The organism is Verrucomicrobiia bacterium, from assembly GCA_035946615.1.
Lineage (GTDB): Bacteria > Verrucomicrobiota > Verrucomicrobiia > Limisphaerales > UBA8199 > DASYZB01.
Genome location: DASYZB010000073.1, coordinates 1 through 57,671 on the forward strand (window position 1 = coordinate 1; position 57,671 = coordinate 57,671).

General features: G+C 58.4%; 44 protein-coding genes, 1 tRNA gene and 1 other RNA gene (1 of these 46 running past the window's edge). 29 read left to right on the plus strand and 17 right to left on the minus strand.

Annotation, left to right across the window (positions count from 1 at the left end):
- A partial coding sequence (locus tag VG146_10845; GenBank protein HEV2392844.1) for a YbhB/YbcL family Raf kinase inhibitor-like protein occupies positions 1-207 on the minus strand: 207 nt, incomplete at its 3' end.
- Positions 208-402: 195 nt separating this feature from the next.
- On the opposite strand from VG146_10845, the gene VG146_10850 reads away from it, so the two are divergent.
- Positions 403-1,563: a DNA cytosine methyltransferase gene (locus tag VG146_10850; protein ID HEV2392845.1), complete on the plus strand. Its 1,161-nt coding sequence runs from the start codon at positions 403-405 to the stop codon at positions 1,561-1,563.
- Here the strand turns inward: VG146_10850 and VG146_10855 are convergent.
- On the minus strand, positions 1,546-3,003 hold the full coding sequence (locus tag VG146_10855) for a very short patch repair endonuclease (protein ID HEV2392846.1): 1,458 nt from the start codon (positions 3,001-3,003) through the stop codon (positions 1,546-1,548). The genes VG146_10850 and VG146_10855 overlap by 18 nt on opposite strands.
- Before the next feature lie 473 nt (positions 3,004-3,476).
- Between VG146_10855 and VG146_10860 the strand changes: the two genes are divergently transcribed.
- On the plus strand, positions 3,477-4,592 hold the full coding sequence (locus VG146_10860; protein HEV2392847.1) for a serine hydrolase domain-containing protein: 1,116 nt from the start codon (positions 3,477-3,479) through the stop codon (positions 4,590-4,592).
- Positions 4,593-5,180: 588 nt separating this feature from the next.
- Here VG146_10860 and VG146_10865 read toward each other — a convergent pair.
- Positions 5,181-6,083, minus strand: coding sequence for a hypothetical protein (locus VG146_10865; protein HEV2392848.1), 903 nt, complete (start codon positions 6,081-6,083; stop codon positions 5,181-5,183).
- Between the two features lie 106 nt (positions 6,084-6,189).
- Positions 6,190-6,542, minus strand: a transfer-messenger RNA (tmRNA) gene (gene ssrA, locus VG146_10870).
- Positions 6,543-6,858: 316 nt separating this feature from the next.
- Between ssrA and VG146_10875 the strand changes: the two genes are divergently transcribed.
- A complete protein-coding gene (locus VG146_10875) occupies positions 6,859-7,830 on the plus strand; it encodes a sugar phosphate isomerase/epimerase family protein (GenBank protein ID HEV2392849.1) in 972 nt (323 codons plus the stop codon).
- Positions 7,831-8,079: 249 nt separating this feature from the next.
- Here the strand turns inward: VG146_10875 and VG146_10880 are convergent, their stop codons facing one another.
- The gene (locus tag VG146_10880; protein ID HEV2392850.1) at positions 8,080-9,876 is read right to left on the minus strand and encodes an immunoglobulin domain-containing protein; all 1,797 of its coding nucleotides are present in this window, start codon (positions 9,874-9,876) and stop codon (positions 8,080-8,082) included.
- A gap of 240 nt (positions 9,877-10,116) precedes the next feature.
- Between VG146_10880 and VG146_10885 the strand changes: the two genes are divergently transcribed.
- Entirely contained in the window at positions 10,117-11,019 is a 903-nt protein-coding gene (locus VG146_10885) for an aldo/keto reductase (GenBank protein ID HEV2392851.1), read from the plus strand.
- 54 nt (positions 11,020-11,073) lie between these two features.
- On the opposite strand, the gene tyrS is transcribed toward VG146_10885, so the two are convergent.
- Positions 11,074-12,354 (minus strand): tyrosine--tRNA ligase, encoded by a 1,281-nt coding sequence (gene tyrS, locus VG146_10890; protein HEV2392852.1) that lies wholly within the window; start codon positions 12,352-12,354, stop codon positions 11,074-11,076.
- Between the two features lie 234 nt (positions 12,355-12,588).
- On the opposite strand from tyrS, the gene ileS reads away from it, so the two are divergent.
- A complete protein-coding gene (gene ileS / locus VG146_10895) occupies positions 12,589-15,411 on the plus strand; it encodes an isoleucine--tRNA ligase (protein HEV2392853.1) in 2,823 nt (940 codons plus the stop codon).
- A 2-nt stretch (positions 15,412-15,413) separates the two neighbouring features.
- On the opposite strand, the gene VG146_10900 is transcribed toward ileS, so the two are convergent.
- The gene (locus VG146_10900; GenBank protein ID HEV2392854.1) at positions 15,414-16,805 is read right to left on the minus strand and encodes a LysM peptidoglycan-binding domain-containing protein; all 1,392 of its coding nucleotides are present in this window, start codon (positions 16,803-16,805) and stop codon (positions 15,414-15,416) included.
- 106 nt (positions 16,806-16,911) lie between these two features.
- Between VG146_10900 and purM the strand changes: the two genes are divergently transcribed.
- From purM to VG146_10940, 8 genes are all read left to right on the plus strand, one after another.
- Positions 16,912-18,021: a phosphoribosylformylglycinamidine cyclo-ligase gene (gene purM, locus VG146_10905; protein ID HEV2392855.1), complete on the plus strand. Its 1,110-nt coding sequence runs from the start codon at positions 16,912-16,914 to the stop codon at positions 18,019-18,021.
- A gap of 3 nt (positions 18,022-18,024) precedes the next feature.
- Complete coding sequence (dapF, locus tag VG146_10910) at positions 18,025-18,870, plus strand: diaminopimelate epimerase (GenBank protein ID HEV2392856.1); 846 nt, start codon at positions 18,025-18,027, stop codon at positions 18,868-18,870.
- A gap of 9 nt (positions 18,871-18,879) precedes the next feature.
- Complete coding sequence (gene dapA, locus VG146_10915; GenBank protein HEV2392857.1) at positions 18,880-19,758, plus strand: 4-hydroxy-tetrahydrodipicolinate synthase; 879 nt, start codon at positions 18,880-18,882, stop codon at positions 19,756-19,758.
- Between the two features lie 60 nt (positions 19,759-19,818).
- Positions 19,819-20,553 carry a 4-hydroxy-tetrahydrodipicolinate reductase gene (gene dapB / locus VG146_10920; protein ID HEV2392858.1) on the plus strand — a complete coding sequence of 245 codons (735 nt, stop codon included), beginning with the start codon at positions 19,819-19,821 and terminating at the stop codon, positions 20,551-20,553.
- Positions 20,534-21,064, plus strand: a complete 531-nt coding sequence (gene folK, locus VG146_10925; GenBank protein HEV2392859.1) for a 2-amino-4-hydroxy-6-hydroxymethyldihydropteridine diphosphokinase — start codon at positions 20,534-20,536, stop codon at positions 21,062-21,064. Before dapB ends, folK begins: the two co-directional genes overlap by 20 nt.
- Before the next feature lie 297 nt (positions 21,065-21,361).
- Positions 21,362-21,652: a glycogen-binding domain-containing protein gene (locus VG146_10930; GenBank protein HEV2392860.1), complete on the plus strand. Its 291-nt coding sequence runs from the start codon at positions 21,362-21,364 to the stop codon at positions 21,650-21,652.
- A 604-nt stretch (positions 21,653-22,256) separates the two neighbouring features.
- Positions 22,257-22,493 (plus strand): hypothetical protein, encoded by a 237-nt coding sequence (locus VG146_10935; GenBank protein HEV2392861.1) that lies wholly within the window; start codon positions 22,257-22,259, stop codon positions 22,491-22,493.
- Positions 22,494-22,593: 100 nt separating this feature from the next.
- Complete coding sequence (locus VG146_10940) at positions 22,594-23,442, plus strand: MqnA/MqnD/SBP family protein (GenBank protein ID HEV2392862.1); 849 nt, start codon at positions 22,594-22,596, stop codon at positions 23,440-23,442.
- 33 nt (positions 23,443-23,475) lie between these two features.
- Here the strand turns inward: VG146_10940 and VG146_10945 are convergent, their stop codons facing one another.
- The gene (locus tag VG146_10945; GenBank protein HEV2392863.1) at positions 23,476-24,525 is read right to left on the minus strand and encodes a carbohydrate kinase family protein; all 1,050 of its coding nucleotides are present in this window, start codon (positions 24,523-24,525) and stop codon (positions 23,476-23,478) included.
- Between the two features lie 206 nt (positions 24,526-24,731).
- Between VG146_10945 and ptsP the strand changes: the two genes are divergently transcribed.
- Both ptsP and VG146_10955 read left to right on the plus strand, forming a co-directional pair.
- A complete protein-coding gene (gene ptsP / locus VG146_10950) occupies positions 24,732-26,507 on the plus strand; it encodes a phosphoenolpyruvate--protein phosphotransferase (GenBank protein HEV2392864.1) in 1,776 nt (591 codons plus the stop codon).
- A 7-nt stretch (positions 26,508-26,514) separates the two neighbouring features.
- On the plus strand, positions 26,515-27,264 hold the full coding sequence (locus tag VG146_10955) for a nucleotidyltransferase family protein (GenBank protein HEV2392865.1): 750 nt from the start codon (positions 26,515-26,517) through the stop codon (positions 27,262-27,264).
- A gap of 82 nt (positions 27,265-27,346) precedes the next feature.
- On the opposite strand, the gene VG146_10960 is transcribed toward VG146_10955, so the two are convergent.
- Positions 27,347-27,733, minus strand: coding sequence for a rhodanese-like domain-containing protein (locus VG146_10960; protein ID HEV2392866.1), 387 nt, complete (start codon positions 27,731-27,733; stop codon positions 27,347-27,349).
- Between the two features lie 460 nt (positions 27,734-28,193).
- Here VG146_10960 and VG146_10965 point away from each other — a divergent pair, with 460 nt between their 5' ends.
- Positions 28,194-29,402 (plus strand): hypothetical protein, encoded by a 1,209-nt coding sequence (locus VG146_10965; protein ID HEV2392867.1) that lies wholly within the window; start codon positions 28,194-28,196, stop codon positions 29,400-29,402.
- Positions 29,403-29,540: 138 nt separating this feature from the next.
- Positions 29,541-29,617: transfer RNA gene (locus VG146_10970), tRNA-Arg, on the plus strand.
- Between the two features lie 74 nt (positions 29,618-29,691).
- Here the strand turns inward: VG146_10970 and VG146_10975 are convergent.
- Positions 29,692-29,859, minus strand: a complete 168-nt coding sequence (locus VG146_10975; GenBank protein ID HEV2392868.1) for a hypothetical protein — start codon at positions 29,857-29,859, stop codon at positions 29,692-29,694.
- A gap of 130 nt (positions 29,860-29,989) precedes the next feature.
- Between VG146_10975 and VG146_10980 the strand changes: the two genes are divergently transcribed.
- Entirely contained in the window at positions 29,990-32,110 is a 2,121-nt protein-coding gene (locus VG146_10980) for a DUF6259 domain-containing protein (protein HEV2392869.1), read from the plus strand.
- Between the two features lie 265 nt (positions 32,111-32,375).
- Here VG146_10980 and VG146_10985 read toward each other — a convergent pair whose 3' ends face one another.
- From VG146_10985 to VG146_11015, 7 genes are all read right to left on the minus strand, one after another.
- Complete coding sequence (locus tag VG146_10985; protein ID HEV2392870.1) at positions 32,376-34,310, minus strand: c-type cytochrome domain-containing protein; 1,935 nt, start codon at positions 34,308-34,310, stop codon at positions 32,376-32,378.
- Positions 34,311-34,327: 17 nt separating this feature from the next.
- A complete protein-coding gene (locus VG146_10990; GenBank protein ID HEV2392871.1) occupies positions 34,328-36,727 on the minus strand; it encodes a DUF1549 and DUF1553 domain-containing protein in 2,400 nt (799 codons plus the stop codon).
- 125 nt (positions 36,728-36,852) lie between these two features.
- Positions 36,853-39,270 (minus strand): PPC domain-containing protein, encoded by a 2,418-nt coding sequence (locus VG146_10995; GenBank protein HEV2392872.1) that lies wholly within the window; start codon positions 39,268-39,270, stop codon positions 36,853-36,855.
- Between the two features lie 198 nt (positions 39,271-39,468).
- Complete coding sequence (locus VG146_11000) at positions 39,469-40,785, minus strand: DUF1501 domain-containing protein (GenBank protein HEV2392873.1); 1,317 nt, start codon at positions 40,783-40,785, stop codon at positions 39,469-39,471.
- A 213-nt stretch (positions 40,786-40,998) separates the two neighbouring features.
- Positions 40,999-42,231 (minus strand): MFS transporter, encoded by a 1,233-nt coding sequence (locus VG146_11005; GenBank protein HEV2392874.1) that lies wholly within the window; start codon positions 42,229-42,231, stop codon positions 40,999-41,001.
- A gap of 249 nt (positions 42,232-42,480) precedes the next feature.
- The gene (locus tag VG146_11010) at positions 42,481-43,770 is read right to left on the minus strand and encodes a hypothetical protein (GenBank protein HEV2392875.1); all 1,290 of its coding nucleotides are present in this window, start codon (positions 43,768-43,770) and stop codon (positions 42,481-42,483) included.
- Positions 43,771-43,815: 45 nt separating this feature from the next.
- A complete protein-coding gene (locus tag VG146_11015; GenBank protein HEV2392876.1) occupies positions 43,816-44,553 on the minus strand; it encodes a prepilin-type N-terminal cleavage/methylation domain-containing protein in 738 nt (245 codons plus the stop codon).
- Between the two features lie 363 nt (positions 44,554-44,916).
- Here VG146_11015 and VG146_11020 point away from each other — a divergent pair, with 363 nt between their 5' ends.
- The 11 genes from VG146_11020 to VG146_11070 form a co-directional block, all read left to right on the plus strand.
- On the plus strand, positions 44,917-46,836 hold the full coding sequence (locus VG146_11020; protein ID HEV2392877.1) for a hypothetical protein: 1,920 nt from the start codon (positions 44,917-44,919) through the stop codon (positions 46,834-46,836).
- Positions 46,837-47,017: 181 nt separating this feature from the next.
- The gene (locus tag VG146_11025; protein HEV2392878.1) at positions 47,018-48,739 is read left to right on the plus strand and encodes an ATPase, T2SS/T4P/T4SS family; all 1,722 of its coding nucleotides are present in this window, start codon (positions 47,018-47,020) and stop codon (positions 48,737-48,739) included.
- Between the two features lie 69 nt (positions 48,740-48,808).
- Positions 48,809-49,930: a type IV pilus twitching motility protein PilT gene (locus VG146_11030; GenBank protein HEV2392879.1), complete on the plus strand. Its 1,122-nt coding sequence runs from the start codon at positions 48,809-48,811 to the stop codon at positions 49,928-49,930.
- Positions 49,930-51,633 (plus strand): GspE/PulE family protein, encoded by a 1,704-nt coding sequence (locus VG146_11035; protein HEV2392880.1) that lies wholly within the window; start codon positions 49,930-49,932, stop codon positions 51,631-51,633. Before VG146_11030 ends, VG146_11035 begins: the two co-directional genes overlap by 1 nt.
- Positions 51,634-51,741: 108 nt before the next feature.
- A complete protein-coding gene (locus VG146_11040) occupies positions 51,742-53,049 on the plus strand; it encodes a type II secretion system F family protein (GenBank protein HEV2392881.1) in 1,308 nt (435 codons plus the stop codon).
- 268 nt (positions 53,050-53,317) lie between these two features.
- A complete protein-coding gene (locus tag VG146_11045) occupies positions 53,318-53,605 on the plus strand; it encodes a hypothetical protein (protein ID HEV2392882.1) in 288 nt (95 codons plus the stop codon).
- Positions 53,602-53,886 (plus strand): CopG family antitoxin, encoded by a 285-nt coding sequence (locus VG146_11050; GenBank protein ID HEV2392883.1) that lies wholly within the window; start codon positions 53,602-53,604, stop codon positions 53,884-53,886. Before VG146_11045 ends, VG146_11050 begins: the two co-directional genes overlap by 4 nt.
- A 5-nt stretch (positions 53,887-53,891) precedes the next feature.
- Entirely contained in the window at positions 53,892-54,692 is an 801-nt protein-coding gene (locus VG146_11055) for a prepilin-type N-terminal cleavage/methylation domain-containing protein (GenBank protein HEV2392884.1), read from the plus strand.
- 290 nt (positions 54,693-54,982) lie between these two features.
- Positions 54,983-55,837: a prepilin-type N-terminal cleavage/methylation domain-containing protein gene (locus VG146_11060; protein ID HEV2392885.1), complete on the plus strand. Its 855-nt coding sequence runs from the start codon at positions 54,983-54,985 to the stop codon at positions 55,835-55,837.
- Between the two features lie 204 nt (positions 55,838-56,041).
- Positions 56,042-56,887, plus strand: coding sequence for a prepilin-type N-terminal cleavage/methylation domain-containing protein (locus VG146_11065; protein HEV2392886.1), 846 nt, complete (start codon positions 56,042-56,044; stop codon positions 56,885-56,887).
- A protein-coding gene (locus tag VG146_11070; GenBank protein ID HEV2392887.1) for a type II secretion system protein crosses the window boundary here: on the plus strand, positions 56,884-57,671 show its 5' portion. 136 nt of this gene lie beyond the right edge of the window; only the first 788 of its 924 coding nucleotides appear in the window; it begins with the start codon at positions 56,884-56,886; the stop codon falls past the right edge of the window. The genes VG146_11065 and VG146_11070 overlap by 4 nt, the downstream gene beginning before the upstream one ends.

The following is a 57,671-nucleotide window of genomic DNA, read 5'->3' on the forward strand; positions in this document are numbered from 1 at the left end:
ATCCGGGTCGTCAGCTATCAAGGCCAGGCTCCGGGCCCCGGCAGGCACGCCGCTCCACGCCAGCGGCGGAGAAACATTTTTGCCCTCACAGGTGTATTTGACTGGAATCGCCTCACCCTCTGTAAATTCAGCGCTGGTCAGTTGCATAGTGCTCTTTTCTGGTTTTTGCGCCCAAACCGTACCCACCGCGGCAATGACGAGCGCCATTCCGAATGCCATGGCAACCTTCATGCCACACCTTACTCCAGGCAGCCGGGTCAAACAACTGGAAACCAGCGAAACCAGCTCAGCGGATTGGCTCAATTGGTTGAGCGCAGCACAGTTTTTTGGGGCTTGCGCAAGTTACGTCACCTAGATAACGTTACGTTCATGGCGCACCATGGTGAATCAGCAAGGATTGTTGTGGACGTGGAACCCGAGTTGAAGCGGAGGCTCTATGCCTCGCTTTCCCTGTCGGGCAGCACGTTGAAGGACTGGTTTATGAAAGTGGCATCGCAGTATTGCGAGGAGCAGAACCAGCCGTCATTTCTGAAGGAAGTGCGCTATGGCCTCAGCCGGCGAAGCAAGGGGCTGGTGGTGCGTGAGGAATATGAGCAGCCAAAGCCTGCGGCGGTGCTTGGGCCGAGCAATGGCAACGGCAATGGGGCCAAGGTATTCACGGTGGTTTCGATGTTTTCCGGCTGTGGAGGGATGGATTTGGGATTCACTGGCGGATTTGAGATCTTCGGGCGCCGGTACCGCTCGCTGCCGTTTGAGATAGTTTGGGCCAATGACACGAACGGGGCAGCTTGCAAAACGTACTGGCGAAACCTAGGGCACGATATTCACCGGGGGGACGTCTGGACTCTGATGGACACGCTGCCCAAAAGTGCTGATGTGCTAATTGGGGGATTCCCGTGCCAGGATATTTCGGTGAACGGAAAGCGGGCTGGTGTGAACGGAGCCCGCAGCGGGCTCTACAAGGCCATGATCGAGGGGATTAGACGGGTAAACCCAAAGGTGTTCGTGGCTGAGAATGTGAAAGCGCTGTTGCGGCATCCGGTGTGGCTGGAGCAGGTGCTCAATGACTTCAATGCGCTTGGCTACAAGCTGCACCACCAGCTTTACAAGGCGGCGGATTACGGCGTACCGCAGACCAGGGAACGTGTGATATTTGTAGGCACGCGGGGCGATGTGAAGCCGTTTGTGCCTCCTAAGGCGGAGCGGTCGCCGGCTAACTGGATGAGCGCCAAAGAGGCGATTGGTGACCTCGAGAATATGCAGCAGAACGCGGCCGTTAACCACATTTGGAGCTTCGCCGAGACCAGCCCAGAGCAAGGCAACCGGAAGCTGATTGCGGACCGGCCAGGCTACACCATCCGGGCGGAGTGCCACGGCAACATACAGTGGCACTACCGGCTACCGCGGAGAATTTCGATGCGCGAGGCGGCGAGATTCCAGTCCTTTCCTGACCGGTTCGTTTTCCTGTGCGGGCTAAGAGAAACGGAGCGGCAGGTGGGGAATGCTGTGCCGCCTGTGCTGGCGTGGCACGTCGCGCAAGCCGTTTTAGCGTGCTTCGGGTAAATCCTTGAATAGGTAATCTGAGGGCTTCCAGGGTTTCGCCCCGACATTGGCCAGGACATCAGCTCGTGCCAACCACTCCTTAATCCTGCTGTCCGGCGCAAAGTCCGATCCCCAATACGTAACGAAGAGTTCGGAGGGGAGATAGTGGGCCGCTTTGACCATTTGGTTCTCGATCACCTGCAGTGCCCTCCTGACGTGATTTCCGCCGCGGATCTTACTTTCTGGCGTGCCCGGTCTAGCGGTTGCACTACCTGCCGAAAAGATGTCGCGGGCAGCCAGGATGCCGTGGTAGGAGAGGAGGAAAGTCAGCGGTGCCACATATTTGGTCCTATTGTGGGAGGATCCCACGATCTGGGGAAAGAGCAACGACGCCTCCGCGCGCAGTTTCAGCTGCTCTGCCTCTTCCAATTGCGAGAACGGGCGCACCTGCAATTCGAGGGCTTTCTCGGGGCTGCTTTCGAGCCACCACAAACCTTCACCGCCTTTGAGGCGGTCGCGAGCGTATTTGCGGATGTATGTCATCCGCTCGTCCGCTGATAGCGCTGAAAACTGCTCGTATGTAATCCCGAACTTTGGGAAGAGGGGCCGCGTTGTGCCAATCTCGACCTCGAACCTGGGAACATGCGAGGTTCTGACGTGCATAACGCTCTCCTCGTAGCGGCCCCAGCGGACTCCGGGTTCGCCGCCCATTTTTCCGAAAACGATGTAGATGTGCTTCACGTCTTTGCTCCTGAAGCTCTCGAAAACGCTATTCGCGACCGAGCGCCAGGTGTCGTGGACTGTGAACTTCACTTCGATGCCGAACTGCCCGAGGACGATGTCGGGGAAGCCGTAGGGGTGAGGCGAGAAGTCCACCGGGATTTTGAACCTGCCCAGCAGGGTCTTGATGACCTGGCGGACGCGGTTTTCGAATGGCTTGGAGGCGTCATAGGTCCGACCTGACCTGCACTCGTCGGTCAGGCGGTCGCAAAGCTCACCAAGCAGTTTCTCGAATGTTTCGACGTTCAAGCAAGCTTTGTAGCGTTTTGGAGGCGGTTTTGCAAGGTGGCGGTCGAGCTTGGAGAGGACGGCGGCGGGCGAACGGAGCGAATGCTCCCAGATGCGCAGGACTCGCCAGCCTTGGTTTCGAAGGAGCGTCGAGACGGTACTGTCCCTCAGCCTGTTGCGGCGGATTTTCGGATTCCAGTAGGCGCCGCGTGACTTCGGCATTCGGCAATGCCAGCGGCAGCCGTGCCAGAAGCAGCCGTCGACAAAGACTGCGAGTCGGGCGAGGCGAAAGACGAAGTCGGGCCGGCCTGGCAGGCGCTGGCCTCTGCGCCAGCCCGTGATGCGGGCGGCTCGGAGCATGGCAGCAAACTTTAGCTCCGTCGCTTGGTTGCGAGTGGACCGGATGGCTGCCATGACTTGGCTGCGTTTTGTCTTTGTAAAGACGTCGGGCATGTCCGAGGCGTATAGTAGGTGATTCCAGGATTAATGTCAGGCGCGGTGGCGGATGTTGGAGCAGGAAGGTGCACATTTTTTGCCCGTTGGGATGGGCGGGTGGTTTCTATAGATGATGGGTCTGGGGGCTCTCCGGCCTTGAATCATGGTCACGAGAATCGTTGGTGACAAGCGGGCGCTTACTCACCTGGCCCGAAGGGATGTGCGAAAAGGGAGGGCAAGCCCTGCCCTTACATATGCTTTCACGTTCCAAAACGAAAAAGACAGCAGCTGGTCGACAAAGACAATCAAAGTAGAGGCTGGTAACTCCTTTCTCGCAATGCGGATTCGCGCATGTCAAACAAAGTAAGTATTTTGCTCATGAGAGGTGTGGGTGGGTTAAGTAACCAGTTGTTCTCTGTCTTGCAAATGGCCTTTTCATGGAAGTTATGCGCTGGGTTTGACTCAATCCGATGAAGCGCTAAGCTCTGATCGTGCATCCGGCCTTCTTTTTCTTTGTCGTCCCAGCCGTCGCCTTCCCAGCCATCGCTGCGGAAGTGTCATCCAGGGGAACTGCAGACACGGTTCAGATCCTCGATACCATCCGGCAAAAGTATAATTTTCCAGCACTTGCCGTCGTTGTCGTCAAGAACGGATTGATTTGTGATCGCGCAGCCGTGGGCGTGCGCAAGGTTGGTGAGCCGGCATCCGTGACGACTAACGACGTATTCCATATCGGTTCCTGCACCAAATCGATGACCGCGATGCTCGCCGCCATGCTCATCGAGGAGGGCAAGTTACGCTGGGATACAACCATTCCCGAGGTGTTCCCCGAGTTCAAAGCTACAATGAACAAGGCCTACCAGAATGCGACTGTGGAACAACTGCTCACCCATCGCGGGGGCGTCTCGGCCGAGCCGCCCGCCGATGCCTGGAGCCGCGCCTGGGAGCAACAGGGCACGCCAATTCAGCAACGCTACGAATTCATCCAGGCGGTCCTGAGCCGGCCACCGGCCGCAGAGCCCGGCGCCAGGTTCATTTATTCAAACCAGGGCTACGCGATTGTGGGCGCAATGCTCGAAAAGCTCACCGGCGCGCCCTGGGAACAACTGATTACAGAACGGCTATTCAAACCGCTGCACATCAGTTCCGCCGGTTTTGGTCCGCCAGGGACCATTGGCAAAGTCGATGAGCCTTGGGGCCACAGCCGCGTGCTCGGAGCCGTGAAGCCCAGCCAGTCTGATAACCCGCCAGCCATCGCGCCTGCAGGCCGGGTGCATTGCTCGCTCGACGATCTTGCCGCCTATGCCATCGCCACCATGCGCGGCGAACGGCGGGGCGGGCTGTTAAAGCCGGAAACATTTCGCAAACTCCACACACCCCCGGCTGGACAGGATTACGCCTGCGGCTGGGCCAGTGTCAGCCGAAGCTGGGCCGGCGGGAAGGCCCTGACTCATGCCGGGTCAAACACGATGTGGTATTTGGTAATGTGGCTTGCGCCGGAAAAGGATTTCGCCGTCATTACCGCAACTAACATCGCGGGAGATAACGCCGCCAAAGGCTGTGACGAGGTCGCCGCCGCAATGATCAAAAAATGGTTGGGGAAGTAATTACTGAGGAGTCCGTAACATGCGCTACAACCGTAAGCTGCCGAGCATTCTCCCTCTCCCCTTCCGACTCGCCGCGCTGTCGCGCCGTCGCAGCGGGAGGGGAGAGGGCCGGGGAGAGGAGTCCCTGTAGTCGCTTCTCCCTCCCCCTTCCGGTATCTATTTAGCCATCCAAAATGGCCCTGTTCGGTTCGGCCACAAGGTGATTATCGCTCTCCAGGTCCTTGCGCTAACTAACTTAACTTCATGTGCCCCGTTGGTGGGGCTGAGGGCGGAGGATCGCCCGAGAATCCCGAAGGGATTCCGCCCTCCAGCCCGGGGTTGCGACCCCGCCCTTTCAACACGAGCTTATTCATTTGAGTGGGCTGAGCTTTTTCCCCGCGCAGCGTTTGGGTGGAGAAGATTAGAAAGGGCGGGGGAGCTACCCTGGGAAAATTGTCGCGGAGCCGAGCCAACCTCGAAGAGGTTGCGCCCGTTCGCCCCTTCCGTTAATCCCACACGTAGCGCTCGTCCCTCTGCATGTCGTGCTTGCGAAGCAAAACCCGAAGTTCATTCTTTTGAGCCATGAATTGGAAACCCGTTTGGTTTCCTTCACTCATTCCGCCTGGGTAACTCCTCACCCGCTAAAAACTCTTTCAATTCCCGCAGAAACGGCTCGATATCCGTCACCAACCCAATGGCCTGGAAGGTGCCCCGGTCCGTCAGCTTGGTGATCACGGAGGGGTTGCTATCCACACAGATGGTTTTGACGCTGGCGGGCAGCAAATTGCCCACCGCGATGGAATGCAGCCCATCATCAAGGCGATAGTCACCCCGCCCAGTTTCGAGCGCATCGCCTTTTGTGCCTCGACCTGTGTGCACCACCGCCGGCCCGGCCACCACGAGAATCTTTCCCCCTCCCTCCTTGGCGCGCCGGAATTCGGCCGCTATCTCCCGAATGATCGCGCTCTTGGGCTTCTCACTCGACACATTACTGGCCATGAACTCGAACGCACTCGGGCGCTCGGTGGACCGTTGCACCGGCATCACCCGGATGCCGTGATGGCCCATGGCTATCTGCATCCCGCGGCGCGCCTGGGAAAACTTCACCGTCTGCGCAACCTGCCGTTCGACATCCACCGCAATGCCGCAATCCATTGTGGCCGGTTGCGCCTGAATCCATTTGCCGCTCAAATTCACAAACGTCTGCTGGTTGGTGGTGACGTAAAAGTCCTCCGGGAACACGCCATCGGCGGGTGCTTCGACCAGACGCACCGGCGTTTGCTCGACCACTTCCGCGCCGTGCTGGCGCAAGCGCCGCACGATGTCATCCACGGCGCTAGTGGACGGCCCGAACACATCGATCAGCGCATAACTCGGGTCATTGCGCTGTTTGCCAATCTGGACCTCCCGAATTGTAAAAGACCCGCCGCAGGTCAGGATTTCATCCAGCACCTTCGGCAGAATCAACGAATCGATGATATGCCCCCGCAATTCGATCTGTTCAGAAAACATAAGAACCCTTTTCGATTAGACGCAAAACCCTGGAATCTCCTGGCTGAAACGAAAACCGCACCGCGAAGCGTCGGCGACGCTGACGCTTCCCGTACGAAATTCAGAATGGTGGAGGCGCCGGGAGTTGAACCCGGGTCCTTGGCAAATCTACCAGCCGCGACTACATGCTTAGTCAGGAGAGAGTTTTCTGCCGGACGATAACGGCCTGACACCGAGCTGCCCAGCCTAGCCCACAGGATAAGAGATTCAGCCGCCGGCGCGCGGGCGCCGCTAGCGGCCTAACCTGCTGTGGCGTTCGTCCGGCGTAGCAGGTGTCCACCAGCGAACGTCGCGGCATTAGGCCGCGAGAGCTAATTCTTGGTTAGCTGTTTTGTTTGGTCCGATTTTTAACGAGGCCCACGAACCATCCTCGGCATGCCGCCTCTGGCGTACCTGCAAAGTCGAAACCAGTACGCCCCCATGCGGAACACCGTTATTCTCGTTCATTTTCATCAGCCCGTCAAGAAAACCAGGCAGCATGCAGGCCAATGACAAGATCGGTTTCCAACCTTTGTAGGAGACCAACCTTTGTAGCAGACGACGTAAGGAGTCGCTGATTAAGATAAGATTGTCTGCTTACCCTTTTGGTTCACCCTGAAGTTGCTGATCAGAGACTCGACTCCTTACGTCGTTTCCTACATTCGGCAACCGGTTTTCCACTGGCACAAGGCGGGAAATCAGCAGACAATCGGTTGCGCGCAGAGTTTGGGCAAACCACACATGCGCTAGCGCCCTTATGAAGCAATTCAATCGCAGGCAATTCATCCGCCAAACAACACTCGCGTCGCTGGCCGGAGGCGCGCTCTTCACCGGTGTATCGGCAAAGCCCCAGCCGCAACGCCGGATGACAATGGACCTGGTGTGCGGCAATATCGGGGTTTCGGCCAACCAGCTCGAGGCCATCGAACTTGCGGCGCGGCATGGATTCGAATCGGTCGGCGCCGATGGCGCTTTCCTGGCCAAACTCTCCGATGACCAAATGGCGGAGCTTAAATCCTCGATGAAAAGCCAGGGCATCATCTTTGGCGCTGCCGGGCTGCCGGTGGAATTTCGACGGGACGAGGCCCAGTTCAACGAGGGGCTGAAAGGCTTGCCCAAATTCGCCGCCGGCCTTCAGCGAGCCGGGGTGGACCGCGCCGCGACGTGGCTTACGCCGTGCCATGACACGCTGCCCTATCTGGAGAATTTTCGCCAGCATGTAACCCGTTTGGGCAGTGTGGCCCAGACGCTCAAGGAGCACGGGGTTCGGCTGGGCCTGGAATATGTCGGCCCAAAAACTTCCTGGGCCAGCCGCCGTTATACGTTTATTCATACGCTGGCCGAAATGAAGGACCTCATCGCTGCCATCGATACTGGCAACGTGGGGTTCGTGCTGGATAGCTGGCATTGGTGGCAGGCCGGCGATACCGTGGCTGACTTGCTCGCTCTTAAGGGAAATCAGGTCATTGCGGTCGATTTAAACGATGCGCCCGCGGGCATTCCCAAAGACCAACTGCCCGATGGCCGGCGAGAACTGCCCTGCGCAACCGGCGTGATTGATGTGGGCGCTTTTCTATCCGCCCTTAACCAGATCGGCTATGACGGGCCTGTCCGGGTCGAACCCTTTAATCAGGTCGTAAATAAAATGCCCAAGGAGGAGGCCTGTGCGGTGGTGGCCGCAGCGCTCAAAAAAGCGTTTGCTCTGAAGGCGGGTGGCGGCCATTTCTAAAAGCACGTTTTAAGAATAGATTGCCGCCATCCTCGTCCTCGATTTTCAAGGGGTGAGCGGTGCCGCCCCGCACTGCCATTGCGTTTAGGCGACTGCTGCGCGAACCGCGATCTCCCTCTCCCCTTCCGCAGGGGAGAGGGTCGGGCAGAGGGGTCCCTCTATGCGTAGTCCATCCCACGGTCCTCCCAACTCCCCGGGACCGGGCAGGCAGGGCTGAGGATTCAGCTCTGCAGTTGGGGTTTTAGGCGCTTAAAGCGTGCTGACCGTGTAGAACCGCTTTCCAGGGCCAATAGGGTCTGTGACGGTTTTGACTGTGCCGTCACCGGTGACGGTGGTCAGCAATTGCCAGGCGGGGTCAGTCAGGTCGTTCTTATAGAGCACTTGGTAAGTGGTGGCCACTTGCGTCGGGAATGTAATTTTGAAGGTGCCGGGGGTGCTGACCGATGACCCAACGGTGACACGCAGCTTCGAGACCAGGCTCATGTCGTCAAAGTACACCGAGCCGGCACCGCCCTGGGTGCCCACATGGAAAACCGTTTGATAACGGACGTATGCGGTCCCTGCAGGAGCAGTTAGGTAGCGGGTGTTGCCCACGACCGAGTAATCGCTGTAGAAGGCGATAATGTTGGTGACCGGCAGATCGATCCAGGTGTCGGTCGGGAAGGTGGAATCGATGATGGCCGACTTATACAGGCCAATGATATTGCCATTGCCATCGTGGAAATGCACTTCGACCCACGCCGTATTGTCGGCAGCGATTTGATCGGAGCTCGAAGTATAAACCCAGCCGTCCGCCACGAAGATTGACCCCGGCGCCACGGTGTGGATGTCATCCGTGCGGACGTCCTGGTAAAAGCCGTTGTAAGAGCCCGCCCCGGCGCCATAGGCCTGGCCGGCGTTGGTCCCGCCATGCACATCGACGGGCGTGCCTGTCCCGAAATAATAATTATTCGTGCTCACTATAGCGGCCCCGTTGTAAGAGGACCAATAGGGCGCAAACCCGGGTCCGGCCTCAAGTCCTGGATCGCTGAGATAATTGGCCGCTTCCACAGCCGTAACAATCGTCAAAGTCGCTGGAGCGGTGGTGATGCTGCCGTTGACGTCCGAGACCCGCACCGTGTAGCTGCCGGCGTCCGCAATGGTCAGGTTCGACACCGTCAGGCTGGCGGTGGTTGCTCCGGAGATATTGCCGCCATCGACCAGGTCGGTTGAATCCTTCTGCCATTGATAATGCAGCGTTGTACCTCCGGCGGCTGTGACGCTGAAGGTGACCGACTGGCCCACAATCCGGGTATGGCTGAGCGGCGACTCGCTAATGTCGGGGTCGGTTCCGGCAATTTTGGTCAGATTCAGATCATCAAAATAAATCGAACCGCCTGGGTAGCCACCGAGCTGCACAAATAGGACCTGGTAACGCACTTTCGCTGTCCCAGCGGGAGCCGTGAAACTGGAGACGGTGTTGGTGATGGTGGTCAGGTAGGGGTCGCTGAGGTCATAGGCATTTGTTACAGCCAGGTCGTACCAGGTGTTAGACACCACCCCATCGGCGCTCGATGGGTCAAGAATGTACGAGCGATACAATGCCAGCACCTGGTCAGTCGAATCGCGGAAGGTGACTTCAAACCAAAACTGGTTGCCGCTCTGAATCAAATCCTGCCGGTGAGATAAGGCGAAACCACTTGCCGACCATACCGAACCGGCGCCGGCCACGACATCCTGGTAATAGCCGTTTGAATTGTAACCGCCGGTGAAGCTGCCGTAAGTCTTGCCCACGTACTCACCGCTGTGGGTCAGGACATTCGAGGCCCCAACGGTGCTGCCGCCATTGTAATAAAGGTTGTTGGTCGATTCCACTGCATGGGCACCATAAGGGGTCCACCCGGTGGAATCACCCGTCTCGAATCCGGAGTTGATTAAAACATTGCTGGCAGCCTGGACCAGGCCGCCGGTTAAAACCAGCAGCAGGGCTGTGCCAAATCCGATGCGCGCCACCAGGCGCGCAGGTAATGTGGTTCTCTTACTCTTCAACGGATGGGGGTTAGTCATAATATTTATGTTGTTCTTTTTATTGGTTTGGGGCAGAGGTCGGAAGTCCGCTCACAACTCACGTTCGGTGATTTAGCGCAACTACTGGGATTTGGTCAAATCATTTTTTGCTTTTTTTTCAAAGCGGCCCCGGGGCGGTTGGTCCATCTCCTGTTACGTTTGCATTTGGGCGAAAGGACGATTAATATTGTCCAGTAGCACATACGAAACAGACCGAAGAACCATACGGGAACTTCTTTTATGAAAATCAAACGGCGCGAGTTTCTCAAACGATCGGCCCTCGGGATGGGCGGCATGCTGGCGGGAATGCGGTTGGCGGAGGCGGTCGAAGCCACGCCGGCCGGGTTTGATCCCTACGAATTTGTGCCTTTGGGCCGCAGCGGACTTAAGGTGAGCCGGTTTTGCCTTGGAACCGGGGTCCATGGTGGGAACCGGCAATCAGATGCCACGCGGATGGGCAAGGAGAAATTCGAGGCGCTCATCCAGGGCTCTTATGATCGGGGTGTCCGGTTGTTCGACCTGGCGGACCTCTATGGCACACACCCTTTCCTGGCGCCCGCCTTAAAAGGCATCCCGCGCGATAAATATTCCATTGTCTCAAAAATCTGGTTCAGGCCCGGGGGCATTCCCGACAAGGACCGGCCCGATGCCGATGTGGTGGTCCATCGGTTCCTCAAAGAGATAGGGACCGATTACCTCGACCTGGTCCTGCTGCATTGTGTCGAGTCCGGCGCGTGGCCGCAGGAATTGCGCAAGCAAATGGACCTGATGGAAGAAATGAAACAAAAAGGCGTCATCCGGGCGCACGGGGTTTCCTGCCACTCGATACCGGCCCTTGAAGCCGCGGCCAATGAGCCTTGGGTCGATTCGGTTCATACCCGCATCAACCCATTTCAGATGAGCATGGATGGGCCGCCCGATGAGGTTTCGCCGGTGCTCAAGAAGCTCCACGCGGCAGGCAAGGGAGTGGTTGGCATGAAGATTATTGGCGAGGGCCGCCTGCGCAACAGCCCTGAGAAACGGGACCAATCCGCCCGGTACGTCCTCGGCTTGGGTTGTGTGGATGTGTTGAATGTCGGGTTCGAGAAGGTCGAAGAGATTGACGACTTCGCCGCAACGGTGCGCAGAGTGCAGCGCGCGTGAGAGGCTGCTTCAATTAATAGAGGCTTGGGGTTGGGGATGCCGGTTTTTCCGAGCCTATTTTGCCGTCAGCACGACATAGTTTCTTTTTCCTTTGCGCAAGAGCAGATGTTTTGCAAAGAGCAAATCCTGCGCTGTGATGGCGCGCTGCGGGTTGGCCTCACGCACATTGTTCACGTACACGCCGCCGCCCTCGACATCTTTGCGCGCCTGGCCTTTCGACGAGGATAGGCCGCTGTGCACCAGCAGTTCCACCAAAGGCTGGCCGGCATTGCCGAGCCGGCTACGCTCGATGTCCCGCGTTGGCACTTCACCCACGATTTCATTGAAGGTCCCTTCTGAAACGCCGGCCAACTCGCCGCCAAACAGGATGTCACTGGCCCGCATCGCTTCTGCGGTGGCGTCCGAACCGTGGACCAAATCGGTGACCGCCTTCGCCAGGGCCTTATGCGCAGTGCGCGCCCCGGGGTTTTTGGCGTGCTGCTTATCGAGCGCGCCGATCTCTTCCTGGGAGAGCAGGGTGAAGTAATTCAGGTATTGCATGACGTCACGGTCATCGGTGCGAATCCAGAACTGGTAAAACTTGTAGGTGCTGGTTCGGGCCGGGTCAAGCCAGACGGTGCCCGATTCGGTTTTGCCGAACTTGGCGCCATCGGCCTTGGTAATGAGCGGCAGGGTCAGCCCATAAACGGTGCGCCCGAGCTTTTTACGGGTCAGTTCGATGCCGGCGGTGATATTGCCCCACTGATCGCTGCCCCCGATCTGCAACTCGCAATTGTACTCGCGGCATTGGACATAAAAATCAAAGGCCTGCAGCAGCATGTAGCTGAATTCGGTGTAGCTGATCCCCACCTCGCGGTCTTCCATGCGCGCCCGGATGCTTTCCTTGGCCATCATCTGGTTGACCGAAAAGTGCTTGCCAATGTCGCGCAGGAACTCGAGGTAGCTCACCGGCTCTGTCCAGGTGATGTTGTCCAGCAAACGCGCAGGATTGGTTTTGCTGTCGAAATCGAGGAACCGCTGGAGTTGCCGGCGTATGCCGGCGATATTGGCATCGAGGACCTCCTTGGTGAGCAATTGGCGCTCCTGAGTTTTGCCGCTGGGGTCCCCAATGCAGCCGGTGGCCCCGCCGGCCAGCGCAATGGGATGATGCCCCAGTAGCTGAAACCGCCTCAGGGCCAGCAACGGAACCAGACTGCCCACATGCAGGCTGTCAGCCGTCGGGTCGAAGCCGCAATACAGGGTGATAGGACCGGTTGCCAGGCGTTTGGCCAATTCCTGCGCATCGGTGCAATCGGCAATTAGTCCGCGCCATTGGAGTTCGTCCAAAATGCTCATTCGCCCGGAGAATAGTGTGCAGCAGCCCAAACTCAAATTCCGAGTTAGCTTCTGAATCATAACCGCAAATCAACCCAAATGAACGCGAATTCTGTCGAGACCCCGGCCAAGTAACAAACAAAGAACGACACAAGCAAGAATCGAAAAAGCTGCCGCTCAACCTGATTCGCGTCCATCGGCGTTCATTCGAGGTTCGTTGACACTCCTTCGGACGGCTGTTAACTTTCGTCTCCTTTGTCGCGGCGCATGGATTACAAGAACACACTAAATCTGCCCCAAACCGGTTTCCCGATGAAGGCCGACCTGGTCGCGCGGGAGCCGGACCGGTTGAAGAAATGGGCGGCTGCCGGCCTGTATGGGCAGGTCCAGGCCAGACGCGCGGGGGCCCCCCGATTTGTATTGCACGACGGCCCTCCCTTTGCCAACGGCGATGTCCACATCGGGACGGCCTTGAACAAAATTCTGAAGGATTTCGTGGTGCGCTATAAGGCCCTGCGCGGGTTTAATGCTCCCTATATTCCCGGCTGGGATTGTCACGGGCTGCCCATCGAGTTCCAGGTCACCCAGGAGATGCGCAAAGCAGGCAACACGGCCTCGGACCAGGCCTCGATACGCCGTGCATGCGAGGCCTACGCGCGGAAGTACATCGATATTCAGCGGGCCCAATTCAAGCGTTTGGGAATTCTGGGGGACTGGGAACACCCGTACCTGACCTTTGATAAAGAGTATGAGGCCGAAGAGTTAAGGCTCTTTGCCGATATCGTCGAGCAGGGTTTTGTGTATCGGGGCAAGAAGCCGGTGTATTGGAGCATCCCATGCCGCACCGCGCTGGCAGAAGCCGAGGTCGAGTACAAGGAACATGTCAGCCAAAGCATCTTTGTCAAATTTGCCCTCCTGGGTCATCCAGGCGCCTCCGTTGTAATTTGGACCACGACCCCGTGGACCTTGCCGGCCAACCTGGCGGTGGCCTATAATTCCACCTTCAGCTATTCCCTCGTCCAAGTGGGGCGGGAGCAATTCATCGTCTCGGCGCTGTTGCTCTCGGCCATAGCTGAGAAGTGCGGCTGGCAGGGCTACCAAATTGTGCGCAGCCTCGATGGAGGGCATCTCAACCAACTCGAATACCAGCACCCGTTCTGCCCCAGGACTGGCCGCTTTTTTGCCGGTGATAGTTTTGTCGATAACGTGACCGGCACCGGTTTTGTCCACATCGCCCCGGGTCACGGCCTGGAAGATTATCAACTCGGGTCCGAGCACGGCCTGCCGATTTATTCCCCGGTGGATGATGAGGGCCGCCTTGCTTATACGAACGACCTGCCCATTGAGCAACAAATGCCCGCCGAAATGATCGGCAAATCCATCCTGGAAAAGCACGGCAAAAGCGACGCCAATGAGGCCGTGCTGCATGAACTGCGCGCCCGCAATGCGCTGTTGCACCAGGAGAATTATCACCACAGCTACCCCCACTGCTGGCGCAGCAAAACCCCGGTCATCTTCCGCGCCATGGACCAATGGTTCATCGAAATCGACCACGCCAGCTTCCGCCAGCGGGCATTGGCTGAAATCGAGCGCGTGCGCTGGGTTCCCGAGTGGGGCAAGAGCCGCATCGAGGCCGCCGTCCAGAGTCGGCCCGATTGGTGCATCTCGCGCCAGCGCGCGTGGGGTGTGCCCATTCCGGCGTTCTATGATGCCCAGAAGACCCCTATTCTCGATGCGCAAATTGTCCGCAACGCCGCCGGCCTGATCGAAAAGCATGGCTCGAATGTCTGGTTTGAAAAAACCCTCGCCGAACTCTGGCAGGCCGTCAGGCCCGCCGGATGGAAAGGCCCGGAACCGTCGGCAAAGTCTAACGATACGCTGGATGTTTGGATCGATTCGGGGTCCTCTTCACGGGCCGTCGTAGCCCGGCGCCCCGAGCTGCGCGGGAAAGAGAAGCCGTTCCAGTGCGATATGTACCTGGAAGGAAGCGACCAACACCGCGGCTGGTTTCAATCATCGTTGTTGCTCTCGCTGGCCGGCAACGGCGCCGCCCCTTATCGCACCGTGCTGACGCACGGGTTCATGGTCGATGAAGACCGCGAAAAGATTTCCAAGAGCAAACAAAGCGGTTACGAAAAGCCGCAAACCGCCGATGCTTATGTGAAACGCTACGGCGCCGATGTCGTGCGCCTTTGGGTGGCTTCCCAGGATTATCGCAATGACCTGGTCGTCAGCGAAAAACGAATCGACAAAGTTGGCGAAACCTATCGCATCATCCGCAATGCCCTTCGCTATCAACTGGCGAACCTGTTTGATTTCGAGCCGTCTAAAAACTCTGTCCCTGATGAGAGCCTCACCGGGCTGGATCGCTGGATACTCGACGAGTTTTCCCACCTTGAACAAGAGGTCATCGGGGCCTTTGACCAATTCGAGTTCCATACCGTGTACCAGAAGGTCAGCCAATTCATCGCAGTCGAACTGTCGGCTATCTACCACGATGTGGTCAAAGACCGGCTCTACACCGACCCGCCAAACTCATCTCGCCGGCGCTCGACCCAAACCACTCTGTGCCGCATCTGCCCCGGCCTGTGTCAAATGCTCAGCCCAATCCTGGCCTTTACCACGGATGAGGCCTGGGAGTTTTTGCCTGGGATGGCGGATTCATCGCCGCAGTTGCTCCCCTGGGAACCCAAGCCATTCGCGCGGCCCGGCGCGGAGCGGGCGTTGTGGAAAGGTCTGTTCGATTTGCGTGAGCTTGCTCTCGCGGCATTGGAGAAGTCCAGGCAGGCCAAGGAAATCGGCAAAGCCCTCGAAGCGAAGCTGACGTTTGCCGGGGAATCCGCCGGCTTGGCTGAGGCGGAGCGAAACCTGGAGTCATTGCGCGAACTGCTGAACGTGTCGCAACTTGAAATCAGGCGGGAAGGCAGCGGTCAAATCACCGTTGTAGTGAGCAAAGCAGCAGGAACCAAATGCGAGCGCTGCTGGCACTGGGAAACCGATGTGGGCTCGTCTCCTGAGCACCCCACCCTCTGCGGGCGCTGTGTGGCAGCGGTGCGAACCAGCCCGGCGGTTGCCTAGCCTTAGGGGGCGTAGGGTGTCCTGGGCGCCGGCACGGGCGCCATGGCGCCACCGGGGATATTGATCGAATCACCGGGTCTTAACCTGCTGAAATTGATGTTGGGATTCGCCGCCTGGATGGCCGCCTCGGGTACGCCATAGATCATCCCTATCACTGCGGCGGTATCCCCTGGGCGCAGCGTATAAGTGCGCTTGGGTGGCGGCGCGACGCTGGTGGGCTCAGGGGGCAGTTGCTGGCCGGCAGCAATCGCATTGGCCTTGAGCTGATCCACCTCGAGTTGCTTCATTTCGATGTTCTTTTGTTCGCTCGTCAGGTTGGTGTTGGCCTGGATGGCGTCCTGCTGTTCGAGGGCGGCAAGATTGATTTGATAAATGCTCCGCGCGGCTTCCGGTGTGCCCGCCTGGTCGGCGGTGGCAACCGCGTCGCGATAAACCGGGTCGTGGAGCATCACATATTCCTCGTAGCGCTGCGGGCCGAGGGCGAGCTTAATGGCGTTTTCGCGCTGGGCTTCGAGGTCCTGTCGTGCCGAAACTGCGCTGGGGTCGGTGCTATCGGCGAGCAATTCGATCTGCTGGTCGAGGCTGTCGGTGGCCCGGAACACGGCGCGAAATTCATCCGGCGTGGCATTGAAATAGGTAAGCTGTCCAAAATCTGCCCGGAGATCATTGGCGTATTGGGAATAGCGCAACAGGTACTCTTCGAGTTGAGGCGGAGAGAGCACTTGGGCGAGGTCATCGCGGGTTTGCTGCCGGAGCTTGGCCAACTCAACCGGGTCGGCTTGTTTCCCCTGGGCGCGTTGAGCGTTGAGATAAGCCTGGATGCGGTCCTCGGAACGCTGGCTGATGTTCTGGATGGCCTGCTTTGTGTCCGACGGAAGCGTGCCCAGCAATGGGCCGTCCAGCACAACACCCGCATGCGAGGGGCGCGGCAGGTTGACCAGGTCGCCGGCTTCCCAGTTTGTTCCCAGCAGACGGGTCAGCAGGGCTCGCCGTTCGTCATCCAGCGCGCGGGCCTTTTCGAAAGCCATCTGCATCACATTAGTGTCCGGTTCACTCCGCCACCATTGCTGCTCAGGGGTGACCAGCTCCGTGGCGCGGCGGCGGGAATAAAGCGCGTTGACATCGGCAATGATGATGTCGCGGATGGTTTGCTCCGGGCAGCCAATATCGCGCAGATTGGCGATGTATGTGGGATAATCGGGCGACTCGACCTCTTGCCAGGAAAAGAACTGGCGGCGGACGATAATGTTGGTGCGCCCGGCGCTGGCTGGTGCGTTGGTTCCTGCGTCTAAAGCCAGAGTGGTGAGGCGGCGAGGATGGGGCAAAGCCATCCACACGGCGGCACCCAAGAGGTTGACGCCGAGCGAAACCAAGGCAATGACGCGCCAGCGCATACAGGTATTTACCCGGAAATGTGCTCCATATCAAATCCGAAAATGGCGAGGTTGAGGTTGTCCTAAACGGTGGACATCCTCTCGGGCCTCAGTAATCTCGGGGCCGATGAAACCGAAGGCTTACGCGCGCGCGGGCGTGGATATTGATTTGGGCAACAAGCTCAAGGCGGGCCTGCCGCAATTGCTGGCCGCCACCAGGCGCCCTGAGGTCCTGGGCAAAGTTGGCGGCTTCGGCGGCCTGTTTGCGCTTGACCTTCGCAAATATCGCGAGCCCGTTTTGGTTTCGAGCGTCGATGGCGTAGGCACCAAGCTGAAAATAGCCTTCGCCATGCACCGCCACGACACCATCGGCCAGGACCTGGTCAATCATTGCGTCAACGACATCGCCGTTCTCGGAGCCGAGCCGCTCTTTTTCCTGGATTACATCGGCACCGGCAAACTCGAGCCCCGAGTTTTCACCCAGATTATTCGCGGGTTCGCCAAGGCCTGCGCGGAGAACCGCTGTGCGCTCATCGGCGGCGAGACCGCGCAGATGCCGGGTTTATATCAGCCCGGCGAGTACGATGTCAGCGGCACGATTATCGGCGTTGTCGAGAAGGGCAGGATGCTGGATGGGACCTCGATTCGCCCGGGCGATGCAGTGATCGGGCTGGCTTCCAGTGGGCTGCATACCAACGGCTATTCCCTGGCCAGAAAAATTTTGTTCGACCAAATGAAACTAAAGCCCTCCAGCCGCCTCCCCGATTTTAAGGGAACCCTGGGCGAGGAGTTGCTCAAGGTCCACGTTAGCTACGGGCCTCTGGTGCACACTCTGCTCGAAGGATTTAATGCGCAAAAACCCGCCCGGCAGCCGGCTGCAAGCAAAAGGCGCAGTTTGGCAGGAGGCAAAAAGGCCGTCACGCCCGTGATCAAGGGCCTGGCGCACATCACCGGTGGCGGCTTTGTCGATAACATCCCGCGCGTGCTGCCAAAGCACTGTAACGTCTCGATCCGAAAAGGCTCCTGGCCTATCCCCCCAATCTTTACGCTTTTGCAAAAGCGCCGGGCCTTGCCCGATGCGGAACTGTATCGGGTCTTTAACATGGGGATTGGGATGGTTGTCATCGCAGCTCGGGAACGCGCAGAGGAAGTGCTGCGCTTCATCCTCAAGCGGCGTCAGGCGGCGTGGGTGATTGGGCAGGTCACCAAAGGGCGTGGTCTGGCAACAATCACTTAGCCCTTGAACTTTGGGCTTTGGGCGATACTTTCCCGAGCCGTGGTTTTGGATTTCACCAAGATGAACGGGGCAGGCAACGATTTTTTATTGATTGACAACCGCGCCCAGGGAATCCGCCTGACTCGACCCGAGATCGTGCGTTTGTGCGACCGGCATCGGGGTGTCGGGGCGGACGGGATTATCCTTCTCATCCCCGCCCGGACCTCGCAGGCGGATTGGGCTTGGGAGTTCTTTAACAGCGACGGGAGCATCGGAGAGATGTGCGGCAACGGGGCGCGATGTTTCGCCCGGTTCGTCCAGCGCCGGGTCGGCTGGGACCGCGATCTAACATTCGAGACCGGGGCGGGGCTGATCAGGGCGCATTTCCAGGGCGAGCGCATTCAAGTGACGCTGACGGCCCCCGGCGAAATGCGCCTGAACGAACAACTCCCCTTGGCCGCCGGGCCGCTGGAAGTCCATTCCCTCAACACCGGGGTTCCACATGCCGTCCTGTTTGTGCCGGATGCGGATAAGGCCATGGTCCAGCAATTAGGTCCCGAGATTCGCCGCCATCCTCGCTTCGCCCCCAAAGGCACCAACGTCAATTTTGTTCAGGTGCTTGGCCCCGGGCAAATTCGCGTAAGGACATTCGAGCGGGGCGTGGAAGGCGAAACGCTGGCGTGCGGGACGGGAGTGACCGCCTCAGCCCTGGTGGCGGCGCGCGTGCATCGATTTGGTTCCCCTGTTCAGGTGCGCGTTGAAGGGGGCGACCTGCTCGAAGTGAGCTTCGGGGAGGAGGACGGCGGTTTTGAGCGGGTCTGTTTGACGGGCCCGGCTGAATTTGTCTTTGAGGGCCGAATCGAACTGTAAAGCAAGCCTATGTTCACCGGAACTTACACTGCCATTGTGACGCCATTCAAAGGCGGCCAAATCGACCAAGCCGCTCTCGAACGGCTGGTTAGAAAGCAAATCGCGGGAGGCGTCGATGGCATCGTGCCCGTAGGGACCACTGGCGAATCGCCAACGGTCAATTACGACGAGCATATCCAGATCATCGCTCTTTGTGTTGAATTTGCCGCCCGGCGTATCAAGGTGCTTGCAGGCACAGGCGGCAACTCGACCAGTGAAGCCGTCTATCTGACTGAGCGCGCGGAAGCCGCCGGCGCGGATGGGTCGCTGCAGGTCGCCCCGTATTACAACAAGCCAACCCAGGAAGGCCTCTTCCAACATTTCCGTGAGGTGGCCCGCAAGACGAAGCTTCCGATAGTTTTGTACAGCATCCCCAGCCGCTGCGGCATCGAGATAGCGGTCGAGACCGTTAAACGACTGACAAAAGAATGCCAGAACATCGTAGGCATCAAAGAGGCCGGCGGCAACCCGGACCGGGTGAGCCAATTGCGGGCGGCGGTGGGCTCGCGCTTCGAAATCATGAGCGGGGACGACGCCCTGACACTTTCGTTTATGGCGGTGGGCGCCCAAGGGGTCATCAGCGTTGCCTCGAACATTATCCCGCGCCAAATCGCGCGGATGGTGCAGGCCTTTGCCGGCGGCAATTCCGCCGCGGCAATGAAGTTACACCGGGAATTTTATCCGCTCTTCAAGGATTTATTCATTGAAACCAACCCCGTGCCGATCAAAGCGGCTTTGGCCATGATGGGCCAAATCCACGAGGAATACCGATTGCCGCTGGTGCCCATGAATGCAAAGAATCGCGAAGCGCTTCGCAAGACAATGAAGGTCTGCGGCCTTTTGAAATGAGAATGGGAACCGGTCTCGACCCGCATGCGCCCTGAGACGCCAATTCACCCAATTTAAACCATGACACGACTCATCATCACCGGGTCCAAAGGCCGGATGGGCCGCGCGCTGGCGGCCTGCGCCGCCCACCAACCGGAGCTGCAAATCACGGGCCAAATTGATCAAGGCGACGACCTCACGGCCGTGATTGCTCAGGGCGAAGTGGTCATCGATTTCAGTTCACACAGCGCCACTGCAGGGATTGCATCGCTTTGCGCGGAGCACGGCAAAGCGATGGTCATCGGGACCACCGGCCATTCTCAGGAAGACCGTTCTCAGATCACCGCCTTCAGCAGCCGCATTCCCATCGTGCTTTCGTCGAATTTCTCGACGGGTGTCAATACCCTGTTCTGGTTGACGCGCAAGGCCGCGGAGGTCCTCGGGCCTGAGTTCGACTTGGAAATTGTCGAGATGCATCACCGCCTTAAACGCGACGCACCCAGCGGGACGGCCAAAACGCTGGCCGAAATTCTCGCCGCAGTGCGGCGGCAGCAGCTCGAACAGTCCGTCCGTTACGGGCGCTCGGGCATCGTCGGAGAACGAACGGCAACCGAAATCGGCATCCATTCGGTGCGCGGCGGCGATGTCGTCGGCGACCACACGATAATTTTTGCCGGGGTAGGCGAGCGGGTCGAGTTGACGCATAGGGCCTCGAGCCGGGAGATTTTGGCCAAAGGCGCCTTGCGTGCGGCGCATTGGGTTGTCAAACAGCGCCCCGGCCTCTATGACATGCAGGATGTGCTCGGGCTCAAATGAACCGAATCCAGCCGATGCCACGTGGGCTTTCATAGCGATTGGCTCGAACCTGGGTAATCCCCGGCAAAACGTTTTCGAAGCCATCGAGAGACTAAAGCAGTTTTCCGCCGGTGCGTTGCTGTTGTCTTCGCTGTGGGAAACCACGCCGGTGGACTGTCCACCCGGCTCTCCTCCATTCATCAATGCCGTCGTGGGTCTGCAACCGCTGCCACGAGAAAATCCAGAGAGCCTGCTGGCCCGCTTGCAAAAACTGGAACGGCAATTCGGTCGGCGCAGGCACCTGCCCAACGCGCCGCGGTCGCTGGACCTGGACCTCATCGCTTTTGGAAAGGAAACCCGCGCGACAGAACAATTGAACCTGCCACACCCACGCGCCGTCCAGCGCCGGTTCGTCCTGCAACCGTTGAGCGAGATTGCCCACCGCCTGGTTCTGCCCGGCCAAAGCAAAACCGTGGCGCAATTGCTGGCTGCCTTGCCCCCTGACCCGCGCATGCGTCTTGCGCCAGGCTGAAGATCTTTTTGCGGATTGGAAAAAATCTAACAACAAGCAGCGCCTTGTTCACCGACGAATCTTCGTATTGAAGCCGTTTCCCGAAGGAAACCGCGTTTGTTTGCCTTTCAGCAGCTTCGGCACGTTCATTGCTCAGCCCGCAAGCAGCCCCGGTGCGAACCGGAGGCAACAGCCAATAATTTTTTTGCCGAAACTATGATCAAGAGTACGAAGAAAGCGAAAATTGCGATATTTAAGCCAGAACCGGCGGTTCCTATTCAGTCCAAGCCGGAGCCTGCAAGAGCGGAGCCCGTGAAGATGGCGCCGGTGAAATCCGAAATGCCCAAGCCAGAGCGAATTTCGATTGAATTCGTGCGGCCAGGCGCAAAGCGGGTCTATGTGGCCGGCTCGTTTAATGGCTGGAAACCGGAGGACACCCCGCTCACCGCGGTTGGAAACGGCCTATGGGTGGGCAACCTCAATGTCAAACCGGGCCGCCATGAATACCTTTTCGTGGTCGATGGCCAATGGTTGCCCGATCCCAACGCCAAGGAGCGTGTTCAGAATCCGTTTGGGGGCGTGAATTCTGTTCTGACGGTCCAACAGTAACACAGAAGGCTGGGGAGCTGCGGGTGGGGCGGTGCGCATACCGCCCCACCCGCTTGGGCAATGTAATCTCTATGGAGTGCGCCGGCAGAGCCGTCCTCGGGCTTACTCCGTCCCCGACTTCACTGACCGATTACTCTTTCCTTGAAAGAACGGCTTGAAATGCGCGATTAACTATGGGAAATGATCGCAATGCCCCAAACGCGTCCGGAGCCGTTACCGACCCGGCTGGAATCATCAGTTTCATCAGTTGTTAATCGCCGCCATAAGGCGGCTCTTTCAGAAATCACTGCTTGATGGCGCATTGTTTCCTTAGACTTCATCCCCGAGGGATTGCCTGAGAATGGCCCAGCCCTGGGAGGACAGACGACAAGGGAGTGCGCCTGTTCTCGCGGCAGAGCGGAGCGACGACGGCGATTTCCATTAGATGGGCGATGTGCGTGGGGCGATTCGACCAATCCAAGGCGGTCTCGCCCTACGCTTGCCAACGCTTGCCGCCGCACTCCGTCAGAAGGGGTCTTTCCGCGTTTCGCATACAACCCCCTGGGAGTCGGGAGTCATTCTCGCGATGTTGCTCCCGCTGACGGATGAGTGTTATCCTGGCCGTATGAATGGAATAACCCTCAAGCTCGACTTGGTGCAAATGCGCTGGTTGACGGGCCAGGCCAAAGCACGGGGCCGATCCAAGGGGGCGATTTTGCGCGAACTGATCGAAGAACGAAGGACGGCAAATGGCGCACGGTCTCTTCACGAACGGATGAAGGACCTTTGCGGAAGCCTGGAAGGTTCCCCAACCTTTCCACCCGCAGCCTCAAAGGTCATGGCCGCCATTAAGGTGAGTTGAACAGCGATTCCCTTATCTTCACCACAGACACTGATTTTCAGGTCTATCGGCGTCATGGCCGAGGGGTAATCCCGCTTCTGGCGCCGTTCTAACTGAGCTTATGTCGAAGATTTTGACCCTCGGACATTCACCCGACCCGGATGACGCATTCATGTTTTATGCATTGGCGCATTCCTTGATTCCCACCGAATCGTTCAGATTCGAGCACGTCTTGCAGGACATCCAAACACTGAATGAACGGGCCACTCGCGGCGAATTAGATATCACCGCCATCAGCATCCATGCCTATGCCTACGTCAGCGGCGCCTATGCCTTGCTGCCCACCGGCGCCAGCATGGGCGACGGTTACGGTCCAATGCTGGTTGCAAAACGGAAGCTGTCCAAAGCGGAGGTTGAAAAGGCGACCATCGCGGTGCCCGGCGCCATGACCAGTGCCTTTCTGGCGCTCCAGCTTTGGCTGAATAAACCCGCCAAAGAATTCAAATTCATCGTCGTCCCGTTTGACAGGGTTTTTGATTCCGTCCACTCCGGCGCGGCGGAGGTGGGCTTGATCATTCACGAAGGACAACTGACTTACCAGAAAGAAGGGTTGCAGGTGTGCCAGGACCTCGGGGCCTGGTGGGCGCAAGCCAACGACGGGCTGCCATTGCCCCTGGGCGGCAATGTGATTCACAAGCGCTTTTCACCGCAGGAGCGCAAAAGCATTTCTGATATACTGACCGCGAGCATCCGTTACGGCCTGGAGCATCGGGCCGAGGCGGTGCAACATGCCTTGCAATATGCCCGCAACATGGGAGGCGACCTGGCGGACAAGTTTGTCGGGATGTACGTGAATCATTGGACATTGGATTACGGAGAGAGAGGCCGGCAGGCCATCCAGCGATTTCTGGACCAGGCCCATGACCACGGCCTGATTCCCCATCAACAGCAACTCGAGTTTGTGACATAAAGGCATGCCAGCGCACGCCACACGCCAGGCGCGCTATTCGTCCTTTTGAAGCCTGGGGCCGAGGCCGAACTTCCTGGCAAGGGCTAGTGAGCTGTCCAAGGATTTGACCCCGGCCGTGCAGGTCGCGTCTGAGAGCGAGGCCGAAGCAATGCACACTCCAGTCAGCAGGCAGCGCCCCAGGTCCCATTCCTGGTGCAATCCCAGCAATACACCCGCGCAAAAGGCGTCTCCCGCCCCGGCGGTGCCGGCGATATAATCTGGCGGGAGCTTGAGCGAACGTTGCCAGTAATCCTCGCCCCTGCGGGCGCGGGCAAACGCCCCTTCGGGAAAATGAATGACCACGAGTTCGCGCACGCCCTGTTGCAGCAAAGCCCCGGCCGCATGCCTCAACGCCACCGTATCCAGCGCCCCGTCCGGGCTGCGCATTTTGAAGCCGGTAGTTTTGCCCGCCTCGATTTCGTTGAGAATGCAATAATCGACGTGCTTGAGAGCGGGGTTGACGATTTTTGGAAAGCGGTCGCTGTCCTCGCTGACAACATCGACGCTGGTCTTGACGCCGGCAGCCTGAGCAGCGGCCAGGAGCCGGGCGGCTTTGGTGCCGTATGTGGCGTCGGGCTGGTCCAACGCATCGAGCAACAGGAGGTAGCCCAAATGAAAAATCCGAGGGCGAATCCTGTCGAAATCCAGGTCTGCGCCTTTCCATAAGGCATTGGCGCCGCGGGCATGGAAGAAGGTGCGGCGGCCATGACCCTGCTCGGTCATGACATCGGTGTAGGAAGTGGGGGCTTTGGGAGTTGCTCCGAGGTGGCGCACATCAATTTTGTTTTGGCGGCAATCATCCAGGATGCGCTGGCCCAAGGCATCTTTGCCTACCAGCCCGGCGGCCCAGAGTGGAAAGGGCGCGCGGGAACGCGCCAGGTCCATCAGCACGTTATAGGCAGCCCCACCGGTGCCTTCGGATTGACTGCGAATATTGCTCAGTTGCTCGGGTTGCGGATAGACATCGATCAACTTGACTTGGTCGATGATCCAGTTGCCCCCGGCTAATAAACCGCTCCGGGCATTTGCGCTTTTGAGTTTCATGATGGACCGCGCAGAACGATGGCTTGCGCGCCGCGCCAAAAGTAATTGCGCCGCAGTCCGCAAAGGCTGCAGGCCGCGCCCGCGCGCGGAGAGACTTTGTGGCCTTCTCCATAGTGAAAAAGAACACCAAGCCTCCTGGCAAGCCTATTCTCTCGCAGTAAAAGAATTTCTTTCCAATCGGGAGGGGTTCAGTTAAAGATTTTTCAATGCCTGAGCCGTTGCCAAAGGGAGAACAGGTCTTCCGGGGAATTCCTGTTTCGGGCGGCGTGTGCCGTGGAAAAATTCTCGTGCTGCGTCGAGACCGGCCCGCCATCGCGCGGCGGACGCTGCCGGATGCGCAGTTACCCGACGAGATCAACCGGCTCGAACGGGCGCTGGTCCAGACCCGCCATCAACTGCTCGAGGTCCAGCGCCGCGTCAGTGAAGCCATGGGCGCCGAGGAGGGGAGCATCTTCGACGCGCATTTGCTCGTGCTGGAAGACCGCACCCTGCTCGACGAAATCGTGCGAGTCATCCAGGAAGAAAAGGTCAACGCCGAGTTTGCTTTTCATACCGTCGCTGAGCGCTACGCGGCAACGCTGGCCGCTATCGAGGACGATTACCTCCGCGAGCGCGCGACCGATATGCGCGACGTCAGCTCGCGGGTGTTGAACAACCTGCTCGGTCTCGAAGAGGAACTCGGCCTGCGCCATCTCAAAGAACCGTGCGTCATTATCAGCCATGATCTGACTCCCTCCAATACCGCTCAATTGGACAAGCGCAATGTCCTGGGCTTCGCCACTGATGTCGGCAGCAAAACCTCCCACACCGCTATCATGGCCCGCTCGTTGCGCATCCCGGCGGTCGTCGGCCTCAAGGATGCCAGCAACCGGTTGGAGACGGGCCAATACGCCTTGCTGGATGGCTTCAACGGCCTCATCATCGTCAATCCCACCGACCAGAGCCTCTTCGAATACGGCCAACTGCTCCGCAAGCAAGTCAGCCTTCAGGAGAAACTCAGGGACATCCTCCTCAAGCCCGCCGTTACACTCGACGGTCACCGGGTTTTTCTCTCGGCGAATATCGAGAACCCCGGCGACGCCGAAGCTGTCAAGGCCAACGGCGCCGAAGGGGTTGGCCTGTTTCGCACCGAGTATCTCTTCATTAATCGCGAACTGCCCCCGACCGAAGAGCAGCAATTTCAGGCCTATTCTGAGGCCGCATCCGCCCTCAAGCCGTTGCCGGTCGTTATCCGCACGCTCGACCTGGGCGGGGATAAGTTGATGGCCCACATGCCCCTGCCGCGCGAGCTCAATCCCTTTCTGGGCTGGCGCGCTATCCGCTTTTGCCTCGAGGAGAAGGATATCTTTCGCGAACAGCTTCGGGCCATCCTCCGGGCCAGCGCCCTCGGCAATCTCAAGATGATGTATCCGATGATCTCGGGTTTGGAAGAGCTAAACCAGGCCAATGCGCTGGTCGAAGAGTGCAAAGCCCAATTGCGCAAGGAGAATATCCCCTTTGACGAACATCTCGAGGTGGGGGCTATGATCGAGACGCCATCGGCTGTGGTGGTGGCCGAGTCGCTCGCCAAACGTCTTAAGTTTTTCAGCATCGGCACCAATGACCTCATTCAATATTCACTGGCAGTGGATCGGATGAATGAAAAAATCGCCCATCTCTACGAGCCGACCCATCCGGCCATCGTCCGGCTCATCAAAGCCACCGTCGATGCTGCCCACCACCACAAAATCTGGGTCAGTGTTTGCGGCGAGATGGCCAGTGACCCTGTCCTGGCCCCTCTGCTGCTGGGCCTGGGTGTCGATGAACTTAGCTCCGCCCCGGCCCTGGTCCCTCCGCTTAAATTTCTCATCCGCCGCCTCAAGCTCAGCGAGGCCAGGGAACTGGCCGCCTTTGCCCTGGAATGCGAGTTGGCAGGCGACATCCTGGCGCGCTGCCAGGAACTGGCCCGCCAGATTGCCCCCAGCTTATTCGAAAACAAGTAGCCCATATATGAAGGTTATTATCCTCGCAGCCGGTTATGCTACGCGGCTCTATCCACTAACTCTCACCCGGCCCAAACCGCTCTTGCCCGTCGCCGGCAAGCCCATGGTCGAATACGTCCTGGATAATCTTGCTCCCATCGGTGGTCTGGACCGCATCTACGTCGCCACCAATGCCAAATTCGCAAAACAGTTCGAAGAGTGGTCGCTCAGTTGCCATTCGAAGGCCCACCTCAGTTTTACTATCGTCAATGACGGCTCGACCGATGATTCAAATAAGCTCGGGGCCATCGGGGACATCCATTTCGTGCTCGAGACTCAGAAGGTCGATGACGACCTCATTGTGGTCGCCGGCGATAACCTGTTTAGCGAAAAGCTCGAGGCATTCGGACGCTTCTGCCGCCAAAAAAACGCCCCCGTCGTCGCGGCTTACGATGTAAAGGACCTCGAGCAGGTTAAAAAGTACAGCGCACTCACCCTGGCCCCAGATGGCCGCATCACCTTCTTTGAGGAGAAGCCCAAAAACCCATCAAGCACCGTAACCGCAATCGCCCTCTACTTTTACCCGCGCGCGGCCCTGCCCCTGATTCGGCAGTATGTGGCTGAGGGCAATAATCCCGACCAGCCTGGCCGCCTGGTTCAGTGGCTTTACTCGCGCACACCGGTCTATACGTGGAACGTGCCTGGGATTTGGTTCGATATCGGGTCGAAGGAGACTCTGGAAGAAGCAAACCGGATTTTTGCCAAGGCGCGATCTTGAAACGAGCGCCGGAGAGTGTGAGGCGACAAGTGTTCAGACTGACACGCTCTGACGCTCCACGCCTCGGGCGCGTGTGCCAGCCCTAGCTCCCACGCTCCGTCCTGCCGCCGGCTTGTTGCCATCCGGAAATCCCGGCAGCAAAATGTTTCACGTTCTTATAACCGAGCTTTTCTGCTGCAGCGGCGGCGGATTTGTAGGCCTGGCATCGGGGCCCCGCGCAGTACGCCACCACCAGGGCATCTTTGTTCTTCGGCAATAGACTCGACAACTTCTCCTTATTGCCCACAAAATCAATCGCCCCGGGGATGTGCCCCTCTTTCCATGAATCAGTCCCATTGGCATCCAAAAGCGTCACGCGACTCGATGCCATCGCCGATTTCAGTTCGGCCATTTTGATCTCCGGGTATTGCCCGGCGTAAACCGCAGCCGTCACCAACCACACCGCGCAAAGAATGAAAATCTTTTTCATAACCGTTCGTGCCTTTGTTCTCTGTCTCTTTTCTAGCAGCAGCCGCGCATAAGTCAAACCTGGATTTTCCGCCCAAAACCTCGCCTAAAGGATTTTTTGAACCGCGGAATATGCGGAATACGCGCGACAACCAGGTCCTTTTCGCATACTCCCGCTATTTGGCGGTTTAACTTTTCTCTGCAGGTTGGCTTACAAGAAATGTCTAATCCTTGCCAAAAAATGGTAAGACGCCTTGCCTGGCTTCATTAGCCTCTGATTTAGTGATGATTACGTTCTGTGCTCCTGACCATTCGGCTGCCTCCGGGCATCACGCGACACTTTCGGGTGTGGGCTCGCCTAACAGCGAGTTCTCCTCCTCGCTCCCACCATACCTCCATGGCGACTCACACCCAACTCTTTTACAGCCCTTGATCTTTGCCGCCCGTTGGCCGATCTAATTGGTGTTCAAACGCAATTCATAATGCCTTTGCAGTGCCGAACCGGGCAGCGTTGCCGCCTGTGCGCCCGCCCCCGTTTGCCGGCGCTGGCGTTGGCGCTTCTGGCGCTCGTCATTCTAGACTCCATCACCAGTGCTGCCGCCCAGGAGGTGCGCCCCGCTCGCACACCGAACGGAGGATTGCAGCCCCAGGCAGTGGTCGATTCCAAAGGAGCAGCTCACCTGGTCTATTTGAAAGGCGACCCGGCTCACTGCGATGTCTTTTACAGCCGGCGCGTGGATGGTTCGACTGCTTTTACTGTGCCCATGCGGGTAAACGACGTGCCGGGCAGCGCGATTGCCCTGGGCACCGTCCGCGGCGCGCAGCTTGCCGTAGGATCGAATGGGCGTGTTCATGTGGTCTGGAATGGCTCTCAATCCCAAGGTAACGGCGTCAGAGGCGCCCCTATGCTTTACGCCCGGTTGGATAGTACAGGCCGCCGTTTTGAGCCGCAGCGCAACTTGATGACCTCAACGATAGATTTGGACGGCGGCGGCTCGGTTGCCGTCGGCGCCAATGGCCGCGTCTATGTTTTTTGGCATGGCCATGCCAAAAATGGCCCGGATGATGAGGTGCATCGGGGCGTTTACCTGGCCCTTTCCACTGACGATGGCAGCACCTTTGCCTCGGAACAACGCGTGGCCGTCGGAGGGGTCTGCGCCTGTTGCGGCCTAAAAGCATTCGCCACCGGAACAAACATCGTCGCAGTAGTTTATCGTTCAGCCGATGACCAGGCCAATCGCGACTCGCGGTTGCTGGTCTCTGCTGATGCCGGACAATCTTTCCGCTCCGTCCTGCTGGGCCCCTGGCACATCTCCGCTTGCCCAATGAGCACTCCCGCCCTCGGCCTCGACCCTTCCGGTGCTTTGTTTGCCATGTGGGAGACCGAGGGACAGGTTTATCGCGGCTCGTTCCTGCCTCAGACGCTCGCTCCGCCTGTGCAGGCTTTGCCCGCCGGGGGCACTGGGACGGACCGCAAACACCCGGCCTTTGCTTTCAGCCGCGGCAGAGAGCCCTTTCTGCTCACAACCTGGACCGAAGGCACTGGCTGGGCAAAGGGCGGCAGCCTGGCCTGGGAGTGTATCGACCTGACTCGCGGCGCCAAACGCACCGGCGCCGCCGCGGGGGTCCCACCCTGGACATTTCCTGCCGTGGTGCCCGAGGCAGATGGTTCCTTCACCATTCTGTACTAATGCAGGAGCCGACTAATGTAGGACCCGATGTGGGGAGACCCTAATCAATACGAAGAACCCGCTCAAATTTGAGCCGCCTCACGCCACGGCTTTATTTGATAATCCACAGCGCGCCGTGTAACATCGGCTTACCTGGATGCGTCCGTAGCTCAATTGGATAGAGCTTCTGACTTCGGATCAGAAGGTTGCAGGTTCAAGTCCTGCCGGACGCGCCATTATTATCAACGGCATGCGAATGACAGCAGAATTCGACTCGGCATGTCTCTCGAATGGAAAGCTGAAAGATTCTTCATACATCCAAATCCTTCAATTGCGGGCGCAGGCGCGTCCTGACATAATTGTTGTGGTATTCATCAGTTTCCAATGAGCGGCGAGAACGCACACAGGTCTTTTCCACCATCACCTCGATGCGCTCGTAACCACGCATGAAGACCAATTGACCATTGGAAATAAGCACGGGCACTTGGACAGCTTTTTGTCCACGACCCTGGTGGGGTTCACCCGCAAATATGAAGACAGCACAAGCAATTCAACAAGCCCGGGAAGTAAACCGTTCGCAATCGCGGCGGTTAGCGCTGACTGTGACGATGCAGAATGTAATTCGCTTTTTAGCTGTTCTGGTCGCATCAGCCAATCTGACGGTTGTTGGCCATGAGGTCGTTCTGGAGGACGGCCAACTGCTGGCCGGCTTTGATGCGGATTCGGGCGCGCTGACCCGGCTCGAGAGCAAATCGAGTCATTGGCTCATCGAACGCCGGCCAGAATTGGGTGTGTCGTTCCGGCTGCTGGCCCCGTTGCCGGACCGTCGCGACAATTCTGTTTTGGGCCAAAAGCAGCGCCCCGCTGAGGTTCAAAAGGAGTCCAAAGACCAAGTCCGAATCCAATGGAAGGACCTGCTGAGTGAACACGGCGGCGTGTTGCCCATGACGCTAACGGCAACCGTCACATTAACCAACGGGAGCCTCAGCTTCGGGGCCGAGTTGGAAAACGATTCACCGCTGACGGTGGAGGCCCTCGATTACCCTTGCCTGGGGGACCTCAATGCGCCTGGCCGCGACTCGTCCCTGCAGGTCAGAACGATGTGGTACGGCAATCTGCAAGCCGAGAGCATCTATCCGAATTTCAGCAATGGGAAAGGCTATTGGGGCGTCAATTTCCCCACCAAAACCTTCGATTCGCACCGGAGTCTTTTTTGCTTGATTCAATCGCCTCAAGAAGGGCTTTACGTTGAAATGCAGAACCCGGCCCAGCCGTATTTGCTGCAATACGTTTTTGAGCAGCACCCGGGGTTGCTCTCATCGGTTAACAATCGGGTGGCCGAGACAGATGAAATCTCCGGCGTCCCGGCCCATTTAGAATTCCGCGCCTGCCATTTTCTCTTTGCGCATCCTCATTCGAGGTTGCAACTGGCGCCGGTGGTGCTGCGCTGCTACCGAGGGGACTGGCACGCGGGGGTCGATCTCTACAAACAATGGCGGGCCACATGGTTCAAGCCGGCGCGCCTTCCGCCGTGGGTCACGCACGTGCATTCCTGGGGCATGCTGCGTCTCAACACGCCCGAGGAGGACTACACGATTCCTTACACCAACTTGGTGAAATATGGGGAAGAGTACGCCCGCAATGGTGTGAGGGCCGTGCAGTTGGTGGGCTGGAACAGGGGCGGGCAGGACCGGGACGACCCTTCGCAGGATACTGACCCGAGACTTGGCACACGGCAGGAATTTCAGCAAGCGATTGCGCAAATCCAAACCAAGGGCGTCCAGGTTATCCTGTTTGGCAAGTTGAATTGGGCGGACAAGACAACGGCGCGCTATACGAACGAACTGTATAAGTATGAGGTCAGGGACCCGTATGGCATTCCATACGAACAGGGCGGGTATAGCTATGTGACTCCCACTCAATTGGCGGGCATTAATAATCGGCGCCGGGCCGTCATGGATTTTCTCTGCCCGGCCTATAGGGCCCTGGCCGCCGAAGAATTTGAGAAACTGCTGGGCCTTGGGGCTGCAGGGTGGCTCTTCGACGAGGTCTGCCACCATGGCCCGGCTGAGTATAATTTTGCGCCGGGGCACGGCTACACCCCGCCCGGTTTCGTCTATTTCGGGGACTTGCCCCTGGCTGCAAAGCTGCGCCGGGCCGCCGACAAGGTCAATCCCGGCTTCCTTTTTGCGGGCGAAGGACCCCAGGACTGGTTGATGCAGTACTACCCGGTGTCGGAGACCGGTGTGACGGCCATACCGATATGCCAGTACATCGATTCGCGCCTGCCGATGCTGGCGGGGGTCAGCGGCTTTGATGATCGGGAAATGCTCAACCTGATTTTGCTGAACCGCTACGTGATCATGTATGAGCCTTATTACTATAAAGGCCACTTGGCCGATTTTCCCCAGACCTTGGCTTACGGAAAGAAGATCGATGCGTTGCGCCGGGCGTACAAGGATTATTTGTGGGACGCTGATTTTCGGGATACCCTCGGGGCGAAGGTTACGGCCAACGGACCCGTCCGCTATTCGGTATTCGTGACGACAGCAGGCAAACGGGCGGTCGTGGTCGCCAACCAGGAGTTCAGCAAGGCCTGCCGCGCCACAGTGGAGTTACCAAATGCCCAAAAGCTGGTGGTTGCTACGCCCGAGCATCCCCAAGCCAAGGCAACCAAAGGGGTGCTCGAGGTTCCGGCCCGTTCCGCTGCCGTCATTATGGAACCGTGACCACGCAGAAAGAAACAGGAGGGAACGGAGATTTTTGAGGCGTTTTTGTGGGCAACGGAGGCACAAACGGCGCCTCACCATTCAGTGACCAGCCACAAGGGTGCACGACACAGGCTTCCTGTTCAAACTGAATCGTGCGGCTAAGCGCGGCCTACCACTTGTCGCCCGCGAGCGGGGCTGGTGGTCCTGCGATGCTCGCCCTCCGCAATCTCTTCGAGCATCTTGCGGTTAAAGGCGGGATATCGGCAGGCTCGCGGCTGCCTCGCTAAGAACTTCTGTTGCGGGGTGATACCTGGGCGCCTGCCAACGCAGCCCGATATTGCGACAGCAGCCGGTCCACGCGCGATTGGGCTGCTTTCAACTCGAAGGCGAGTTGGCGCGCGATTGGTTTATCGAGGAGCAACTCGGATGAATCAGCCTTTGCCTCAGCGTCTCGCGAAGGGGCGGGTTGTGCTTTGTGCGCCGCCAAAGACGCGGTCAACTGGTCGTGTTCGCGTTTTTCTGTGGTGATGGTCTCGCGCAAGCGGTAGATGGAGGATAAAACCTCCGCTGCCTGCAACCGTTCGAGTTTGGCATTGGCTGCGGCCAGCTCCGCCTGGAGACTGGTGGCTTGAGGCTGTGGCGAGCCAGGCCTGGCCTTCGCTGTTTTGGCCGCAGACGCCGCATCCGCGGGCGTGCCGTTTAGCCGGCTTTGGATTTCCTGCAACTGTTGCCGCGCGGCGGCAATTTGATCCGCCAACAGAGGCGGATTGGCATCCAACATCGCGACGCGTTTGGCGTCCGCAGCGGACCAGGCCGTGACGCGACCCTGGAAATCCGTGGCAAAGATTCGGCCACCATCATCATCGAACGCAACGCGAAGGGGAAAATCGCCCGAGCAATCGAATTGGCGGACTTTGCTCCCCTTAGCGTCCCAAAGGATCACAGTATTATCACGGCCACAGCTTACCAGGCGCCCGTCACGGGCGTAACTGACACAAAGCGTCCCGGAACGATGGGCGGCCCAGCTTTTGACCTGTTTGCCTTCCTGGAGTTCCCAAAGTTTGATAGTGCCGTCTTCGCTTGATGAAGCCAGGAGTTTGGAATCCGGGCGCCAGCTTAAGGCGGTGACCGCCGATTTATGGCCTGCCAGAGTAAAGAGTTCCTGGCCGGCATCAGGGTCCCAGACGCTGATGCCGCCATTCCGATCCGCAGTGGCCAGCATCTGCCCGTTGGGGCTGAAAGCCACCGCCGTCACCCAGTCGGTATGTTTTTTGATCTTATGCAGCACCTGGCCGGTGCTGGTCGAGAGAATCTTGACCAGACGGCTCGGACCGCCCAAGGCGACTTGGGACTGGTCGGGGCGGATGTCGGCAGCCAGGACGGTGTCGTATTCCTCACCTAACGTCAGCAGATGTTCCCCGCTGGCAACATCCCAAAGGACCACGCGCCCGGATTTGGCCCCGCGCCCGCCACAGGCCAGCAGGAGCTTTCCATTATGGCTGAACTTCAGGCCCACAGGCTGGCCTTCATCAAACGGGAGAATGCCCAGTAATTGCAGGCTTCCAGTATGGAACAGAAGGATTTGCTTTTCTCCAGCCACAGCGACAAGCGGGGCCCAAGGGCTGGCCCCCAAACCAGTGATGGCATTCATGCGGGCGGTGTGGACGACGGGCTCAATCGGCAGGTCCTGGGGCATGGGCGGGGGACCGGTCGGTTTATCGATAGTTTCGGGTTTGAGCGCCAGGTCTATGCCCGAATTGGCGATAGCCACGGCCTTGCCGCCGGCGCTTTCGAGCAGACCATCGCCGATCCATTTTCTGAAAACATCGAGGTCCTTTTCACCAAGTTTGGGCCGGTTCGGGGGCATGAACGGCTCCTCGGCATGCGTCAAGGCCTTCCAAAGTTTGCTCCCATCCGGGTTGCCGGATAAAACAATCGTCCCTGAACCGCTGCCTTTGAGAGCGCTTTGATAGCTGGTCAGGTCGAGGTCGGCCTTTTTTTTATCCGGGTTATGGCATTTAGCGCAGTTGGCCTCGACCAAGGGGAGGATATGGTCGTTGTAATCGATTTTGTCTTGGGCATGAGAAGCAGGAACGGAGAGGCCGCAAGCGCAAAGCCATAGCGCCGCCCAGCAACTCGATTGCGCGAAGCGCCTGGGCTGCCTTGCATGTCGGTGCGGTTGCCAAGGCGCGCGCAGAGCCGCCGTTGCATCATTCATCGCTTTTCCGCCGGTCTTCAATGGTTGAAAACGAATTCTTTGGAATTGAGCAGGGACCAAAAGACGTCATTTAAGACCTGTTCCGGTTTGGCGCCGGACTTAAGAAACGGTTCCAGCTTTGTTAATTCTTCGTCCGTAGGTTTGCGGCTGAAACAGCGCAAGTAGAGGTCCTGGATAATCTCTTCGGGGGTGTTCCCCTTTTTGAGCAGCTTTCTCACCACCCCGCCCTGGTCGATCTTGTTCTCGACGGTGCCTCCGTTCAACAGGTGCAAGGCCTGTGAAAGATTGGGGTCGATCTTCACCTCGCACGAACAGACGGTCGTTCGCGAGGCGCGGCCAAAGGTGGTCAGGAAATAGTTGGCGGTGTTCCCATCGGCGATTTCGACCGCCCGGGCCCCGCGCGGCAGACCGGGGAACTTATCCTGCGTCTCGGTCACCTGGCTGATGCAATCCAGCAGGACCTCAGCCCGAATACGGCGCAGGGCCGCCTTGCTGAAATTGCGGTCGTCCCCGGCGTTGGTGTCATTGGGGATCGAACTGAGTTGATAGGTGCGGGAGGTGCAGATATCGCGCACGAGTCTTTTGAAATCGTATTTATACTCGACCAGCTTTGCCGCCATGGCGCCGAGCAACTCGGGATTCGACGGTGGGTTGCTAATGCGCACGTCATCAACCGGTTCGATCACACCGCGCCCGAGGAAATGGTCCCAGATGATGTTGGCCACGTTGCGCGCGAAGTAAGGGTTCTGGGGCGAAGTCAGCCACCGCGCCAAGACAACACGGCGCGGCTCGTCTTTGATTTGGGGGGTGTCACCGCCCAGGAATTTGGGCCGCATCACGGCGCCGGTGACCGGGTGTTTGACCTCGCCGCTTCCCCGATCAAAAATAACCGTCTCTCGCGGGTCATCGCCCGGCTTGCGCCCGACCTGGGCGAAGAAGGCGGCGAAGCCGTAATAATCGTTCAGGGTCCAGCGATCAAAGGGGTGATTGTGGCATTGGGCGCATTGGATGCGCATGCCCATGAACACTTGGGCCGTATTTTCGGCCAGCTTCAGGGTGTCCGGCTCGATCTGGTAATAGTTAGCTGCGGGGTCGCGCAGGTTGCTGCCCGAAGCCGTCAGGAGGCTCTGCACAATCCGGTCCAGAGGCACGTTGGTCTGAATCTGATCGCGCAGCCATTCGAAATAAGCCAACGCCGCCTTGGGATACACCATGTTATCACGAGAGCGGATTTCCAGCAGCTCCGCCCATTTCATGACCCACAATTCCGCGAATTCCTTTCGACCGAGCAACTGGTCAACCAAGCGCGCGCGACGGGCCGGGTCTTTGTTGGCGGCGAACTTTTCAATCTCCTCCGCTGTGGGCAGGGTGCCGGTGATATCGAGGAATGCCCGGCGCAGAAAGGTGGTGTTGTCGCAGACAGCAGAAGGGATTAGCCTCAGCTTCTTCAATTTGCCGTAAACGGCCTCGTCAATGTAATTGCGGGCGGCGATGTCGGGCCAGCGATAGGGCAGGTTGGCCGGGATGACGATGATTTGGGCGCCGACGTTGAATTCGCCAAAACGCGCCTGGATGAAGGCCTCCCCGCGCTGGCCGGCTGTGACAGTGCCATCCTCGGCGACCCGTGCGGCGCCTTCATTGTTGCTGAGAAAAACGGTCAAGGGCGTGACATCCCGCAGCACACCATCGGAATAATGGGCCTGCACGACGAAGCGCTGCACGCTATTGGAACCGGCCAGCACGGCAGACTTGGGAAAGATTTCGATACCGATGAGTTTGGCGATATTGGGCGGGTCATTGGTGGCGCCCGCCGCAAGCCATTTGACAAGCGTTTGGCACAGATCACTGTTGGTCCCAAACCGCACGCCCCCGGTATGCTGCACGGCTCCCAGGCCTTTCTGCACGATAAGGCTCTCTTGGGGAATTCCCAGATTAACCCGCCGGCCAATCTGTTCGCGGGTCAGGCGGTAGTAATCGCCATCGGGATCAAAACCAAAAAGTGACAGGTGAAATCCGTCTTTGCCTCGCGAGGTGCCATGGCAGGCGCCGGCGTTGCAACCGGCCTTGGTAAAGACGGGCATCACATCGAGCTTGAAACTGACAGCCGCCCGCACGAGCGCATTCGAGACGGTGACCGGCACGACAACCGTGCGGCCATCGAACACGACGCGTAAATCGGTCCGGCCATCACCGGCGGGAATCAGTGTGGTCTTTTCGATGCGGGCAATTCCCTCATTGCCGCTGCTCAAGGCGGCTTGCGAGGTCACGTCCCGGGTGATGCCATCGGCATAGTTGGCTTGCACATCCACCTGTTGGCGCGCACTGGCCGAGACAAGCTGGATGACAGGAGGATAGACTTTGATGTCGGAGGCCGGCGCACTCGGGGAGGCACTGACCGGCAAGCCGCTCCAGGCCAAAACGACTACAAAAACAAAACACCTGCGGCTAGTCCGCGCGAAGCGTCTTGGACTGCACCAGTCCTCTGGCGCTTTTGAACTGCCTAAAGTTTTCAGAATTTGAAACGGCACAGGTCTGCTTCCTTTCACCTTCCGCCCGCTGAGGCTAGTTTGGTTTCGGCCTTTCTCGGAGGCAGCACGCGGAGGATGCCGCCATGAGCGATTGTATGGGCAATGGTCTCCCCGTTTTGTTTGATATCGACTGTGCAAAAGAGGTCTCGGTGCGAACCGAGCGAGCACTTTGGATCGGCTGTCACTTCGAAGACGACCTCCGAATCATCCTTAGTTATCTCCTTGGCAGGGGCGGTAATCTTATCAGGTAAACCGCGCAAAGTGACAAGCGCTTTGCCTTCAAAGGGCTTGGCATGCTGCAGAGTCACAGTGAGCTGGGCTGTTTTGCCGGGATTGAGCCGAAGCGTCTCGATCTTCCCTGTCAGGAAAGGCGCTGCGACTTCCAGGTCCGCCAGTTGAGACGATACGAAAACCGGGCCTCCCTCGACGTTCGCTTGACCCAAGACCGCAATCTTCCAAACCCGTGCTTCGGCGCCCCCCGCATTGAGCTGGTACACCACGTTGGTTTCCCCCTTGGGAATAGTCGCTTCGGATTGGGAACTCACACCGGGCGGGTTCCATACCATATGAACCTCGATGGGTTCGTCGAAGGCGGGGTCGCGCTGGGCAACGATTTCCAAAGGCATTGAGCCGCCTTGAACCAGTGGGACCTTCGGCTGAACAATAGCGACCCTAAACGGCGCCTCTTTGGTCACCGCAACGCATAGCTTATCCACGCGCGTGCCATAGAAGCTCGCGCCATTGGGGCCCTCGACCAATTCCACGTCCTGACGAAACTTTCCAATAACCTGGCTTGTCCCGTTGGTCCCGGTAGCGGTCAGGTCAAGCAGCTTGCAGCCGATTGGCGCATCGGCAGCCGCCTCAAAAACCAGCGGCATCTGCTCCACATTCCGCGGCATGGTGTCGGCCAGCATCGTCACCCCTTGTGGTAACCCCTCGATGTGAAAATCGAGGTCCCCGCCAAAATTCGCGCGCTTGGCCGATATGAGGGTGGCAAAGCGGTTGCCGCGCGGCACGACGATGTACTGGCGCGATTGGGTGTCGTTGCGCGATACCTCAGGGATTTTCAACGTCACTCCCGCTTCAACCGGTGTGACCTCGACGCGGTACACGAAATCCCGTCCGCCTTGCCCGAGGGTGTCGCGCACGCGCATAAAGTAGTTGGTGGTTTCAGACGGCGTGAACTTCAACGAGCTGTCCGCCCCCTGGGCGTCGTCATTGGACGCGATGCTGTGGCCGCGGGCATCGAATATCTCGAGAACCGAATCCATCGGCGAGCGGAGGCGCCGCGCAAAAACGCTCACATCGAGCGCAGCGCCCTTGTGTGCCGGGAATTTATACCAATCCTCCTGCCCCTTTTTCTCGATGATGCCATTGAAAGCCAGCGGCGGGAGCAGGTCGGTTGCGGCGGCGTGGTCGCGATCATGGTTTGTTGCCACGAAGGGCACGTTCGGGAAATCCGACACGCGAATCCAGTTCGGGGAAGGGGCCGGCAAGCTGTCCAACTGGGCATAAACCCCGAATTTTTCACCGGCACGTTCCGGCAGCTTTAGTTCGTTGGTAAAAGCTCCAGTGGCCTCGCTAAAAAATGTTAAAGCGAGCGGTTCGCCCGCTTTGCCACCCGGCGGGAAGACCGAATCGGGCCGTGGAAACGAGCCGATATGGAGCCGGTAATGGCAATCGTTGCCGCCGCCATAGCCGGCCTCGCGTAAACGAACGACGTACGTCCCATCTTCAGACGCCGCAAGGCTGATGAAGGGGTCTTGCATGGCCAGCCAGGTATCATCGACATCCGCCAAAACTGCCCCGCGCGGGTCCAGCACCGTCAGCCGCGCATCCAGCGAACTGCGCCCCAGCCGCATCGCCTCCACCTCCGCCGAGAGGCGTTGACCTTTCTTCATCTCCACCGCGAAGCAGTCCACGTCTTCGTTCTTGATTACACCGGCAACGGTGCAGTTGAGAGGGACTTTTTGGGCGTTCGTTGGATCATTATTCGGTTCCATTTCGTCAATCGCAGGAAACGGTCCGACAAAGAAAGTGCGCAGCTCCGAAAGGCCGGAGGCGGTTCGCACGCGCAGATGGTATTCGCCAAGGGGGCAATCAGCGGCGAGCTTCAACCGCGCTTTGACCAGCTTGTTGGTGACCTCACCAAGCCCCGCGACTTGAATACCCGGTTCGTAACAAAGGATTTCCTGCGCGTCCTGCAAGCGGTCGCCGGCAAAGGTGACTTCAAGTTCCGTGCCGCGCTGACCGCCGGTGGGCAGGAGGGAGGCAACATGGGGCGAGCCGGCCGTCGCGGTGAGGACGACGCAAAAGAAAGACAACAACGAGACAGCCGCTCTAGTACTGTGACACAGGCGTTTCGAGACCGAGGGCCTTTTCTCCCTGGCCCTCTCCTCCAAAGGATGAGAGGGAATTGCTTTCCGGCGCATGTGACGAAACTTAGTTGCCAGTTTACTAGCGAGGCCTGCCCTCAGACTGTGGCTCGGACATCTTGCCCGAGTCCCCACGGCCGAGACGCCCGTGCAACGGCCAAAACTTGACCTGACACAGCCCTGGGAAAGGCGAACCATTACAGTGACTTTCATCCCTCCCCTTCTGACCCGGTCCGCGGTCGCCGGGCTCATTCGTTAGGCAAGCAGTGCCTGGGCCACTTCGCCGTCCTTGATGATTTTCACCGGACGAGCGCCGGCCAGCAGCGTCTTGTCCCAGTCAATCCCCAGCAGGTGATAAATGGTGGCCGCATAATCGGGCACGGTGAGCCCGTCAGCATCGACTTCGCTCCCGGTCGGGTCGGTTGCCCCGTGGATGCAGCCTTGTTTAACGCCGCCTCCGGCCATCACGATGCTGAAAACTTTCGGATAATGGTCTCGCCCGGCTGTGCCGTTGACCTTGGGTGTGCGTCCAAACTCGGTGGTCACGAGCACCAGAGTCGAATCAAGCATCCCACGCTGCGCCAGGTCCCTGATGAGGGCGGCGAAGGCCTGGTCAAATGCGGGCATCTGGCTGGTGACCCCCTGGCGGATATTATCGTGGTGGTCCCAACCGCCGTAGGTCAGGGAAACGAATCGCACGCCAGACTCGATCAGGCGCCGGGCCAGGAGCATCCGTTGGCCGGCCGCATTGTGCCCGTAGTCAGCGCGCAATTTCTCCGGCTCTTTCTTGAGGTCAAAGGCCTCACGCGCCTTGTCCGAACTCATCATGGCGTAGGCGCGCTGATAAAATGAGTCCATCCCTTCGAGCGCATCCGATTTCTCGATGGCGCTGAAATGCGCATCCACCACCGCCCGCATCGCGCGCCGCTCGGCAAAGCGCTTCTCGTCCACCCCGTTTGGCAGATTGAGGTCGCGCACCTTGAACCCGCGATTGGCCGGGTCTGCCCCGAGACTGAACGGCCCGTAAGCGGAGCCGAGATAGCCGGTGCCGGCGAAGGGGTTCGGTTGCGTCGGGATGCAAACATACGGCGGCAAATCATTCCGCGGCCCCAGCTCGTGCGACACGATGCTGCCGATGCTGGGGTATTGCACCGCAGGGCTTGGACGCCAGCCGGTGAACATGTTATGCGTCCCGCGGTTGTGGTCCGCTTCCCCGTGAGTCATCGAGCGGATAACACAGATTTTGTCGGCAATTTCCGCCGTTCGCTTGAGGTCTTCTGAAAAATAAACACCTTCGAGCTTGGTTTTGACCGTCCCCAGCGGCCCACGATACTCGATTGGCGCCAGCAGCTTCGGATCAAACGATTCCTGGGCAGCTATGCCTCCCGGCAGAAAGATATTGATAACCCCCTGAGCGCGGGCGCCAGTCCCCAAAGTTTCGGCCTGAAGCCGCATGGCATTGCCGAGGGTCAACCCGAGACTGCCTATCAAGCCGACAAAGAGGAATTCGCGTCGATTGGGGCGCCAGATGTGCTCGGGGCTATTGCAGAAGGAAGAGTAAGTTTCAGCCATAACATTTCCTCAAACGAACATTAAAACAATCTAACTTCCTATATCAATGTCATGCCTTCGATGAAAAGCAACTGCGTTCTTTGGGGTGCCCACCCCAGGCAGAATCCGAGGGAGCGTGGAGCGGGAGAACCTGTAGCGCAGGGGCGATAAGTTGTGGGGCTGCGCCTGCATAAGGCATAGGCGTTTAAGGGAACAGCAGTCCGGCGGCGTCCATCACGGCAGCACCATCCTGCGGGTGGTTTTGCCCGCAGCGCCGTGGGTTGAAAACTGCGGCGCCGCTCGAGGTCGGGCGAGCATGATCGAGGCGGCCATCAGGCCTAAAGCGCCGCAGGCCAGCCATAAGATCAATCGGCTGGTGGAGAACAGGAGCAGTCCCAGGCTCGGGCCGCACACAAAAGCCACTGCCCAAACAGTCCCGTAGGTCCCCATATAAAGGCCGCGCTGATGAGAGGGGGCAAGGTCGGCTACATAGGCGGCGGCCACAGGCATGCTGATCATCTCGCCCAGAGTGAATAGGGCCGTTGTCAGCGCCATTAAAGGAATCGTGCGCTCCAGGGCGTTCGAGGCGAAACCGGCCCCGATGAGCAGGAAGCCCAACGCCATGATCCGGCGGGCGGCAAATCGCCGGGTGATGGTGGTCAGCGGCAGTTCGCAGAACACCACCAGCACACCATTTAACGAAATGACGAGGCCATAAACTGAAGGCGCAAAACCGCTGCTGGTGATTTCAAGGCTCATGGTCGAGAACACTTGAACGAACACCAGCGCAACCAGCAACGCCGCACAAAGCACTTGGCGGAATTGCTTGTCCTCCCGCAGGACTCGGAAGGTTTCTCCCCAGGCGCTCTGGGCCCGGATGCCGCGCAATCCAGCCGGCAATGCGAACCAAGCCACCAATCCATAAAGAACCGAGGTGGCCGCGTCGCCGGCGAAAAGCCAGAAAAACGAATGCTTGGCCAACAAGCCCGCGGTCGCCGGGCCGAACGCCCAGCCGGCATTGAGCGCCATCCGGTAGCCCGAGAATGCCGTCACACGCTGGCCAGGCGGCACCAAATCCGCCAGCAAGGCGCTGCTGGCCGGGCGGTACAGTTCCCCTGTCAGGCCCGCCAGGCCCGCAAAAAGCACAATCGCCGACAGAGCGCGGGCCTGGGAGAGGCATAACATCGCCACAGCCACCGAGAACATCGAAAGCACAATCGTCTTGCGGCGCCCCAAGCGGTCCGCCAGATAGCCGCCCAAAATGCACGCCCCCAATGTGCCAACACCATAAGCGGCCATGGCCAGCCCAGCCTGCGCCGCCTTGTACCCCAGGCGTGTCAGGTAAATGGCCAGAAACGGCATCACAAAGGTCCCGAACTTATTCAGGAACGTGCCCAGAAAAAGCACCCACGCCCCGCGCGGCAGCGCCCGCAGATTCTCTCGAAGACCGGCTGGTCTCTGGCTCATATCAAGTTGGCTCAATGTGCAAATAAAAAACCCACCCGCCTTTCAGCGGGTGGGTTTGGGAAAATTGTTTTTGCTTACATCTCAGGAATCTGACCCCAACCGCTGTTACGGCGCCACATGCTAACTGGCAGAAGGCGCCAGCAAGCCACGGAGTGCGCGAACGTTTCGCGCAGGACGGGCGGCTTGGGTTGAGGCTGAATGATCATGCGCCGCTAAATTAATTCAACAAACGCGGCTGTCAAGGGCGGGTTAGGGCAGCGTGACGGCGCGAAAGAACTTTTGTGCCTCGGCGGCTGATTCAAAGAATTCAACCAGGCCATTGGTGGCGAGGAAGGTTGCCGCATCCTGCCACAGGGGCGGGTGGGTTGATTCCTGGACGGTATAATGCCAATCCGGTTGAGCCTTGAACGAAAAGTGAAAAGAGCCATCCGGCCAGCGGCTGGAATTGGTCAGGGTCACCGATGACGCGGGCGCCAGCGGCACGAAATCGAAGCTCTTGATGACAACCTCGGCCTCTTGATTATCCGTCGGCGCCGCCCCGTTCATGAGCCACAAATTGATTCGCACATTCTCATCCCCGGTCTGTGGCACGGCGAGCGAGTAAGCCCAGCTTGCCACGATGTTGCTGGCCGCGGGAACGGGCGAATAGCAGCCGCGCTGGCATTCAAAAGCGATGCGGTTGTTCTGCCAGGTAAACAGGTGCGTCGAGTTGGTCAGACCCGCCGGCACGGCGTAGCGGACCAGGTGGCCGGGCGGAGAATAAGGTTGCACGACGAATTGCGCGTTGTTCGGATCGGCTGCAACGCCCCAACGCGAGCATTCGACGTCGATTTCCCGATGGGTATAGGCCGGGTCATCACTCCAGGTGAACAGCCCAAGAACCACATTCGGGTTCAGATTATCCACACGCGAATTCAGCTCGAAACGGTAGCTGCCGTAGCCGAATGTTCGCGCCGACACGAGTTCGGCGCATTGCCACTGGTTCGAGCGGTTGGTTATCCTGGCGTGCAACTGTCCTTGAGCATCCACCCAGATGTTGCTGGCGCTGTCGGAGAAATAATTCGGACCGGGCCCCACGGGGCCCGCGCTGGTTTTGACCCGCCAATCGTATCCGGCAAAACTGAGCCAACGTGTGCCGGGCTGCTGACGCGTCACTACCGCGCTGCAGAGGGCCTGGGCGAAAACATTGGTGGGCAAGAAACTCAGCCCGCTGACACAAGGCTGATTAAAATTGGTGCTCACTACGAATGCGGCCACACGGCTGGCCAAAGCATCGTTGCCGCCAGTTGTGATGTCCGTGGTCCAGCTCCCATCTGCTCGAATCGCAGTCAATGGCGAGGCGCAGTACGGTTTCGAGTGCCAGCCGGCCCCAGGCACGTAAATGAAGACGGCCACCTTGTGGGTTGCGGGATCGACCTCCAGCACTTCACCAGCTAAACTGGCGGATGAACCATACGAGGGCAGATTGGTAATGACAATCGCAGGGGCCGCGGCAACAGAACAGCCAAAGAGAAGAGTTAACCAGAATATTTTCGGCATTTTTTGGCATTCACAAGCGCAATAGAAGCGAGAGTGTCTACCTCGCTACAACGGGGTACGCTTGTCCTTAAGGAACTGGACGTGGCCATCAAGCAGGACCCGGTTGCGGCCGCCTGGATGAATGGTGCGGCCTTTGAGGTCGGCCTGAACGCTGGGAACCGTTGAGGGAAAGTAAGGGTCCACAACCAACTCCACATCACAGGGACCGTTGATGACGCCGACCTGCGGGTCATTCGCCGCTTGCAAATCGACAACGGCTTGGACTTCGGTTTTGCCCCAGAAATCTTCCAAACCCACCGGGTCATCCGGGCGATCAAAGCGCCATGCCCAGTAGCGCGACACAAGGGTGTTGGTCAGGGCCGAAGTTGCCTGGGTACTCTGCAAAGCGGTGCCGGCGGGAGTGTTCAGCGCGGCGGTGCAAGCCCAAACCGTATCGAGGGCCCCGTATCCGCGCAGGGCGCTGGCAGCCCAGCCGGCGCGTGGGTCTGACGGAGGCCAGCTCGTCCAAGGCTTGTAGCCTCCCGGCAAGGTAGTTTTGAGGTCGCGCCGGTCCATAAACCGGTCCTGGTGGTCGTCCAGATACATCTCGAAGGCTAAGCCGATTTGCCTCAAGTTCGACAGGCAGGAGGCGCGCTGGGATTTTTGTTTCGCACCGGCCAGAGCGGGCAAGAGCATTGCCGCAAGGATCGCAATGATTGCGATAACCACAAGCAATTCGATGAGAGTGAATGCAAAACGCCGCCACTCCCTTGAAAGCCGGAGGCGGGGTTCAGGAATGCGCATGGCAACCCTTATTCAGCATAGTAGGCATGATAGAATAGACCGATGGAATTGCAAACAGGAACCGCGGGGGTGCGGGTCATTTTCCAAATGTTAGGAGGTTCTAACCGGATATTGCTCCTCTGAGAGCAAGAACCGGTGTACTACATTTTAACGACATGTCATCCAGAGTCTCCCTGCTAAACTCAAAGAGCTTGAAACTTGAACGGTCGCCTCATAAAACTCGAGTCTATTGGCGAGAAAAGACCAGGTTCAGCATTGGAGTGCTGGACAGGATTTCCTCGAACAGTGCTTGGGTCCGAGGCTGGCCCCCGTCGAAAGAAGTAATGCGTCATGTTTAAAACCCCCAAAGAGCAGGATAGGCCTATGAAACAGAATTCCATTGTATTGCGAAGGCTACGCACGGCGGCTGTTGGCGCGCTGCTAGCCGGTTCGCTTAGCCTTGTTCAGGCCCAAACCTACACCAATGTCATTTTAGGCCAATTCGATACTGCAGGTGGCGGGATTATTAACAGTTTCGTGCAGTGGTGGGGAGACCCGACCTGGGATCAATCCTGGGATGGGGCCGAGAATGCCACAACGACTCTTGGCCCGAATAACGCCGGGTCAGGCGCCGAAAAGATCGTCGTCCATTGGAATCAGACCACGACCCAGAATCAGCTCTGCATTTGGCAGGAAGTGGATGGCACGCAGAATTACTGGGTGGACCCGTCCCAGCGGGTCAATGGATTTTACTACGACCTGTCGTTCGATATCAAATTCGACCCGGCTTCGGCAAAAACCGCTGCCGGAGATTACGGGCACTTGCAGTTTGGTGTTTCGACGCCCACATGGAACCAGGTATGGCTATCGGATTTTCCTCATTTCAACAGCAACGGCTGGGCGCATATCACCTGCCCCATCGATGCCGCTACCCCAAATATCGACCAGATTACTGCCTTCATCATCTATTATCCGTGGCAGCCGGGCGCGATTAATGGCGACCAGACCTTCTGGGTGGACAATATTATCTTCCAAACGAACCTCACCAAGAACATAAGACCCCCAACGATGGGCCTCTCGCCTGTGAGCGGGCATCCCGGGTTGAACCTGGTCGCTGCCGCCGGACAATACTCGCGGGACAATATTGCCACTGCCAGTGGCGACTGGGGCTGGGTGGGTAACAGCGATTCCAAACCGGTCACCTACTCGTTCACCATCTCCGATTACCCGCCGGCTATCTATCAAGGTTTCCAGACCCATGTGTTCCTTGCTTCTTCTCCTGGAACGGAGAACTCGCCCGATTGGAATGAAGCCAACTGCGCCTTCCTGGATATCCAGGATCAGCTTAACGGCAGCGCCACGGCTACCTTCCGCTACAAGACCAATGAACCCAATAACAATAGCATGATGTACGGCGCCGGCGCACTGAGCACCATCACCGCTACCAACCCCATCGGGACCTGGACCTTGAGTTTCCTTCATGACACCAACGTCACCGTGACGGTCCCCGGGGGCGCCAGCACCAATTTCAACTTCCCGGACCTGGTTGCCGTGCAAAACGCTTTCCCGCCGCCGGTGACTGCGTATTTTGGCGTCCAACCAAATCAGACTGCCAATAGCGGTCAGCGCGTCACTCTGAGCCGCGTACAAATCTCGGCTGCAAGCACCATCGATGATAAGTTCACGGGGCCTGACCTCGACACGAACATCTGGATGCTAAGGGCGGATACGCCCCAGGACGTTTTCATCGTGAAAACCAACGACCTCTGGTGGCTCAACTGGACGCTGCCGGACCGTGGCTTTGATGTGGTGCAGGTCAGCCCCGATTTGAGCCCAGGCTCCTGGGTGGACACCACGCTCGCCAGTAATGCAATTGTCCAAGGTTCCTCGAAGGTCGTCAAAATCGACAGCACCGTGGTCCCTTCGACCAGCCATAGTTACTTCCGGATGGTGAAGCGCGTTCCGGTCAAACTCCAGGTGCTCATGCCGGGCGAAACGGCAGCTCCCAACACGCCCACCGGCAAGACGGGCACGCCTCTTCCTCAAAAAGTCGGCGTCAATTTTAATGTGATCGTCAATGCGGTGGATCAGGACTGGAACGTCATCCCAAGCGTCACCGATAATGTGACCTTTACCAGCAGTGACCCCAACTTTGCCCCGCCAATGGACGCGGCACTGGTCAACGGCACAGCAACGTTTAGCCCGTTTTTCGCCACCGCGGGCAGCCAAACACTTACCGCAACTGACACGGCTACCACCACTATCGCCCCGGGCACCGGGACGGCTACGACAGTCACCCCTTAAGGCCGTCTGTTTTAAACTAACCCGAAAGGCGCCGGGCATGGCCCGGCGCCTTTTTTCTTCCGGTCTCACCGTGATGAGACGAAGGGCCTGTAAGTGCAGGGGTCTGCATTGACAACTATCCACCGGCCATTACTCTGTTGAACAGCGCGAAGACGCCGTTGAGTCGAGCGCGAACCAATTCGTGGCTGAAAAAGACGATTATCTGATCGATATCCTGGTGGACCTCGGGTTCGTAACCCCAGATAGAGTGGCGGAACTCCGCACCGAGGCCAAGTCAGCGGGTGTGGGTGTAGTGGACCTGATGCTGGCCAATAAGGTCATCCGCCCGGCGGATGTTACCCAGGCCAAAGCGGCCCACTTCGGCGCCGAGGTGGTCAATCTCAACGACCTGAAAATAGCCGACGACGTTATCTCGACCATCCCGCGGCACATCGCGCGGAAATACAGGGTCGTGCCGGTCTATAAACACGACAGCTCCCTGACGGTGGCCTTAGCCGACCCATCCGACCTGGACACAATCGACAGCCTGCAGCATCTGCTGCACATGGAGATCACTTTGCAGGTCGCCTCCGAAGCCGACATCGAAACGGCCCTCAGCCGCTACTACGCCGAACGCGGCGGCACGGGCGCAATCATGTCTGACCCGCGTTACAAGGAGGCCATCGAGGACCTCACCCGCGAGCATGTCGAGATTGAAGCAGCCGCTGCGGGAGACGGTGGGGTTGTGGAAGCCGATGCGCCCCTCATCAAATTGGTCAATACGCTGATTGTTGATGCGTTTAAGCTGCGGGCTTCGGACATTCACCTCGAACCGCTCGCAAAAACCTTCCGGGTCCGTTACCGGATTGACGGCGTGCTGCATGAGATGAAACCTCCGCCCAAGCGGTTGCAGGCCGCTATCGTCAGCCGCTTGAAGATTCAGTCCAACATGTCCATCTCCGAGCACCGGATCCCTCAGGATGGCCGTATCCAGACCAGTGTGGGCAACAAACTGATCGATTTGCGCGTCTCCTGCCTGCCCACCAACCACGGCGAAAGCATCGTTATGCGTATCCTTGATAAAGAGGGTCTGCGCCTTGGATTGCCCGAACTTGGCTTCTTTACAGACGACCAGCAGACATTCGAGCGGCTGATTGCCTTGCCCGATGGCATCCTGCTCGTCACCGGCCCCACCGGCTCGGGCAAGACCACCACCCTCTATTCCTGCTTGCATTTCATCAACCGGCCCGACCGCAAGATCATTACCGTCGAGGACCCGGTCGAATACATCCTCTCTGGGATAAACCAGGTGCAGGTCAATGAAGCGGTCGGGTTGACCTTTTCCGCCGCGTTGCGTTCGATTCTCCGCCAGGCCCCCAACGTGATTATGATTGGGGAAATACGCGATATGGAAACCGCCTCGATAGCCATCAACGCATCGCTGACGGGGCACCTGGTCTTCTCCACGCTCCACACCAATGACGCGCCCAGCGCCGTCACCCGCCTCATCGACATCGGGGTCAAACCGTTCCTAGTGGCTTCCTCGACCCGCGCCCTGATGGCCCAGCGCCTGGTGCGCCGGGTGTGCAAGCAGTGCGCCATGCCGTATGTGCCCACTGAGGGCGAGATGAAGAGCCTCGGCCTGGACGCCGCCAGCACCCAGAACGCCTCCTTCCTGCGCGGCAAAGGCTGCGGCAACTGCAATAACACCGGCTTCAGGGGCCGCTTCGGCATTTTCGAGATATTCGTCATCGACGACGATGCGCGCAAGCTCATCTACGAGAAGGTGTCGTCGTCTGTCCTCCGGGTGCGCGCCCGGGAAATGGGAATGCGCACGCTGCGCGAAGACGGGATTCGCAAGGTCCTTGCCGGTTTGACTACCCCCGATGAGGTCATTCGCGCCACCGTGGGCGATGTGGATTGACCGTGACGTTTGTGCTTTCCCGCAGTCTAATCTCATGGCTAAATGAAGCTACTATTGAATTGAGTTAGCATGTCCTACTCGATGTCCGATCTCCTGCAGTTGGTCGTCTCTGAAGGCGCCTCCGACCTCCACATCCGTGTGGGGACTCCTCCCACCATCCGCGTTCATGGCATTCTCCATCGGGTCGAAGGTCCCGCTCTGGCTCCTGAAGGCACCGAGGAATTGATGCGCAGCATCACTTCCGAAGACCACATCCAGGGGGTGCGTGAACGCGGCGGAGCCGACTTCGGCTTCGCCTTCGGCGAGATGGCGCGCTTCCGTGTGAGCGTTTTTAAGGAGAAGGGCAACTTCGGCCTGGTCCTGCGCCAAATCCCCAGCAAACTCCTGACCATGGAGCAGATTGGCATTCCGCCCTCGGCCAAGGAGCTGCTCTACAAACCGCGCGGCCTGGTGCTGGTGACCGGCCCCACGGGTTCGGGCAAGACCACCACCCTGGCCTCGATGATTAACATCATCAACGAAGAGCGCGACGAGGCCCATATCATCACCATCGAGGACCCCATCGAGTATTATCACAAGCATAAGAAAGCCCTGGTCACCCAGCGCGAGATCGGCGTCGATGTCCCCAACTTTGCCGAGGCCCTGCGCCGGGCCTTGCGCCAGGACCCCGATGTGATTCTCGTCGGTGAAATGCGCGACCTCGAAACCATTGATGCGGCCATCACGGCGGCGGAGACGGGGCACTTGGTCTTTGGGACGCTCCACACGACCGGGGCGGCCAAGACAATCGACCGCGTCGTCAACGCCTTTCCCACCAACCAGCAGGAGCAAATCCGCATTCAGCTCTCGACGGTGATGCAGGCGGTCATCTCGCAGTTGCTCATCCCGCGTATCGACAAACCAGGCCGGGTTGCGGTGTTCGAGATCATGGTCAACACCCCCTCGATTGCAGCCCTCATCCGGGATAATAAATCGTTCCGCATCCAGTCGGACATCCAGACCGGCGCCAAATATGGCATGGTGACACTGGACTCTTTCCTCATCGATAAGTATCTTGCGGGTATGATCGCGCGCGAGGAAGTGGTGACCAAGGCCCAGGACCCGGTGACCATCCAGGCCAAGCTCCAGGAACTCGAGTTGGCCCAGGCCGTCGGCGCCGATACCGCCGGTTTAATGGAAGGAAAGACCTGATGGCCGAAGACATCTCAAATCCACTGCTGTCCCTGGTCAAAGAGCAGGGCCTGGTCGATGACCTGCAGTTCGAAGAGGTCGTTGCCGAGTTCAAACGCAGCGGCAAACCTGTCATCCAGATTCTACAGGACTTTGGCATCATGACCCTGGACGATATCCTCCAGGTCATTGCCAACCAACTCAGCACCGAGGTCGTCACTTTAGGCGATATCAGCCCTGAGGTCATTAAGACCATCCCGGCCAAAACCGCCCGCATGTATCAATGCCTGCCGGTCAACGTCGATGGCTCCAGCATTAAGATTGCCCTGGTCGATCCCCTCAACCCGGCGCGTGTGGATGAAATCGGTTTCCTTGTCAGAAAGGATGTCCAGCTCGTCGTTGCTGACCCCGCAGCCATTCAAAAGGCCATCGACAAATTCTACCCCGATGGCGCAGGGATTGATGACAGCTTTTCCGAGGTCCTCAAGGAACTGGGCATGGACAAGGATTTGGCCCGGGAAGCCACCATTGCCGTCGAGAATGCCAGCGCGATGGAAGACCTCGCCAACCAGGCCCCCATCGTCCGGTTCGTCAACCTGGTCCTCTTCCAGGCCGTTCAGGACCGCGCCAGCGACATCCATTTCGAACCTTTCGAGACTGAGTTTCGCATCCGCTACCGGGTGGACGGTGCGCTCTATGAGATGTCGCCTCCGCCCAAGCACCTGGCGCTGCCGGTCATCTCGCGCATCAAGGTGATGGCCAACTTGAATATCTCCGAACGCCGCCTCCCCCAGGACGGGCGCATCAACTACCCGATGGGCAGCAAGACCATCGATCTGCGCGTCTCGACCTTGCCGACCCAGTTTGGCGAATCGGTGGTGTTGCGTGTTCTGGACCGCAGCGCGGTGAACCTGGAAGTCGAGTCGCTGGGGCTGCCTAAAATGATCTACGAATACATGACCGAGGCCATCCTGCGGCCAAACGGCATCCTCGTCGTCACCGGCCCGACTGGCTGCGGCAAGACGACCACCCTTTACTCCTGCCTGCGCCGCGTCAATACGATGGATTCCAAGCTGCTCACGGCGGAAGACCCCGTCGAATACGACATCGAAGGCATCATGCAGGTCGCCATCAACGAAGCCGTCGGCCTGACCTTCAGCAGGGCCTTGCGCTCCTTCCTGCGCCAGGACCCCGACATTATCATGGTGGGTGAAATGCGCGACCTCGAGACAGCCCAGATTTCCATCCAGGCCTCCCTTACGGGCCACTTGGTGCTCAGCACCCTTCACACCAACGATTCGCCCGGCGCCATCACCCGTATGGTCGATATGGGCGTCGAGCCGTTCCTGATTTCATCCACCCTCATGGGCGTCCTCGGCCAGCGCCTGGTCCGCACCGTCTGCAAGAATTGCCGCACCCCCTTCGAGCCGACCGAAAACCAATTGGCCATGCTCAACCTCTCCCCGCATGACCTGGGCGAAAAGGTATTCTATTACGGGCGCGGCTGCTCGACCTGCAATGATACCGGCTATCGCGGGCGCAAAGGGATATTCGAGCTGCTGACCATTAATGACAGCATCCGGGCATTGATTAACGAGCGCGCCCCCACGGTAGTCTTGCGCCAAAAAGCCGTCGAGCTGGGCATGGTCACCCTGCGCGAAGACGGCTTGCGCACCATTTTCGACGGTGATACAACCATTGAAGAAGTTGTAAAGTACACGTGAACAAGAACTGGAGTAATCGAGTGATGGAGTGCAGGGTAGCTGCTCGCACCCACCGGAATCACCCCGCTACTCCATCACTTCAGTTCTGCATTACCCTGTTCTCTTCATATGCCTAAGTTCAATTACGTCGCCATGGACCAACATGGCAAGGAGACCAAGGGCACGCTCGAAGTCGCCAGCCAAAACGAAGCCATCAGCCGGGTTAAGGACATGGGCCTGTTCCCGACCAAGATCGTCGAGCTGGACAAGTCCAAGGACAAACCGGAGAAGGGCAAGCCTGCCAAGGCCAAAGGCAAGCCCAAGGGGAAGGGGATGAACATAAACATCAACATCCCCGGTCTGAGCGGCAGGGTGAAGAGCAAAGTGCTCGCCACGTTCACCCGCCAGTTGGCGACGCTGGTGGATGCCGGTTTGCCCTTGCTGCGCGGGTTGCGCGTCCTCGAAAAACAGGAAAGACATCCCACTCTCAAGAACATCCTCGGCGAGTTGGCCTTGTCCATTGAAGGCGGCAGCACCTTTTCCGAGGGCCTGGCCCAACACCCCAAGGTCTTCAATCGCCTCTTTGTCAACATGGTTAAGGCCGGCGAACTGGGCGGCGTGCTCGAAGTGGTCCTGAACCGCCTCTCCGAGTTCATGGAAAAGGCCCAGAAGATCAAGGGCAAGGTCATTGCCGCCATGTTCTATCCCTGCGCCGTGCTGGTCGTCGCCACCGGCATCCTAATGATCCTCATGGTGAAGGTCATTCCCTCATTCAAGGCCGTATTCGAGGGCATGTTGGAAGGCGCTCAATTGCCCGCCTTCACCCGGCTGGTCCTGGGCATCAGCACCATGGTTAAAGATCATATCCTCGAAACCATGGGCATTATCGCCGTTTTTCTGATCATCTTTAACCTCCTCATCCGCACCAAGCTTGGCCGCAGGCTCTGGGACAAATTCAAACTCAAAATGCCCGTCATCGGCCCGGTCATCAGCAAGGTCGCTATCTCGAGGTTCACCCGCACCCTGGGCACACTGGTCAGCAGCGGCGTGCCCATCCTCCAGGCCCTTACCATCGTCAAGGAAACCGCCGGCAATGTCATCGTCAGCAACGCCGTTGCCTCCGTTCATGAAAGCGTCAAAGAGGGCGAAACCATTACCGCCCCTCTCGAGGCCTCCGGCATCTTCCCACCAATGGTCATCAGCATGGTCGATGTCGGCGAGCAAACCGGCGCCCTGCCCGAAATGCTTCTCAAGATAGCCGATAACTACGATGATGAAGTCGATAACGCCGTCGCCGCCATGACTTCCTTGCTCGAACCGATCATGATCGTGTTCCTGGCCGTTATCGTCGGCAGTATTGTCATCGCCATGTTCATGCCCCTTATCGACCTCATGAACCGCGTCGGCGACTCCGGCGGCGGCAAAAATGGAGATTAAGGCGATCGGCGACTCGCGATTGGCCATCTGCTATGGGGGTTCCCCTCAGACCTCCAAAAAACCCTGCGCTTGGGCAGCTTTTGTCCAAGCGCTCTTGCTATGTTTCCCTCAAAAAGTTCAATTATTGAGTGCCCGCTGCCCCTGCTCTTGCTTGCCCACGCCTTTTTCATCCTTTTTTTGAACGAAACTTGTTGACAAATTCTGCGCCATGTGTAAATACATTGTAACGACATTGCATGGGCGAACGATATACAGCACCTGAGACTCTATGGAGTTTGATTGGAATAATCCGCCCTTCAATCTCGACAGCTCTTTGACCTTGCAGGAAATCGAAGAATCGTTTGAAGACCCCTTTGCGGTCCGCCTGCTGCCAGACTCGCCGAGGTTCTCGGCGCAGACCCGGTTTTTCAACCTGGGCATGACGGCCGGCGGGGCGGGAATCTTCAGCGTGTATCGCACCAACGGCAAACAAGTCCGGGTCATATTCGCCCGGCCATTTCAGCCCGAGGAGCGGTTCTTTTACCAGCGGAAGCTGGACCAGACCTTGGCGCAATGAGTCAGATGCAACCAATAGCCAAATGGGAAGACGTGCCCATCTTCGACAGCGAAGAGGCCGAAGCGAATTTCTGGGCCGAGAACAGGCCGGACCTGCGTTTGATGGAATCGGCGGTGGCCGGCAACTCCGATGGCGCCGAGTCGATAACCATCACGCTCCGGATGGACCCGCGTATGCTGGCGCGGATAAAGCGCCTGGCTCGGTCCAGGTATTTAAATTATCAGAGTATGATTAAGCAGTGGCTGAGCGAGAGGATGGAACAGGAACTCCGGGAACGGTAAGGGCTATGAACCAATCAAACCAATACGCGCGTCCGGGCCGGCGGTTCAACGTTGGATGTTCGATGTTGAATGTTCGATGTCCAACGCCTTCCCGTGCCAAAGCAGCCGAAAATCAAAAATCAAAAATCAAAAATCAAGAATCAAGCCTCCTCGCCTTCACCCTCATCGAGCTTCTGGTTGTCATTGCTATCATCGCCATTCTGGCGGCCTTGATCTTCCCTATTACCGGCGCCGTCAAGCGGGCCACCATCCGTTCCAGGGCGCGGGCAGAACTGCAAAACGTCCAGACGGCCATTGAGGCCTACAAAACCAAACTCGGCTATTACCCCCCCGCCTCCACCAACATCCCGTCCATCAACCCCCTCTATTACGAATTGATGGGAACGACTTACAATGATGCTGGGGGCGGAGTTTACACTACGCTCAAAGGGGAGGCGCAGATACGCGCCATGGATGTGCCCCGCGCTTTTGGCGTGGCCATTACCGGCTTCGCCAACTCGACGCGGCCCGGTGGCGGCGATGAAGCGCGCGCGGCGGTCGGCTTCATCCGGGAACTTAGGGCAGGACAATTCCTGACGATAACAAAGCCCGGCTCGAGCAGTCCCTCGTTTAACATTCTGGGCAGCGCGGTCGAGGGGCCGCTGATGTTCCCGGGCATTACCTCGGGAAAGATCAATCCCTGGTGCTACAATTCGTCCACGCCCACCAATAATCCCAATTCGTACGATTTATGGATTGATGTCCTTGTAGCGGGTCAGACCAACCGCATCTGCAACTGGAATCCGCAGTGGCTGGTAGTGTACTAGGCGTTTTATGTTCATGCTCTTCTCAACTCGGTCCGGCGCTCCTCGCAGGCGCTTGCGAGTCCGATGGCGCAACTGCGCCTGGCGCCCCCGCCTCTCGTTCCGCGCCCGCCCGCTCCCAAACCTTTTTGTTTTCGCGCCGCCGACCGGCTGCCAGGTTTTTCGCTCGGTCCGCGGACAATCCGCGTTGCGCGCATGGCACAGCGCTGTCCTGGCAGGCGCGCCCGGCACGGCCTTGGAGCTTGCAGCCGTTCAAACCTCGCCCGTTCATCATTCAACCAGCAATCCTCTTTATGAATCCTGTTTCTGATAGGGCTTTCACACCTGCGCGGCCACCGAGCAAGCGCCCGGCGCTGCTTTTCACGCGATGGCCATGGCGCGGCGGACGCGGGTTCACTCTCATCGAACTGCTCGTCGTTATCGCCATCATCGCCATCTTAGCCGCCATGCTGCTGCCGGCACTGGCCGCCGCCAAGCGGAAGGCAAAAGTAAAACAGGCCCAACTAGAAATCAGCCAGATAGCCGCCGCCATCCGCGATTACGAACAGGCCTATAATCGCTTCCCAATTTCGACTCTGTCCTACGGCCTGGCCGCCGCCCAGCACGAGGACTTTACCTATGGGGGGGTATTCCAAACCCCGACAGGACCTTTGACTCTCAAGCCAATCTTCGGCAACGCCGTTGTGTTCAATTCCGAAGTAATGTCCGTCTTGCTCGACATGGAATATTTCCCGGGCGCTCCGACGATACCGACAATTAACAAGGGTCATGTCAAAAACCCGCAGCGCACCCGTTTCCTTAACGCCAACATGGTAAATACAAACCAGCCCGGTATCGGACCCGACCTCGTCTATCGCGACCCGTGGGGCGACCCCTATATCATTACCATTGACTGCAACAGCGATGACAAAGCGCGGGATGCTTTTTATCGGCTTGCGGCGGTTTCGGCGGACCCGCTTTCCGTTTCCATTCCGAAAGCCGGATTGAATGGACTCATATACGGCGGAATCGACGCCAGCGGGCAGCCCTGCTACGAGGCCACTTCTCCTGTGATGGTCTGGTCGGCCGGCCCCGACAAGATGATCGACCCTGGCCACAACGCGAATTTTGGGGTGAATAAGGACAATATCCTGAGCTGGAAACAGTAAATTGTGAATGATCGACGGACAGTTGTACCGCAGTTCGAAGTTGGACGTTCGAAGTTGGACGTTGAATGTTCGAAATTTGAGGTTGGATGTTCAGCGCCTGGCGGCCAACGGACTGAACATCGAACATTCAACGTCGAACATTCAACATCGAACCCTCGCCGGCAGTTCAATGTTCAATGTTCAACGTTCAACGTTCAATGTTCAATGCCTCCCGGCGCCGAAGCAGCCGAAAATCAAAAATCAACCCCCCTCGCCTTCACCCTCCTCGAGCTCCTGGCCGTCATCGCCATCATTGGCCTCATCGCCGCCATCGCGGTGCCCACACTCAGCAAGTTCAGACCCAATTACAGCGCCTCGGCCACACGCCAGTTGCTCGATGACCTCGCCCGCGCCCGCCAACTGGCCATCAGCCAGCGCACAACGGTCTTTATGGTCTTTGTCCCCACCAATTTTTGGAATGACCCGGCTTTCAATCAGGCTTGGGCGGCCCTCAAGCCTTCCCGGTGCACCAATCTCCTGGCCAAGCAGGCCATCGGCTACAACTTCGTCTCCCTGCGCAGCATTGGCGACCAGCCGGGTCGGCCCACAGCCCGCTACCTGGGTTCCTGGAAAACCCTTCCGGAAGGCGCTTTCATTGATCCATTGAAGTTCGCTCCGAACAATTACTTCTTCTGGGTGTACACCAACGACGCCAACCTGAACCCGGTCCCTGGCTTTCGCGTCGCTGGCTTTGACGAAACCACTTCAATCCCTTTCCCGTCGGAGGATGCCCCCGTAGCAAGGCCGCGCGCGCCCTATGTTACCGTTCCATTTATTGCATTCGATTACACCGGGGCTTTGGTCTCGGGCGACCCGCGATTTCCTGAGGTCATTCCTTTGTCCCGTGGCGTTGTCTCCTTTGCGCACGGCCCGGACCGCCGGCCAACCGAGGCGGTGCCCTCCTTTACCGAGCAACCGGTCGGCAACGCAACCAACGGCGCCAGCTTTAGCCTGGTTTATATCGACAGACTCACCGGGCGCGCCCGGGCCGTCCAAGCGGAGGTCAGATGAAGACGGGCAACCATTGCGAAAGACCGCTGCCGATGAACCGGCGCAGCCTGCTGGCCTTTACGATGATCGAGATCGTCATCTCCCTGGCTGTCATCGGCTTCGCCCTGGTGGCCATCATCGGCGTGCTGCCCTTGGGCATGGACGTGCAAAAACAGAACCGGCAGGAAACGATCATCAACCAGGACGCCAGCGTATGGTTGGACGCCCTGCGCAATGGCCAACGCGGCATGGATGACCTGACCAATTACGTCATGGCCGTTACGAACTTCGGCGCGAGTTACAATGCCGCCGGCCAGTTTGTCACGCGGCGAACCGATTGGTACACGCCCACCAACTCGTCCATGAACCCCCAGTTCCCGCTTACTAATGGGTTCCGCATCGTTGGGTTGCTCAGCACACCCAAGATTATATTCCTGCCCAGTGGCCCACGCGGCCAAAGCAGCGGTTTTTACAGCAACCATTTCGTCGCCTATGTCCGTTCGCTGAGCGGCCCAGCCAGCGAAAAACCTCCGCAAACCAACTCGACGGTTCAGGACCTCGCTCTCAGTTACAAAATGATCACAGAAGTTGGCCCGTATGGGGTCGATTTCTTCGGACCCAATGGCGCTTTGGGACCGCAGTATTGGGACCCGGCTTTGACCAACTGGACGAATCCGCAGATTTCGACCAACGAAAGAATTGCCCGGTTCAACTACTCGGTAGTGAACAGTAATCTCCAAGCGAACCTGCACGAGATGCGCCTGACCTTTCGCTGGCCGTTGCTGCCGGGCGGCACCAATGGGCC

Coding starts and splice junctions, on each gene's coding strand:
- VG146_10945 (HEV2392863.1), bottom strand. CDS start 24,525: ATGAAACTCAAAAGCGCAAATGCCCGGAGCGGTTTATTAGCCGGGGGC.
- VG146_10935 (HEV2392861.1), top strand. CDS start 22,257: ATGAATGGAATAACCCTCAAGCTCGACTTGGTGCAAATGCGCTGGTTG.
- dapB (HEV2392858.1), top strand. CDS start 19,819: ATGACACGACTCATCATCACCGGGTCCAAAGGCCGGATGGGCCGCGCG.
- VG146_10965 (HEV2392867.1), top strand. CDS start 28,194: ATGCCTTTGCAGTGCCGAACCGGGCAGCGTTGCCGCCTGTGCGCCCGC.
- purM (HEV2392855.1), top strand. CDS start 16,912: ATGAAACCGAAGGCTTACGCGCGCGCGGGCGTGGATATTGATTTGGGC.
- VG146_10900 (HEV2392854.1), bottom strand. CDS start 16,805: ATGCGCTGGCGCGTCATTGCCTTGGTTTCGCTCGGCGTCAACCTCTTG.
- VG146_11045 (HEV2392882.1), top strand. CDS start 53,318: ATGGAGTTTGATTGGAATAATCCGCCCTTCAATCTCGACAGCTCTTTG.
- VG146_10980 (HEV2392869.1), top strand. CDS start 29,990: ATGCAGAATGTAATTCGCTTTTTAGCTGTTCTGGTCGCATCAGCCAAT.
- VG146_10985 (HEV2392870.1), bottom strand. CDS start 34,310: ATGAATGATGCAACGGCGGCTCTGCGCGCGCCTTGGCAACCGCACCGA.
- VG146_10865 (HEV2392848.1), bottom strand. CDS start 6,083: ATGTTTTCTGAACAGATCGAATTGCGGGGGCATATCATCGATTCGTTG.
- folK (HEV2392859.1), top strand. CDS start 20,534: ATGTGCTCGGGCTCAAATGAACCGAATCCAGCCGATGCCACGTGGGCT.
- VG146_10955 (HEV2392865.1), top strand. CDS start 26,515: ATGAAGGTTATTATCCTCGCAGCCGGTTATGCTACGCGGCTCTATCCA.
- dapA (HEV2392857.1), top strand. CDS start 18,880: ATGTTCACCGGAACTTACACTGCCATTGTGACGCCATTCAAAGGCGGC.
- VG146_10885 (HEV2392851.1), top strand. CDS start 10,117: ATGAAAATCAAACGGCGCGAGTTTCTCAAACGATCGGCCCTCGGGATG.
- VG146_10995 (HEV2392872.1), bottom strand. CDS start 39,270: ATGCGCCGGAAAGCAATTCCCTCTCATCCTTTGGAGGAGAGGGCCAGG.
- VG146_10880 (HEV2392850.1), bottom strand. CDS start 9,876: ATGACTAACCCCCATCCGTTGAAGAGTAAGAGAACCACATTACCTGCG.
- VG146_11005 (HEV2392874.1), bottom strand. CDS start 42,231: ATGAGCCAGAGACCAGCCGGTCTTCGAGAGAATCTGCGGGCGCTGCCG.
- VG146_11015 (HEV2392876.1), bottom strand. CDS start 44,553: ATGCGCATTCCTGAACCCCGCCTCCGGCTTTCAAGGGAGTGGCGGCGT.
- tyrS (HEV2392852.1), bottom strand. CDS start 12,354: ATGAGCATTTTGGACGAACTCCAATGGCGCGGACTAATTGCCGATTGC.
- VG146_11035 (HEV2392880.1), top strand. CDS start 49,930: ATGGCCGAAGACATCTCAAATCCACTGCTGTCCCTGGTCAAAGAGCAG.
- VG146_11050 (HEV2392883.1), top strand. CDS start 53,602: ATGAGTCAGATGCAACCAATAGCCAAATGGGAAGACGTGCCCATCTTC.
- VG146_11020 (HEV2392877.1), top strand. CDS start 44,917: ATGAAACAGAATTCCATTGTATTGCGAAGGCTACGCACGGCGGCTGTT.
- VG146_11030 (HEV2392879.1), top strand. CDS start 48,809: ATGTCCTACTCGATGTCCGATCTCCTGCAGTTGGTCGTCTCTGAAGGC.
- VG146_10930 (HEV2392860.1), top strand. CDS start 21,362: ATGGCGCCGGTGAAATCCGAAATGCCCAAGCCAGAGCGAATTTCGATT.
- VG146_11040 (HEV2392881.1), top strand. CDS start 51,742: ATGCCTAAGTTCAATTACGTCGCCATGGACCAACATGGCAAGGAGACC.
- VG146_11000 (HEV2392873.1), bottom strand. CDS start 40,785: ATGGCTGAAACTTACTCTTCCTTCTGCAATAGCCCCGAGCACATCTGG.
- ptsP (HEV2392864.1), top strand. CDS start 24,732: ATGCCTGAGCCGTTGCCAAAGGGAGAACAGGTCTTCCGGGGAATTCCT.
- VG146_11010 (HEV2392875.1), bottom strand. CDS start 43,770: ATGCCGAAAATATTCTGGTTAACTCTTCTCTTTGGCTGTTCTGTTGCC.
- VG146_11060 (HEV2392885.1), top strand. CDS start 54,983: ATGAATCCTGTTTCTGATAGGGCTTTCACACCTGCGCGGCCACCGAGC.
- VG146_10940 (HEV2392862.1), top strand. CDS start 22,594: ATGTCGAAGATTTTGACCCTCGGACATTCACCCGACCCGGATGACGCA.
- VG146_10875 (HEV2392849.1), top strand. CDS start 6,859: ATGAAGCAATTCAATCGCAGGCAATTCATCCGCCAAACAACACTCGCG.
- VG146_10855 (HEV2392846.1), bottom strand. CDS start 3,003: ATGCCCGACGTCTTTACAAAGACAAAACGCAGCCAAGTCATGGCAGCC.
- VG146_10960 (HEV2392866.1), bottom strand. CDS start 27,733: ATGAAAAAGATTTTCATTCTTTGCGCGGTGTGGTTGGTGACGGCTGCG.
- VG146_11055 (HEV2392884.1), top strand. CDS start 53,892: ATGAACCAATCAAACCAATACGCGCGTCCGGGCCGGCGGTTCAACGTT.
- VG146_11065 (HEV2392886.1), top strand. CDS start 56,042: ATGCCTCCCGGCGCCGAAGCAGCCGAAAATCAAAAATCAACCCCCCTC.